The organism is Streptomyces sp. H39-C1 (assembly GCF_027158125.1).
GTDB classification, from domain to species: Bacteria; Actinomycetota; Actinomycetes; order Streptomycetales; family Streptomycetaceae; genus Actinacidiphila; species Actinacidiphila fildesensis.
The window spans coordinates 1-41033 of sequence record NZ_JAPVLS010000003.1; the positions used below are offsets into that span (position 1 = coordinate 1).

Here is a 41033-nt window from a genome sequence, read left to right on the forward strand (position 1 = left end):
GATGTGTGGCGTCGTCATCGGGCGTCCCGCGGGGCGGTGGGCGGTCAGGCTGGATTCGCGCTTGGACCCCTGCTTCTCAGGACGCGCGCAACCAGTGCGCAACCAGTGCGCAACGTCTCCGCTCTAGAACGTGATCTGCGCAATCTGATCCAGGCATCCCGAACGGATGGAGCTCGTCCCGCCCGCCTCCTTGGCGACCTGTCGCCATTCGGTATGGCTGTGCATGACCTCGCTCTGGATCGACCTCGTGGGACCCACGAGGAGCGCGGCTTCCCTTCGTCTCCTGGAGATCACTGATGCGTCGCCGCTTCGCCCTTCCACTCGCCGCGGTAGTTCTGTCGCTCCCGCTCGCCCTGATTCCCGCTGTATCTGCTTCAGCTGCCCCTTCCGACAAGTCGCGGGTCCTCAGCTCCTGGACCCAGACAAGCGTCTCCAGCTACAACGCCTTCAACGCCGCCCGCAGCAACCGGGGCGCCTGGACTGCATATGGTTTCAACTGGTCGACGGACGCCTGCAGTACCTCCCCCGACAACCCGCTCGGCTTCCCCTTCCAAAAGGCCTGCATCCGCCACGACTTCGGCTACCGCAACTACAAGGCGGCCGGCACGTTCTCCGCCAACAAGTCCCGAATCGACTCCGCGTTCTACGCGGACCTCAAGCGCGTATGCGCCGGCTACTCCGGAGCAAAGCGGACCTCGTGCAACAGCACGGCATGGGCGTACTACCACGCCGTCGACATCTTCGGCAGCACACCGGTCAAGGCGCACTCCACTGAACTGCCGCAGGCCGCCTGAGGAGTTTGCCGGCATCACCTCCCCGGCGGCCCAGAGACCGCCCCGTGATTTGTCATGAGCAGAAAGAACCCTCCCATGCCGTCTCGTTTGCGTCTGCGCTCCGCCCTCACCACTCTGGCCCTCGTCCTCAGCGCGCTCTTCATCCCCGGCATCGGCGTCCTCGGCAGCGGCGCCTCCCAGGCGCACGCAGCCACCAAGCTCACCCACTCCCAGGCAACCGCCCGCTTCAGCTCATCCGGTATCACCTGGTCGTCCTCGGGCGGCTGCTCCAACCGGAACGTCTCCACCTGTACGTCCTTCGATCAGCTCAACCTCTCCACCGCCCAGGGCGCCCAGGTGCTGAAGCGCGCGACGGGCTGCGCGCTGAACATCACCGGCGGCACGGAGACCGGACACGCCGGTGGCACCTACTCGCACTGGAACGGCTACAAACTCGACTTCGCCAAGCGGACGTGTCTCACGAACTACATCAAGCGCACCTTCGCCTATATCGGCGTCCGCGGCGACGGCGCTCCTCAGTACAAGTCCGGATCCGGCAATGTCTACGCCGATGAGGGCAGCCACTGGGACGTGACGTTCTACAACTGCGGCGGGTGCTGACACGGCACGCCCAGCGCTAAGGCTCCCTCGTCCGGCGGGGGGTCTTCCCCGCAACGAGTACATGATCATTGGGTGACTTCGGCCAGCTCGAGACGGAGTCAGACCTTCCGCGGGCAAGTCCTTGTCACGGCCGACGGGCCCTGTACCTGTGACAGTTGCCAGGTCCCCGTCCGAGATGTGCATAGTTCGACGGCCCCGGCGGTCTGCGTCGGCCGGCAGTCTCTTGCCGACCAGCCAGGGAAATCAGGGAGGCCCGTGATGCACACCCCCGCTTCACCCCAGCCCCACGCAGGTCCGCCGGGGACGGGCGGGTTCGAAGAACAGAGCCGAAGAACAGAGCCGATCAAGCATCAAGGAGAAACCAGAGAATGCTCCGACGAACTCAGGCACTGATACTCGGGCTGGCCACAACAGCCGCGGTCGCCGTCGTGCCCCTGGTGGCCGGACAGGAACCCTCGGCCGACGCAGCGGTCCGCAAACACGTGACCACGGACTACACCCTGCTGCGGCGAGCCCCCCACTCCTACGTGATAGGAACCGCCTACCGCAACTGGACTGTGGATGTCCACGGGGATCAGAACAGCGGATATCGCTGGGGCCGCATCTACGGCGACGTGAACAGCTGTTTGTGGATCTACTCGGGTGCCGTCGCGGGGGATGCGTCCAGCGGTGACAGCTGCGGAGCAGCGACGAGTCTGCCGACCTCGACATTCACCAACGGCCAGATCGGCGGCTCCACCGATGACGGTGCCACGGTAGCCACCGTGGCGGGCGCCAGCTGTCGAACGTGGGACGGAAGCCACATCACCGGCTATGGCAATGTGCGTCCTTGGCAGGCCACCGCGACCCCCAGCTCGACGGTGAACGGCCGTGTCGCCATCGGGCAGACCGTGCTGTGGCGGTATGTCTCGCGCGACGGCAAGTGGGTCATGATCCGCGATCAGCGCGCCGGCGGCACCGATGGCTCCGGCCAGCAGAGTTGGTACTTCATCCCTCGCAGCTGCCTGCCGGCCCACCTGCCCGGCTGACGCCTTCAGGTCAACGGCACCGGGCCGGTGAATAGCTGGCGGCCCGACAACCACCTGCCTTCCAGGCCCCACGAGAGGCGTGGTGAAGAACCCTCACCCGCCCCGCAGGGGGTGAGGGTTCTTTCACCCCCAGGTCAGGCCCCGCGGGGGCAGACACTGGGCCAGGAGGAGCCATCATGCGGTGACGTCACACGGCGGGGTCGTGCCTACTTCGAGGACACCCACGCCCGCGGCCGGCTCATGGAATTTTCGCGTTTGCCGACCGGATCAGGCAGCAGCTCTCGAAACCCATCGGGCAGCTCCGCGCCAGCCCTTGTGCGGGGCCGGGGCCGCCCTCCGGCGCCTACGCACCTTGAGCCCGGCCCCGTCTGTCACTCGGCTGTGGGGGAGTCCGTCCAGAAGTTCCGGGCGAGCCCGCGTCGCTTCTGCCACAGTGCGTTTTTGTCCCGGAAGCCGATCACGCCGGCAGATTGATCGGCGTCCTCGATACGCCATGCGCCGTTGACCGCGCCGGACAGGCCGGCCGACAATTTCTCAAAGGCCTGGGCGGTCTTGAGATCCGCTTCGACGCCGTTGTTGATGATGAATTTCAGTTGCCGAACGGCCTGCTGGTTCTTGCTCAACACCACCTCCACCAATTTCTCGACGGCAGCGTCGAGCTGTTCGTCGGGCACAGCCCGGTTCCACAAGGTGAGTTGAACGGCCCGAGATGCCGGGTGCAAGGCCCCCAGCAGGTTGATCTCCTTCGTCAACCGCCGTCCGATCAGTCGTGCCATCCGCGTGGTGCCGCCCCAGCCCGGGGTGATGCCGACATCAACCTCCGGCATGCCCCACCTTGCGCTTGTTGCTGCGACTACGAAGTCACAGGCCATGGTGATCTCCAGACCGCCACCGACCGCGTAGCCGTCGACGCGCGCCACTGTCACCTTGTCGAGCTGCTCCAGCGTGTCGGCCATGTGCTGGTAGCCCGTCACTCGGCGCATGACTTCGTCGGCGTTGCCCCATCGGTGCATTTCGGTGATGTCGTCACCGGCGCAGAACGTTCCGCCGGCGCCCTCGATGACCAGGACCTTGACGGTGGAGCTGTCACGTACGCGCTCCAACGCGTGGGTCAGCTCATCGGACAGGCGAATCGACAACGCGTTGCGGGCCGAGGGGCGGTTCAAAGTGATGCGGGCGACGGGTCCGTTCTCGGCGAACACCAGTTGCTCATATGGCGGGCTGACGCGGTGGGCCGACGGAGCCGGGGCGGCGCCGTCCTCGATGTGGGTCACGCGATCTCCCTGAACGAGTAGGTTGCTTTCTGCTACCGACACCGTGGCATGGTCGATAGCAATATGCAACCAACTCACGTAACCTGCTGTCATGGAACGCATGAGAGGTATGGACCACCAGGCGGACTCCGTGGCGGCCGCCCTGGAACAGGTCGGCGACCGATGGACGTTCCTCGTGCTGCGCGAGTGCTTCTTCGGCGTCCGGCGGTTCGCGGACTTCCAGCGCAACCTCGGGGTGGCACGCAACATCCTGTCCGACCGCCTCGCCAAACTGGTCGACCACGGAATCCTCGAACGGCATCGCTACAGCGAACGGCCACCGCGGGAGGAGTACCGGTTCACTGACAAAGGACGGGACCTGTACGGCATCACCGTCGCCTTCATGCAATGGGGCGACCGCTGGGTCGTCGACAAACCATCGCTCACACTGACCCACGCGAGCGACGGCGGGGCTGTAGAGCAGGTGCTGCGCTGCACCCACTGTGAAGAACATCTGGACCCCCGTGACATCGCCTACGATCAGCACAGAAAAGCAACCAACCCGCCCGAAGTCGGTTAACGACGGGACGGCGCCCGGCCCCCTGCACCCGCGCACCGCGAAGCCTCCGGGTACGGGGCCAGCGGCGGCTTGGCCGAATCGGTCACGCGCATCCAAGCCCAGTAACTGCCGGACGTCGGGGACTCGGCGTTGACCGGACCAGCCGGTGGGTGTAACTGGCTGCTCCCCGCCGCCGGAAGGCAAGTGCATCGAGGGGGCCGTGCGCTGCTCCTAAACGGCGGCGCTCCGACCGAGGCGAAGTAGGCAAGGCGCGTCGTTGCAGTCCCGATCGGCGGCATGCCCCGCCGCATCTCAGGACGTCATGGAAGCTCTCCCAGATCCGGCCACGGTGCGCGATGGCACGACAACCAAAGCGCGAGTCGGTACCAGAATGCCCGGCCGCGTGCCGGCCAGTACTGTCCGGTGCAGATGGAGGCTGCGGCGCTGGCCGCGGTGACCAGCCGGGCGAAAGATGTGCCTTCACGGAGCCGCCGGCAAGCGCGCAGGTCTACCTTGCGGATCCCGCGGGCGCCGACTCGTCCGGACGATCGTCGGGCGCAGAGTCTGTGTCAATGGACGCCCATGTACTCAGAGGGGTCCGCGGTGGACCTGGGCTCGGTTCGCGATCAGAAGATCGCGATCGGATTGACCGCGAGCCCGGTGGTTCCCGTGATACGCGGTGGCGCGAGAACGAGCATGAAGCTCCACCGCTGTAGGGAGGCACACCGGTCGGCAAGGTCGTCGAGGTGGGCGGCGTCCACCAAGGGCAGACCGAGCCGTGCCAGTGCGACCTGGTGCATTGGCATCGGGAAGCTGGGTGGGCGGGCGTCGCTGATGTCACCGATATAGAGAGCTGCACCGTGCTGGTCCAGCCACTCGACGGCGCTGAGGTCCAGCCCTGGGACGGGCTGCGTCATGGGCTGGTTCACGTCCCAGCCACCGCGGACGACGATCGCGTCGCCTGGGTGCACCGATGTACCTGCTCGGTCGAGCGCCGCGTCGAGGTCTGTTCCGCTGACGCGGCAGTCCGCGTCGAGTCTGCCGCGATCGGGGGCCAGGTCCAGGAGGACGCCTCGTGTGACGATGCCCCCAGCGGCGTGGTCAGCGGAGGCGTGGCGTACTCCGGTGGGTGTGACGGCGTCCTGCAGCGCGACGCCGGGATAGACCTTGTCGCCGACAGGAATGTGTGAAAGCGCGTCGAAGTGCGTCAGTCCAGCGTTGTGCGTGTTGATGAGCAAGGAGTCCGTGAGGGCCATGGGCCGGGCTCCGTTGAAGTTCACGACCTGCATGACGGGCGCAGGCATCGTGGCGGGATTCCCGACGGGTGCGAGGCCAGTGGTGAGCGGTATGGGGGCAGTGGGACGCGCAAGGCTCACCGAGGTCGCGTCGTGTACTTCGGCCGCGGCGCGTGAGCGTGCCGCGTCGTCGATCAGGTTGAGCGCACCGATCTCGTCGGCGTCACCCCAGCGTCCCCAGTTGAGGGGCAGATCGTTCTCGTTCATACGGATCTCACTTTCCTCGTGTCCTGGGGCTTTGCCGCAGTGTCGTGCCGCAGCAAAGCCCCACCGAATCCACCCGCCCTGTGTGCTCTCCTGCAATGCGCAGGGCGGTATCCGTTGATCACGCGCGTGTCGGCTCCGGCTTGCGCAGGCTCGTCAGCCGGCTCAGGGCGGCGCGGAGACTGGTGCCTCCGGTGCCACGGGCGCTGAGGTAGCCGTCGGGGCGGACGAGGATCCAGTCCCCGGCGGTCGCGGCCAGTGTGTCGTGGACCCGACCGTCGGGGTCCCACACACCGTGGTCGCCGTCCGGGCGCTCCTGGCTGATCGTCACGGTGTCCACCCAGGCTGGCAGCGCCCCGGCCTCGGAGGTGAGGTGATCTTGCCCGGTGGCTTTCTCGCTCCCGGTGAAATGGAGCAGGTGCCAGGCGGGTGACCTGAGCTCCGCCCGCAGAGTGGTCCAACCGGGTGACTGCGCGTCGGCGGCTGAGATCTGGGTGAGCCGCTCGCCGGGGCGCGGGCCCTCGCCCGGCTCGTCGTCGGGGACCGTCAGCGGGCTGTCGGGATAGGCGATGGCCAGACCGGACATGCTCCGGATGAGCTGGTGCTGGAACTCACGCATCGACTCGGGGGACTCCGGGGTGCCGCCGGCGGTGTCGACCATGACGGTTCCCATGACCTTGCTGGTGGAGGCGAGCAGGGCCTGGCCGATGGGGACGCGCTCGGCGTTGTAGGTGTCGAGCAGGGTGGTGTCGGCCTGGCCGTGGATGACCATGGCCAGCTTCCACGCCAGGTTGTACGCGTCCTGGACACCGGTGTTGAGGCCCTGCCCCGACGCCGGGGAATGGACATGGGCGGCGTCGCCCGAGACGAAGCACCGCCCGGCGTGCATTGCGGGTACCGCGCGCTGCTGGATGGTGAACTTCGACGCCCAGCTGGGGTTCTCGACGACGGTGTCGCGCTCCAGTGCCTGCGACAGCTTGGTGCCGAACTGCCGGGCTATCTGCTCGGGGTCCTCGGGCTGCCCTTCACCGGTGGTGTCCAGCAGCCGCCATTTGCCCGGCTCCGGGAACGGGAACAGCATCAGCGCGCCGCCCGGTGGGAACAGCCAGTGCACGCCGTCGCGGTCCACGTCGGTGTGCACGATCGCGTCGGCGATCAGCCAGGTGTGGGCGGGCTCGCCCGTCAGGGGCAGCCGGAGCGTCTTGCGGACGGTCGAGTGCCCGCCGTCGCAGCCCCACAGGTACCGAGCGCGCACGGTCTCGTGCGCCGCGCCGGATCCGTCGCCGCCGCGCAGTACGGCCGTGACGGCTTCGTCGTCGTGCTGGAACGACTCCAGCCGCGTGTTCCACTCCACCGCGACCCCGGCCGACGCGGCGGCGCCACGGAGTACGCGTTCGATGATCACCTGATCGATGTTGAACATGTACGGGAACCGGGTCGGCAGACCGGCGAAGTCGAAGTCGAGCCGCATCCCGCGCCCGCCCTGGTGGCGGACGAACGTGTTGATCCTCGTGCCGTGCGGCGCGATCTCGCCGACGATCCCGAGCTGGTCGTAGATCTCCAGGCTCCGGGCATGGGCACCCAGCGCACGACTGGTCGTCGCCGGACCAGTCGCGGCATCCACCAAGCGAACCGACACCCCCGAGTGGGCCAGCCGTGATGCCGCCATCAGCCCCACTGGACCGGCCCCTGCCACGAGGACATCCACGTCATAGCCTGTCATGCGACCACGCTCCCTGAGTTAGCTTCGCTGACACAGGGACGGTATCTTACGAGCGAGGAGACCCACGAACCATGACGGCTGAGGATCGCGCGGACGCATATCTGCCGCTGCCCGCACTTCTGCAACGAGGTGTCCGATGGTTCTCCGATGAACTCGTGGCTCGCCTGGAGGCCGCGGAAGTAGCCCCCGTGACGCCGGCGCACACCACCGTGCTCGCACACCTGGACCACGACGCGCCCCTGAGCATCGCCGAGCTGGCCCGCCGTGCCGGCGTCACCCGCCAGACGATGCACCGCGCCGTCACGCAGCTCATCGACGAAAATCTCCTGACCAGCACGCCGGGGCCCGGATTTCCGCGCAGCACCCTCATCCGGCTGACCGACGCCGGATGCCGGCGCCGTGATGTCGCCCTGAAAATTCTTCGTGACCTGGAAGTGGAGCTCGGCAATCGGCTGGGACCCGCGACCGTGGCAGAGCTTCGTGACGCCCTGACCCGAGCGTGGCCACGCTGAAGGATCACCCATGCCCTCGACGTCACCTGCGACGATGCCCACCGGAGACCGCGAAGCAGACGCCCGTCACGGAGCGCGACCCGCGAGATCCGCACCGGCCGCTTCAGCGCGACGTCCTGAGCGATCAGGACGCGGCCGTGCTGTTCCAGGCTGCCCGTTTGCAGTTCGACTTTGCGGGCGGGCCCGCCGACTACCTCGTTGACGAACGGCCGGGCAGCGGGCGGCCGGGACGATGCGTGAAAGTCGATCGTGCGGATTCCGCGCACTGGTGTGGCAGGCGAGGGTCTGTTCCTTCGAGCGTGCGGCGCATTTTCTCGACCTGTTCCTTCATCTGGTCGTCGGTGCGTGTGCTGTGCCAGATGGTGCCCTCCCACTTGACGTACTGAGGGTCGCGGTCGCGTAGGAGGACGGGCTTGAGGTGGCCGTGGAAGAGGAGTGTGCGGCCCTGGTTCCGGCGGAGCCGGCTGAACCACATCGCGCTCTTCTCGTGCCGGGCGAGCCGGTTCGCGGCGATGCCGGGGAGGGTGCCGCGGACGCGGCCGGGTGTGTAGGTGGTCAGGGGTCGGCTGGGCGGGCGCCAGGAGTCGGCGAGGGCCCAGTGGGCGACGGCGTCGCCGCCGCGATCGGTCGGGCTGTAGGGGTAGGTGACGCGGCCTGCGACCTCCGCGAGGAACCGGGCCTGCTCGGCTTCGGTGCCGCCGGCCAGCCGACGCCAGAAAGGCGAGGCGATCAGCGGTGCCAGGGCGACGGCTTCGGGATAGACCGCGGCGAACAACCGCGAGGTGCTGTAGTCGACGTAGTCCTGCTTCTTCCGGTCGAAGGGGATCAGGACGTCGATGCGGTCGTCCCAGGTGTCCCAGGAGCCGAAGGGCGTCGGGTGCCCGTCCGGAGACCAGATGTGCGCGCAGATCATGAGGCCGGTCAGCACCGCGTCGTAGGTTGCGGCCCAGCCGTAGCGCCGCAGGAGGAGCAGGTGGCGCCGCTGGGCGTCGATGATCTCCGGAAACCGGGTGAGATCGACGGCAGGATGGTCGATGTCTGGCGGCCCGATCCAGGTGCTGTGCCGCAGGCAGACGTAGACGTGGTGCGGCAGGAGCCGGACCACCTGGCCGCCGGGATGGCGGGCGTCGCAGAGGTGGCAGCCGGTCTGCGGCTGGTGGCGGAACATCTCCCAGTTGGGCGCCGGGTCACGCAGTTCCGGCATCGCCCCGGCCAGGGCGTGAACGCTTCGGCCGGTCAGCGCGGCGAGCCGTCCGGGGACTACGACGCGACGGCCGGCCCCGGGATAGACGGGCTGGGTGATCTGTAACCACAGGCCGTTGACGTCCAGGCCGTGCAGGGTGGCCAGGCGGCTGATGTAGGACGGGGGGATCTCGTGCCGGGCGGGCGGGACGGGGTCGGGCAGCGTGCGGATGAGCATCAGGCCGCGCGCCTCCGCCGCCTGTTCGCCTTTGCCGGGGCGGTGAGCTGTTCGGACTGTTCGGCGGCGAAGTCGATCGGGACGCACTCCAGCAGCTCTTCGGTGATGGCTTCGCTGCCGTCCTCGATGGCCAGCACGGCGGCACCGCGGATGAGCTGGGACAGCCTGCCGATCATGCCGCCCGTGCGGTGGAAGAGGTAGTCGCTCATCGCGGTGAGGGTGCCCGGCGCGTGCTCGTGGAGGCGGAGCATGGATTCCAGCGTGCCGACCAGGCCCCGCCAGGCGTCCTTGTCGCCGGCAGTGGCGTAGGAGAACGGGGCGGCGGGGATGACGACGAACCGTCCGGCGATCTGCCGGCCCCGGGTTCCGGCGAACAGGCCCTGGCTCTCGATGTCGATGCCCGCGTAAGCGAACGTGGCCGGCAGGCGCTCGGCGAAGTTCTTCAGTTGGTCGGACGCCTCCGCCCCGTGTCACTGGCCTTGAAGTGCTCGCCGTAGGCGGCCAGGGTTTCGCCCCACTGGTGGCCTGCGAGATCTCCCCAACGGCGGCCAGATAATTCCCCGCCGTGGTGAGTGTGCGATCAGCTGAAGGGCTTGACCCCCTGTCCGGAGGTGGCCTGGGTGAGCCGGAAACTGTCACCTTGAGTGACCACGATGTGAGCGTGGTGCATGAGCCGGTCGACCTGCTTCAGGTAGCGCGACCGCTTGCCCTCCACCGTCCGCAGGCTCACATCCAGCTCGGCCGCTTTCGCCCTCATCCGCTCGGTCAGCGACCGTGTCACCGGGTCGTACTCCGGCCGCGCGGGCGTGCCCGGCTCGGCGCCGGGCGGCAGCCCGGTCTCCACCTCCACCACGTGCCGCTGCCACTGAACCGCCGCCGCCCGCGCAGGCTCCGGCAGCGTCTCCAGCAGACCGAACGGCTCCAGCTCCGGCAGCGGCTCGGCGCCGGTAACAGCGAAGTCCGGCGCCGCCATCAGATACGAGGCCAGCACCACCGATTCCGCCCCGCCGGCCGACCGCAGTCGCACGGCCGTCCCGGCCAGCGCCACCACCCGATGTTCGTCGCCGTCAAAGGTCAGCCAGTCGCCCGGCCGCAGCACCGAGCTCTCGCCCGCGGTCATCGGCTCACCCCTGGCGCGACCAGGGAGCCGCCGTGCAGGGGCACCGCGGCATCCACCGTCAGCTCGTGCGACCACAGCAGGTGGAACAGCACCGGCAGCACCGCCAGCGGGTCACCCGCCTCCGCAGCCCCGTCCATCAGCGGCAGCGGCTCGGCGAACACCTCCCGCAGCAGCGAGGCGACCGGCTCCACCCAGTGCCGGGGGTGCCGGTAGCCCGCCAGCCACCGCACGTTGCGGACCACGACCGGGTCCGGGGCGCCCAGCAGCCGGAACTCCCACCCCACCGAGGCGCATGCCGCCTCCGTCGCCTCGAACTTCGCGCAGTCGCGAGGACCGCGGCGCTCGGCCGGGCGGCAGTCGATGACCACGGCCATCCCGTCATCGCGGCGGGCGAAGTAGTCCGGCGCGTGCGAGACCGGCCGCCCGTTCGCCGCCGACCAGAACAGCCAGAACGGCTGCGAGGAGATCCCCACCACCGCCGGGTCGAAGTCCAGCAGCATGACGTGGTCGCGCTCCAGCCAGGACTCGTACCCGACGTGCCCGCCCGTCGTCGCCGACCACCACAGGCCGGGCAGGTTGCGCTGCCGACGGTACGACGCGAAGGCGCGTACGGGAAGGGCGTGCTCGAACGGCACGGACCACGCCTCCACCAACGGGCGCCGTAACTCCGTCCTGTCCGGGGCGACGTACGCGACCTTGAACCCGGTCGTCGGCGGTCCGGCAGAACCGCCGGGCAGGACCTCTAACGCACGGACCACGTCTGCCTAACCCCACCCATCGCCGCAAGGTAACTCTTCAACCCGCAAGATCCCCCGCAGCGTATAGCTTCAATCCGCAGCCTCCGAAGTCACAGGACAAGTACTGCGCTACCGTCGCGCAACCAATCAGCTACTCCTGCCCCGTACACACCTGGTCATCGCTTTCATGACTGGCTAGGAGACCGCTGATGAAACTTCGTCCCCTCGGGCGCCGACGCCAATGGCGGGCGACGATGGTTTTTCTCGCCGCGGCGAGCGCGTTGGCCACGGTGCCCGCCGGTGCAGCCGCGGTAAACAGCGGGACCCACACCGTCACTTACCACGGCTACCAGGTGCAGGTGCCGGACAGCTGGCAGGTCATCGACCTGACGGCGCAACCCGAGACGTGCATCCGCTTCGATCACCCGGCGATCTACCTCGGCCATCCCGGCATCCGCACCCACTGTCCGGCACACCTGTTGGGGCGAACCGCGGGACTACTCGTCGAGCCCCTGGACGCTCTTGCCGCACAACGGATGACCGACACCACCGCCCGAGCCGATCACGGCACCGCGGTCGCGCCCTCGGCCATCTCCCACAATGACGAGATCAACGTGGCCGTCCAGGACGCAGGTGTGCTCGTCACGACAGCACAGACCCCGGATACCGAAACAACGGTGCGCCGTGTCCTGGAATCCGCGACCCTGACCGCCGACGCCGAAACAGCCCCCGTGCCGCCCGCTGCGCAGGCTGCGCGCCTGGCCGCCGCCGGACCGCAACCCGGCACCTTCCTCGGTAAAGCCTTCGACGCTTGCGCTGCCCCGTCCCAGTCCACCATGAACACCTGGTACGGCGCCTCCCCCTATCGCGCCGTGGGCGTCTACATCAGCGGCGCCACCCGCGCCTGCGGTCAGCCGAACCTCACCGCGAACTGGGTGACCAACCAGACCTCCAAGGGCTGGCGCCTCATCCCCATCGACGTAGGCAAGCAAGCCCCCTGCACCACCTTCTCCAACAAGATGTCCTCCAGTACGGCCACCGCCCGCTCCCAGGGAGCCAGCGCAGCCGCCACCTCGGTTGCCGCCGCACAGGCCCTCGGTATCCCGGCCGGCAGCGCACTCTACAGCGACATCGAGGGGTACCCGTCAACCAGCTCATGCAAGGCATCCGTGCTGTCCTACCTGTCCGGCTGGACGGATGCACTGCACACCGATGGTTACCTCGCCGGCCTGTACTCCAGTGCCGCCTCCGGCATCAAGGACGCCGCCACCGAATACACCAACACCGCCTACACCCGCGTCGACCACATCTGGTACGCCTGGTGGAACAGCGCCGCCGACACCAAAACCGGCAACTACGTCCCGGCCACCTCGTGGGCCGACCACCAGCGCATCCACCAGTACAAGGGCGGCGCAAGCGAAACCTGGGGCGGGGTGAGCATCAGCATCGACCGCAACTATCTAGACGTCCGTACCTCCGCTCCAGCCTCTCCCAATTGCACCGCTACCAACCGCAACTTCGGCGCCTATACGACGCTGACCCCCGGTTCCACCGGCGAACAGACCAGCGCCGCCCAGTGCCTGCTCAAAGGGGCTGGCTACGACCCTGGCCCAGGCACCCCCACCGGCACCTATGACGCCCCCACCGTAGCCGCCACCACGTCGTTCCAGGCCAACCGCGGGCTTCCCGCCGACGGCATCACCGAGTCCAGAACCTGGACAGCCCTCCTCGCCCGGGGCTCCACACCGATCGTACGGATCGGCTCCACAGGAACCGCCGTAGCCCGCATGCAACGCGCCCTCACCGCCGCACTCGGCCGCACCATCACCATCGACAGCACCTTCGGCGCAGGCACCGACAACGCCGTCCGCGACTACCAGTCCACCCGCGGCCTGCCCTCCGACGGGATTGTCGGCCCGGCCACCTGGTCGGCCCTCCAAACAGGGAAATAGGCACACCCCCACAACGAACACACCCGGCCCTCCTGCCCGCGGACCGCGAAAGGGCGTCCCGCTGCATCCGCTGAGCACACAGGCCGCAAGTCCGGCATAGGGAGATGACGGTGCCATCAACCCTCGACAGTCACCGACCCGGCCTCTGCAGAAGAAATGCAAGTCCGCCCAATATGTGACACGGACAGATGAAGGGCTCTTCGTGTGAACGCGGCGCAGAGCGCTCCCCAAGCTGTTCCGAGAATCCGGAGACCCTCATATACGCGCGTAAGTGGAGAATCTACTCGTCGGCCGCAGGCGCCTTACTGGCGTTCGTCATCACCGCCCCGGAGGCAACGGCTGCCTCGACAACGCCCGCCCCAGCAGCACGGCAGAGCAGCCGCAGTGCAGCGCTGCTCGCCGACGTCGACTACCAGACCTGGCAACATGATGTCGCGGCCGCAGCCGCTCTCCTGCGCCCCTATATCGAGCAGCGCACCGCGAATGCCTCCGGTCAGAAGTTGGCGGTGGTCCTCGATATCGACAATACCTCGCTGGAGACGTACTTCCACGACGTCTGGGAGTTCCCCACCCCCGCGACCAAGCCAGTTCTCGATGCGGCCCGCTACGCGAAGTCCCGCGGCGCAGCCATCTTCTTCATCACCGCACGTCCGGGCATCCTCCACTCGCTCACCGAGTACAACCTCAAGAAGACCGGATATCCGGTCGACGGACTGTACGCACAAGACCTGCCCGACTTCTTCGACAAGGTCAGCAAGTACAAGACCGCCAAGCGCACCGAAATCGAGGCGAGGGGCTACACGATCATCGCCAACATCGGCAACAACACCAGCGACCTGGTCGGCGGCCACGCCGAAAAGACATTCAAACTGCCCGACTACAACGGCGAACTGTCCTAGCCCGATCCCCTAGCCCGCGACGCGGACGCTGCCCCAGGCCGTCGAACGCCCCGCACAGGGGCCCAAGAACGCCGCCCGACCCTCCTCGGGCGGCAGAAGCCGCCGGTGCGGTCCCCGCAATCCCCTTGCGCGCACCGGCGGCGGGCTCCGCGATCGGCACAAAGCCTCTGGGACATTGACGTCCTGACCACCTTTCCGGGATCCGTGACCTCGCACACACCCGGTGCAGGGGGGAGTGCCGCAAAGGCTGTCTCGCCGCACGCACGACAGCGTCGCCCTTCGACGGACAGGGCCCGTCGTCGACAACAAACAGGGACCTTCTGCGGGCTCTGTGGTGACGGGGGCACCGCCCCAGCTCAGCGAACACCCGACTCGGGGTTCCAAGGGCCCCGCCCGGCCCTTCCCCCATGGGGCCGGACGGCACGAAGCCGCCGGTGGTGCCTCTCCCCCTTGCGGCCCGCGCCGGCGGCTTCGCTCCTCGCGGACGCGGGTTTCCCTGGATCGCGATGCCCTGTCGGCCGCTCCCGGCGAGCCCTGTTGCTTGTGGACTTCGAAGGGGCGGCTGCAATCCTGTGAGCATCGCTGAGCGCCAGGAGCCGTGCCACGACGGCCGTTGTCGGTGTATGGGTTCGGGACATTCGTGACGTTGCTGTCGCAGTCTGTCGGGGCGGTCTCGTTGCCGGGCACGAGCCCGGCGTGGGTCCCAGGCAACTTCGACGGTGGTGTCGTGGAAGTCGCGCGCGAGTTCCTTCAGAATCGTGGTGGCGGTGTCCAGCGCCACTTCGGGATCCGGCAGCTCGTCGCTGAGGCGACCGCAGAGCAAACCGCCTTCCACGGTGAGGACGCTGCAGCGCCGACTGTCCGCCGCTGCCCGAAGAATCTCCCCGTGGGCAGGCCGAACGGCGGCTGCTTCCTGTTCTGTCGTCTCGCCACCCGGCCATCCAACACGGCGGGCCAGACGGCCTCGGTGGTAGATGGCGAAGCAGGCGCCGCGGCGGGGGTTGGTGCCCGTCTTGGGGTGGGCGGATCGGAGGTAGGGCTGGCCGGTGACGAGTTCGAGGCCGACGTCGTGACGGGCTGCCGACCGTTGGTTCCTCGAGCCGGGCGGCCGTCCGGGGCCTGGACGGGAGAGTGTGGGAACAGCCGATGGTGAGGGAAGGCGAGCCGGGAGGTTCCGAAACCCGCGACGGACGCGGGCCGGGGTCAGCTTGTTCGGATCGAATGGTTTTCTCCCAGGAGCGTCGTAGGTAGGTAGGGAGCGAGCGGGCCGGGCGGAACTGGGGTGTGCGGCGATGACCAGCCGGGTCCAGCGGTCGGCGGCCTCCGGTTCCCGGACCTTCGGCCTGGTCCATCCCATGGTCTGTTTGATCATTCTGAAGGTGTGCTCGATGTCGAACTGGCCTCATGCGCCGACCGACCCTGCCCGCGTCTACGACCCCAAGGACGGGCGACCGCTCCAAGCACGGCGGCGAGTTCGTCTTCGGCGACCCCGCCACCTGGGACAGCGAGCAGGCGGTGACCGTCCGCAAGCCGGGCCGCCGGGCCGAATCGTCGACGTCCCGGCGGGACCAGCTCGCAGCGGCCGCCTCATCCCGGCGGATCCTCCACGGGCGCGGCTATGAACAGAGCCGTCGCAATCGCCAGCAGTTCGGTGGCGGTGCGGGTGCCATCGACCGGAACGCGGGTGATCAGCGCGACTCCGCAGCCATCCTCATCAGCGCGTCGACGACGTGCTGCTCCGTCACTCCATAGATCGCACACAGGTCACGCACATCGCGGGGGTTGACGGCACGTTGGCCGAGTTCCAGGCGACTCATCTTGGGCTGGGATACTAGAAGTCTCTCTGCCGCTTGTGTGCTGGTCAGGCCACTGGCCTGGCGGAGCCGGCGGAGCTCGGCTCCCAGATGGTGTCTCCTGCTGGTGGGATTGATGGCCGCGATCACGGGTGGTGCGCCTCAGTTCACAGGGCCCTCTGCCAGTCGGCAGCCTGCCATGATCAGATTCAGTGAGCGCATTGTGTACTACCTGTCGGGGCCACTCGTGACCGTCTGTCGGAGTTCACCTATCTGGCGCAAATGGGCCGCCCCAGACTCAGCGCTGACCTGCGATGCCGACTGGGCGAATCGTCATGTCGGTATCACAATCGTTTCCGGTTCAGGCAGCAGCGCAATTCCTGCACATCGGCAGGCCAACGGGTAACCACCGCCCGACCATCGTCGAGGACCGGCGTGTGCCCTGGGAAAATGCTTCGGTTAAGGGACCAGCGCGAGGTGTCCGCCCAGGTTGCGCAGGGAGGTAGTGGTGGTCGCCGGGCGCAAGCCGGGAGGAAGGCCGAGAGAGATACGGAGCGCCGTCGCCTCGTGACGCGCCTGGTCGCCCGCGTCCTGCTGTTCGTAGATGTCGGCGATGACGTCAAGTGTCCGGGCGGTCCAATAGGGGGAACCGAGCCGCCGCCAGATGGCCAGCGACTGGCGGGCCGCGTCCATGGCCGCGGTGCGGCGCCCGTCGTGCAGATACAGGTCAGCGAGGGCACGCAAAGTGATCGCTTCGCCGAAACGCTCGCCGAAACGACGGTAGGCGGCCAAGCATCCGTCCAGGATGCTCTCGGCGTGTTCTGCTTCACCGCGCAGATCGGTGAGATGGCCGAGCCACTGCAGGACATGTACCTCGCCGACGTGGTTCCTCTGTGCTGCGGCGATGCGGCGGGCGAGCTCCAACCGTTGCCGGGCGGCATCCAACCCACCGGTCGCGAGTTCGACGAGACCAAGGCAGCGCTGCGCCGCGAACTCGCCCATGGGGTAATCGGCGTTGCTCGAGAGCGCAAGAGCGCGTTCGAACGCGATCCGTGCGGCGCTGGTCCTGCCACACTCCAGATGCACCGTCCCGAGCGCACACAGTGCGTAGGCTTCCGTGCGCAGGTTGCCTGTGGTGCGGGCGCCGGCAATTCCCCGCTGCAGGTACGAAACAGCCTCCTGGTAGCGGCCGCGCAGCCGTAGCAGGACGCCGAGCCCCACGGCGGCGGCGGCCTCACCTGGATCGGGCTGCCCGCGCTGCGCGTAGGTGTCCAAGGACCGGCGGAAGCAGGTGATGGCTTCGGAGTAGCGGTCCTGGGCGGTGTTGAGTTCGCCGAGCCCTCGATACATGACGGCCTCGCCGAGCAGATCGCCGGCATTGCGGGCGGCGGCCAGCGCTGTCTCATGGGTGTGCCGCCAGTCGTCGAAATGTGCCGATGACTCGCAGTAGTCGGCGAGGGCTGCGGCGAGCTGCCAGGCCGTACGGGGCTCGGCCTGGTGCACCAGCGCGCACAAGGTGCCCCGCTCCGTGCTCAACCAGGACAGCGGCCCGGTCAGCAGGCGGTCGGCGTCCTGGGGCAGCCAAGCGGGTGATGGAGCCGGCAGGGGATCGGCGAAGCCGGAGGCGAGCGTGTGTGCGGCACGCTGTGCGAGATGCAGATAGGCGGCGCAGACCCGAGTGAGCGCGGCAGCCCTCTCCGCTGGCGCCTCATGTGCGGCGGACTGCTCGCGTGCGCACAGCCGTACCAGGCTGTGCATGCGAAAGCGCGGTTCGCCCGTGGCGTCGGCCGCGGTGACGTCCAGCAGCCGGTTGTCGACGAGGGTGTCCAAAGCCGCTTCCGTTTCTGCGGGTCCACTGTCCAGGAGCGCGCCGACCACCCAGCCTGGAATGGATGGGACGGTCAGCTCACCGAGTAGCCGAAAGGCCCGTTCTGCGGCCGGTGCGAGGTGTTCGTAACTCAGCGAGACGCTGGCCCGTACCTCCAGGTCCCCGGCAACCAACTCGTCCAATCGCCGCCGCTCGTCGTCGAGCGCGTCCGCGATGCGGGCGGGGGAGAGGTGAGGGCGGGTTGCCAGCCTCGCGCCGACGATACGCAGTGCGAGCGGCAGATTGCCGCACTGGTGGATGATCCGCGCCGCGGTGCCCGGGGACCGGCGGATGCGGTCGTCGCCCGCAGCACGTTCCAGGAGCGTGCGCGCCTCGTTGTCGGGGAGCAGTCCCAGGTCGAGGCGGAGCGCACCTTCCAGGCCCGCCAGTGCACTGCGGCTGGTGGCGAGGAGGGCGCTGGCTTCGGTGCCCGGCATCAGGGGGCGCAGTTGCCATTCGCTGTGCACGTTGTCGAGGACGACCAGGATACGGCGGTCGGCGAGTGTTGACCGATACAGCCGGGACCGTTCGTCGAGCCCTTCGGGGATAACCGTGCCGTTGACACCGAGGGCTCTGAGTAGAGAGGACAGGAGGGCACCGGGCTCAGCCGACTGCTGGGCGAAGGTGCGCAGATCAGCGTAGAGCTGGCCATCAGGAAACAAGTTCCGCAACAAGTGCGCGGTGTGCACGGCGAATGCGCTCTTCCCGACCCCGGCCACACCCGTGACGACAACCACGCGCGATACGCCCGCAGGTGGGCCGCCCAGAAGGCCGAGCACTCGGTCCAGGTGCCGCCGACGGCCCACGAAGCTCAAGACAGCAGGCGGCAGTTGGCAGAGAGGTTTGCCAGGTTGGCCCCTGTCGTCGTCGAGCACCGTCCGCAGCGCCTCCTGCAGCCGGGCTCCCGGCGCCACGCCGAGTTCGTCGCGCAACAGGCGCCGAGCCGAAGCGAACGCCTGCAACGCCTCCGAGCGGCGCCCCGAGCGGTGCAGCGCGATCATCAAAGTGGCCCACAGCGACTCGTGCAGCGGCTGCTCGGCCAGCAGAGCGCCCAGCTCCGCCGCCAGTTCGCCGTGCCTGCCGGCGGCGAGTTTGGCTTCAGCCATTGCCTGGCGGGCGCTCAGCCGACACTCCTCCAAACGCGTGGACTCAGCCAGCACCGCCATGGTCGGCGGCACGTCGCCCAGCGCCCTTCCACGCCACAGCCCCAGAGCTTCGGACAGGACACCAAGGGCTTCCGTTGGTCGCCCGTCGGCCAACGCCATCTGACCGGCGGCAGCCAGAGCGGCAAACCTGTCGGCATCCGTCTCCCCGGGGCCCACGCGGAGCTCGTAGCCGCCGGACCGGGTAAGGAGCGCCCCTTCGGATGATCCCAAGGTTCTTCGTACGCGGTGCACGTACACTTGCAGGGACTTCGCCGCCGAGTTAGGAACCTGATCGCCCCACAGCTCGTCGATGAGGGCGTCGGCCGAGACGAAGTGGTTGGCATTGATGAGCAGCAAAGCCAGCACAGAACGTTGTTTCGCCGCAGGCAACGAAGTCCACCGCGTGCCGTCGAAGACATCGAGCCGTCCGAGGAATCGGTAGCGCATCTCACCACCTAGGTTGCGGTTGGGAGGCTTCCGGCAGCCCGGATTGCCCGCGACCAGGTGAGCATGACAAGCCGCGTACCCCAGCGCAACCACCGCGCTACTCCTGCCTGCCCTTCGGGATCGTGCCCCGGCGCGACGCTGGAAGCCAGCCGCCTTCCCGGGAGCCGACGAGTGGATCGATGCCGGCGACGTTGCCAGCGTCCGTCGGTGGAGGAGGCGAGGACAGGGCCGATCAGCTCGTCTTGTTGCCCTCGCTGTCCTGCCAGGCACGAATGACCTTGAGGATGCGCCGCCCTGAGTCAGTGAGCCGCATGGGGGTTGAGGGGGACGCACGCTCAAGGAGCCGTAGGCCGAGGTCCTCTTCGAGGCGGCGCAGGGTCGTGCTGAGCGTGGCGAGCGTGATTCCCGATGCCTTGCCCGCCTTGTTGAGGCTGTCATAGGAGGCGGCGACAGCGAAGCGTTCCAGACGGGCACGCGCCCGGCTCCCGGTGAATGCCGGCCGCAGTAGGGGCGGGACGCGCTGGAGTGCGGTGTCGTGGTGGAGGACACGCTGGTGGCTGCGGCCTCCTCGTTCGCGCGTCTCGATACCGGATTCCTTGATCCGTCTCAGCAGGGTCGCCAACGCGATGTGTCGTTCGGCGGCGAGGTCGGTGGCGGATCTATGTTTGACGATGTACTGCTCGTACAGCCAGTCTTGGTCGATGTGAACGGTGCGGCGGTGGCCGGGTTGGCGTGGCTGGCGCAGGGGGATGGCGTACTCGGCGGCGAGTGTGGTGATCACCCGCGGGCTCACCCCGATGCGGCTGCCGATCTCTTTGAGCGTGTGCTCCTGCACGGTGTAGAGCTGAGTGAGTTCGTCGTGTGTCAGGGCCTGTCGCGCGTGGTGCAGTGCCGCGTTGGGACGCCACCCCTGGTCTGTTCGCTCGCGCAGTGGAGCAGGGTGGTGGGCGAGGACGAAGCGGACCGCTGCTGGTGTGGTGCTCAGTTCTTGGGCAGCCGCCGTCGATGAGCGGGTGCGGCCGCGGATGATCTGGTGCAGTGCGGCGGGGTCGATCGTGTCAGGGTCGGGTCCGGGCAGGTCGAGTCCGTTCAGCAGGTCGGCGGGCAGCTGCCAGGTGAGGGGTTCGTCGGCCAAGCCGTGGCGGTCCAGGAAGGCACGGGCCACGGCGTCGAGGGACTCGGCCAGAGCGGGCGTCTGCCAGGCGGGGAACTTGATCATCTGGTTCCGCACGGCTTCCGTGGCGTGGGTGGCGGGCAGCGCACTGAGGCGTTCGTTGAGCACCGTGCGGACAGTGTCGGCTCGGCGCTGTTGGCCGGCGGCGATCCCCACGGTGCGGCAGATGCTGAGCCATTGTTCATCGGGCAGCAGCGGCCGGTAGTCCAGGCGGCGGCGCCTGTGGTAGTCGATCGGAGTGTCGGTGGCATCGAGGTAGTCAGTGACGCGGATTAGCGCCTCCTGAATGGCGTCCCAACGGCCGGAATGGCCCAGGACGTGGAGCATGCGGGTCATGTGACTGTGGTTGAGTTCGGAGCCGAGCCGGGCCAGGGCCTCGCGTGCGTCCAGGCGGCTGCCGACCAGCAGGAGCATCCCGGACAGGGCCTGGCGCATGATCACGTCGTGGGCTCCCTGTGAGGGGGCGATCCGCAGCCACCACCAGGGCCAGGCGAGCGTGGGGATCTTGCGGGCCCGCCGGGCTGCAGCGCTCACGCCGGTGGCCGGCTTGCTAGGGGCAGCGGTGATCGTGCGGTAGCGCAACTGCTCGTTGAACTGGAGCCTGGGGACGAGGGCGGCCAGATGGACCGTCTTGAGGTAGGGACTGATGTCTGCGCCCCAGGACTGGACGAGTACGGCCGCCTGGGGTGATACCAGCGAGCGCGCGGCGTCGAGCAGTGCCCGCATGTCCTGGCCCGCCTGGTGAACATTGCGCTGGCTGAGGATTCTCAGGGCGGCAAGCACGGCTGCCGCCGTCGGCGCCGCCCCCAGCGGGGCCGACGATCCGGGGCGGTCCGGGAAGCGGGAGTCACGGTCCGTTGCGGGTAGACCGGCGAGGACTTCGGCAGGGATGCCGCCGACGAGATCGGTATCGGACAGCAGGTCGGGGTGGCGGGAGGCCACCATGAGGAAACGGGCTGCCACGGCGCGGATGTCGGCGAGTGCGACTGCTGCCGGCTGGGGGTTCGCGGCGTAGATACCGAAGTCGGCTATGTCCTTCTCGATGCACGTGTTGAGCAGGTGCTGTGCCTGGATCACGGCGGATTCCGGCGTCCATGCGGGGGTGGCGGCGTGGTGGAGGGCATGGCGGCAGCGGGGGCCTGTGCCGCTTCCCTGGGTCGCGTTCGCGCACCGTCCGGGGACCGGGATGCCGTAACCGCTGTGGGGCCGCATACGCTGGGGGCGCTCGCAGCCGGGGCAGTCATCGGCCAGCAGCCGGTTGTGTGTCAGGCAGGCGAACGACCAGCCCAGCCGCCACGACACCTTCCAGCGCCCTGCGCTGTCGGCCAGGCACGAGGGGCAGAAACGTGAGCCCCTCCCGCGGCCCCACAGCATCCGCTGGTTCACTGTCATGCTGTGAGGCTTGAGGGAGAGGGCCCGTCGGTCGTAGTGACGCAAGGTCATGCGGTGCACCTGGTCGGCCTCGATGCCGGTCGCCGCGGCGATTGCTTCGGCTTCGGTGTCGCTCAGCGCCACCGCCCAGTCCCACCGTGAACCCGGTACCCCGGAGCGGCGTGGGAGAATACCGAGAGCGGGCAGGAGGTCTTTGAGGTAGGTGTCGAGGCGGTGCGCGACGGCTTCGACCCAGGAGTCCAGCGCTTCGCCCTCGGCCGGCGGGACGCGGATCGGCAGAGTTCGCACCATGCTCATGCCGCTCCCTCCTGCCGCTGCCCCCGCTCGATCGGCGTGCCGGTGCTCTTGGGCTTGCTGGTCATCGTGTGGCGGGCGAATTTCTCTTCCAGGGCCTTGCGGGCCCGTTCCGAAGCGGCGTCGATTTTTACCTGCTCCAGGAGGCGACGGTCCAAGCGCTCAGCTCCGGTACGGGCCGCGCGTTGGCAGCCCCGGTTGATCAGTGTCATCAGGGATCCGATGTGGCCGGTGGTACGGAAGTAGAGGTAGTCGGACAACTCGTCGGCGAGCATGCCGGGGAATTTCCGGGCCAGGACGATCCGTTGCTCGAGCCACAGCAGCAGATTGCGCCACTGGCGCCGGTGCCGCTGAGTGTCGATCTTGAACGGATCCATCGTGAGTGGAGTGGTGCGACGCGCGGTCTGGGCCAGGGTGACGTCGCCGCTGGCATCGGCTTCGGAGTACAGGCCCCGGCTGGCCAGGCCCACCCCGATGAAGATCATGATGACCGGGAACTCGTTCGCGATGTGCTTGAAATGGTTACTGACCTCGCGGCCGTTCTTGTCCTGCCATTTCAAAAAGTGCAGGTCATCGACGATGAGGATCTTCGTTTCGCACTGCAGGACACAGTCCAGAGCCCGCTGGACGAACAGTGCGGAGGTGCCGCTGGTCTGTCCGGGGTGTCCGAAGAACTGCAGCATGGCCCGGTTGAAGTCTTTCATGCCGGTGTTGCTGGTCAGCCCGACCCGGCACACGGGCCACCGCTCGTGCCCATCTGCGGTGAACGCGCCGTGCCGCTGGATCTCGCGCCGGTGGTACTTCAGGGCGAAGTTCAACACCGCTGTGGTTTTGCCCAGCCCGGGGAACGCATCGATGGCGACGGCTCCCTTCGCCTTGTCTCCGTCCTGCAGACTGCTGTCCACGATGTCCCACAAGTCCTCCTGCAGGGATTCAAGTTGCGGGGTCTTGATCGGCCCGAGGTTGGCGTGCCACACGCTTCGGCTGTGTTCGTACATGTCCCGGGGTGGATCACCCACCTTCCCCAGGCCGGCCAGTTGCCGGGTCGTCATCAGCTCCGGCTGTGTGCGGGGTTCTGCTTCGGCCAGGGCCCGCAGTCCTTCCTTGCGTGACAGCGTGAGGTTGTCCAGGTGCGGCCGAGCGCCCTCGGGCGGATCTGTCGGGCGGGCACGCATCAGGCGTCCTCCAGAGCGTCGGCGTAGAAGTCGTCGGCCGCATCCCGGCCATCGAGTTCGTCGTCTTCGTCGTCATCACTGGGCACCGGGCCCTCGTAGGGCTCGGCCCCGTCCGCGTCCGGATCCTCCACGTCCTCCGGGCCCAGGGCACCTTCGTCAGCGAGGATCCGGGCGACCGACGGCAACGCACGGATGTCGTCGCCCTCGGTGTCCGGCAGGTCGAAGGCGGACTGCTCACGGGCCTGGCGCAGTGCGATGCGCCGCTCAGCCATGGTCAAACCCAGGCCCAGGTGCCAGCGTTCCAACAGCGCGGCGACGGCGGTCTCATCGTCGGGGAAGCGGTACTTCTTGCCGGCCACCTTGCGGGCGAGCTCGATGGCTTGCCCGCTGATCGGGAACTTCATCGCCGGGGCGTGTTCCCACTCCAGAGTGTGCCAGCGCCGGGTGTCCAGGCGCCGGAAGTATACGTAGTTGATGTTGTCGGGGTCGACGTGGATGGGCCACATTCCCTTGGCCTTCGGCCCCGTGTACGGGCTCGTCTCACCGCGGTAACCGTCCAGCCCTTCCCCGTTGTACCGGCACTTGCGGATCTCGACGCCGTAATGGTGCAGCGGTCTCCACTGCGTCTTCAGGAACTCGAACCCGAGCGCCGGATCGCGGGGGACTTCGATGTAGCCGGCACGGGCGATGCCGTGCTCGAACATCATCGACGGCGACAGCCGCAGCCCGGGGACCCGCGTATCGACCAGTCCGTCATGGGGTCTCACGTGATACACGCAGGCCACCCACTCGCGGATGATCGTCTCCAACTCGTGGAGGAAGAAAAACGCCTGGTCCTCCGGCCGCTCTCCCCGCGAGAACACATCCGGGCCCTTGTAACCGGGCAGCGATTCCAGCAGGCCCTCCCGCAGGGTCTTGAAGAGTCTTTCGATCGGACCTTTGTCCCGGCCCGTCCGCAGACGAGCCGGCTGGATCGACAGCCCGAGCCGCTGGCAGACGGAGGTGATGTGCTCGCTGATGAAGGGCTTGCCGTGGTCGACCACGATGGTCTCCGGCACCAGGGCCGGCCCCGCGGCGCCCTTCTTCCCGCTGACCTTCTCGTCCCCCTCGCCCTCTTCGAGAGCTTTGCGTTCCACGAAGGCAGTGCGGGGGATGCCGTGATCGGGCCAGGCCGCCCACGACGGCCAGTCCCTGCCCGCCGGACGGGGACGGTAGGTCTGGAACAGCACCGCCGCGACATCGATGGACTGCGTGGACACCGGAGTGACCCTGACCCCCGTGACACACCTGTCGTACCAGTCCATCGCGACGGTCAACTCGGCCTGCACCCACTTCAGCGTGACCGGGTCCATCGCAAAGACGTCCAGCCGCGTGGTGTCCATCAGCAAGTACTCGCCCGGCCGAGTCGGCCGCAGCTTCCCGTACGCACCAGGCGGCCGGGCGGCGATGTCCCGGTTGCGTTTCGCGCTCAGCCTGAAGGTCGGCTTCCGCCGCTCCAGCTCCTCCAGCCACCGATATGCCGTCGCGCGGGTCGGTAGCTTCACCTCGTCCTCGCCGTATCGGGCGGCAAGCCGCGGGCCGACGCTGCGGATCACCTTCGCCCGGGTCGGTTGTGAGTCCTTCCCGTGCTCGGCCATGATCTCCAGGGCCATTTCCACCCACCGCGGATCGGCCCGCCCGAGCCCGCCCATGGTGCCGTCGCCGCGATCCGGCCCGCCATGGACGAGACCGGCCTCCTGATCGACGTGGAAGGCCCGCACCCACCGCTTGATGGTGCGCACGCTCACCCCCAACTCGGCAGCCTTGGCCTCGTACCGCTGCAGCTTGGGGGCCGTAGCCACGTACGGCGTCCGCGGTTCGCCCGGCTCCGGACACTCTGCGCTTCCCGACCGGAAACCGTAGAGAACCTCGTTGATGTGGGCGGCGCGCTCGCGCACCGCCTCCAGCTCCTCGTCCGTGAGCTGGGCCAGCAAAATGGAGGCCGTCTCGCGTGGGTCATCAGACCCGGGGCCCCGCCCGTCCGGGATGACTGCAGCCCGGCCGGAGGCGAGCACCTCCCGCAGCGACAACCGGAACCGGCAGCTCCGCCCATCACGCACCAGGACCTCGTTGCCGGCCGCGGAGCCGAACATCTCCTCCACGGTGACCACTTCACCGTCGTATTTCAGCCTCGTGCCCACCCCGACGCGTACCGCTGATCCGTTCACATGCCCTCCCCAGCGAGGCTCCCGCCGATGAACCGTGGTTCCGCCTTCCGCAGCGTCAATGTCCTGCTCACAGTCCTCGACCGGCGAGGGAAGATCGCGTTTCCCGGAGCCGGTCACGGCAGCCGGCGCCTGCCGCAGCTCATGGCGCTCGGACAGGGGCACCGCGAGATCTGTCACAAAGTGTTGGCACCACAGCAGCCGTAGGACGGCCGCCCGCACCCTCCAATCCGGATGGTGCGGAAAAGCTCGGAACGCGTCGCCGAGCGAGGCCCCGTACAGATCCGCCTCCCGGATCTCCACCAGCAGGTCCTCGTCGAAGAGCCAGTCGCGCCGGTAGCCGGCGAGGAAGCGCAAGTTCGCCAGCTCCGCTTCCGGCGGCTCGCACCACACCTCGAAGTCCCAGCCGCGGGAAAGGACCACCTCGCGAGCCCAGCCGAGCGCGAAGTTCACCTTGGGCCGCGTGAGCAGACGCCGCGGCTTGACGTCAACAACCAGCGGCACGTCCTTGCCCCGCAACACGAGGAAATCTGGAACATGGCGCCGAATACGATCGTCCACCGTGGTGGACAGGAGGAACGGCTGGGCGAAGACCGCCGTCACGTCCTGGTCGAAGTCGGCGTAGAGCAGGCGCGTCAGCTCGAGCCGCGACTCGTAGACAACATGGTCGCGCATCGTGGAGGACCAGTACGTGCCCGAGTAGTGCTTCTGGCCATGCCACCAACGGAACGTACGCCACGGCACTGAAGGCTCGAAGACATCGGCGCCGGCAATCGGCCAGAGCCGGTCTTCGTCGATCTTCCCGTCTGCATGGCGAAGACCCATCGAGACCTCGCCGAGCACGTACGACATACCCCACCCCTGAGCAGCAAGAACGGGGAGTAAAGCCCCCGGCCTCGACCAACTGAGACATCTCCACAATCGCGACGGAAAACACCGCTGCATAGATAGAGACCGGGATCAGCACTACTACGGGCGAACCATCAGACAGGAGTTCGTCTCACTGCCCTGTCCCTTGGGCCAGAAGAAGGCCACCACCAATGAGAAAAGGACATCAGAAGTGCGAGCCTACACCGTGAGCCGCTGGCGGCGGACACGGCGATGGCTGGAGCTGGTGCGGCACAACCCGCCGCAGGACCGTACGCCCGGTCCCGGGCTGGAGCACACGGTGCTGGTGGAGGCATTGCGGCAGTTGCCCGAGGCGCAGCGGACGGCAGTGGTGCTGCATCATCTGTGCGACATGAGTGTGGAAGAGGTCGCGGCAGCCACCGGTGCTGCGGTCGGGACCGTCAAGGCACGGCTGTCGCGGGGCAGGGCCGCTCTCGCCAGGCTGCTGAGTGTGCGGGACAGGGAAGGCAGCCATGTCTGACGTCGACGGCGAGCGGGACGAGTTCGACTCCGTGCTGCGCGGACTTGCTGCCGAGGGCGAGACGTCTCCTTCGCTGACCGGCGCGCAGATCCGCCGGCGCGGTGCGGGACGGCGCCGGCGTCGGCGGGTCGCGGCGTCCGCCGCGGTGACGGTGGCGCTGGTGGCGACTGCCGCGGTGGCGGCACCGCGGGTGCTGCAGTCGCACCGGCCGCCGGCCTCGCCCGCCGCGTCGGCGCCGGCCGCCCCGAGCCCGGACCCGAGCCCTTCTCGGACCGGGCGGGCGACGGTGTCCCTCGATCTGAGCCGGCAGCGGGTCGTCGTCGAGCGAGACGGCCACCAGGTTCGGACGATCCCGGTGTCCGTTCGGAGCTCCTCGCCGGCGGAGCGGCTGACCGTGGTGTCCAAATCCGCCGAGCGCACCGTGGCCGCGCCCACGCTCGGCTCCGGCGAACAGTACGACTACCGGGCCCAATGGGTGGTGGAACTGAAGTCGGACGGCGGTGCGACCGTCCTGCTGCTCGAGTGGCCGTTCAAGTCACCACGCGGCAGCCAGATCGGAGTGCCACTGAGCGAGAACGCCCAGTGGCTGTACCAGCAGCTCGAGATCGGAGCCACGATCACCGTGGACCACGGGTGAGCGGCGTGGAGGATGGCTCGGCTCCCCATCCCGGCCAGGAGTCCTGACGCAGAGTCCTGACTCAGCGGCCGGCGGACGGGCGGCGGCGGTTCATGAGGGCCAGGCCGGCGCCCGCGCCGAGGGCGACGACGGCACCGCCGACGGCCCACTGCGGGGTGTCCCCAGCGCCGGTGGAGGCAAGCTCGGTACCGCTGTTCCCCGCGGGGGCGGCGGCGTTCGGCGCGGAGGTCACGACGGCGGCGGGCTTGCCGCTGACCTCGGTTCCCGGCTTCGGCTGGTCACCGGTGGTCGGCTTGTCGCCCGTGCCGGGCGTCGGGGTGGGCTTGTTGTTGGCCGCGTCCTCGGCGGCCTTGTCCTTGGCGCGGGCCTCGTACTGGCCCACTTCGAGGAAATACTTGATGCTCTCGGGAGTCCCGGTGCGGAGTGCGGCCTTGCCGGCCTTCTGCACTTCGGGGCCGCCGGCGTTGATGATCTGGGAGACCTTGACCTGGTCGTCCTCGAACTTGGCCTTGTACTGGCCGACTTCGAGGAAGTACTTGATGGCTTCGGGAGTGCCGAGCCGCAGTGCGGCGATGCCGGCCTCACGCACTGCGGGGCCGCCGAAGTTGATGATCCGGGCGACGCGGACCCGGTCGTCCTGAAGGCGGGCCTGGTACTGGCCGACCTCGAGGAAGTACTTGATGGCTTCGGGAGTGTTGGCGGTCAGCGCGGCTTCGCCGGCCTCCTGCAGCGAGGGGCCGCCGTCGCTGATGATCTGGGCGATCCGGACCCGGTCGTCCTGAAGGCGGGCCTGGTACTGGCCGACCTCGAGGAAGTACCGCAGGTCCTCCGGAGTACCGTCGAGCGCCTTCTGCGCCGCCTCCCGCACGGCCCGGCCGGTGTTCTTGTCGGCGAGGATCCTGAGGATCGCGACCCGGTCGTCGTCCGCCGAGGAGTCCGAACCGTGGGCGGGATCGGCCGGCTTCGTGTCCGGGGCCGTGTCGGGCACCGAGGTGGTGACCGGCTGCGTACCTTCGGCGGCGACCGCCGGAGAGGAGAAGAGCACGGCCGGCGCGATCGCGGCCGCGGCGACGATCGCCGATATACGAGCCAGCTTCATCTGGTGAACCTACTTTTTATAAGAAAAATCTGAGAATGTCCCCATAGAATAAGCTCGATTTGATCTTGTCTTGACCATAGTCGCCCTCGCCGCGCCCGACCCCCTCATCGCCCTGCAGGTGGGTCCGTTCTCCCGGAAGGGTGGTGCCGGGGCTGGGGCGACGGGACTATGGAGGCAGCGGGCGGGTATCCCCAGGCCACAAACCATGGTGCGGGTACAGGGACGAACTTGAGGGGGCCATGCGTAGCTACGGCCGTGTGGTGATCGGCAACCTTGGCTGCGCCGTGATCCTGTGTCTTCCGGTTCCGCTCGCCTTCCTCGTGGGATACAGCGCCTGGCGTGCGGGCGAGGACTGGGCCTGGATCGCGCTCGCCATCGGAGGGGTCGGCCTGGTCGCGATCCCGCTGCCGACCCTCCGGTTCACGCGCCGTGCCTTCCCCCGGATCACGCGCAGGGACCGGCTGAAGGACCGAAGCATCCCGTACGGGGACGACACCTTCGTGCTGTGGGCTCCTCGGTCGGAACCGAGCTCGGTGCAGGCGCGGTTGGTGCGGGCGGACGTCCTGGAGGCGTCGCTCGTGCGTTACGACCCCGAGGGCGGTGCGGGGTTCACCACCTACGGCGGCGGCCTCTCCCCCGATGAGTTCACACCGCTGGTCAGGATGCGGCTGCGCGTGCACGACGGCGACGAGGCCGAGGTCGCCGACCGGTTCGAGACCACGGGCGAGTGGCGGGTGCCGTCCCTGTGCCTGTCGGCGGTCACCGCGGGCCGGCTGGCGGTCCTGGTCGATCCAGGCCGTCCCGCCGACCCGGCCGATCCGCGGGTCCCCGGACGGGTCACCCCCCATTGGCCGCGCAGCGCCCTGCTCGCGGGCACGAGAACCTGCCGGGTGATCGACCTCGACGGCCGACCGACCGATGTGACCCGGCGCCCCGTGCGCCAGTTGCGCCAGATGCGGATCTCCCGGGCGGCCGGGGGCATCGAGATGACCGGCGACACGACCGATCTGCGGCGCCTGGACCCGGCCGTCGCGGCGCGCTACACCGCCGTGGCCGAACAGGACCGCGCCGCCCCGGAGGACCGGGCGCCGGTGACCGAGCCGGGCGAGGAGTCCCGGTGGCTCGTGGACAGCCTTCCGGGTGAGGCGGCGGGGTTCGGTCCCGTCGGCCGACGGTGGTCCCGCCGCGGTGGCGTGCTGGTGCGGGCCCGGTTCCTGCAGATGACCGCCACCAACACGTTCCAGAGCCACGGCCCGGTCCTCGACACGGTGTTGCGCATCCATCCGGCCGACGGCACACCCGCGTTCGACGCCGCCCGGCGGCTGACGGTGCCGATGAACTATCTCGCCGTCCTGCACCGCACGCGGGAGGTCGTCCTGTACGCCGCTCCGAACGGCAGGTCGTTCGTCGTCGACTGGGCCCGCACCAACCTCCTCGCCGGCACCACCGCGGCCACGGTCATCACGCCCGAAGGACAAGAACTCCCCGTCACGGAGCGCCCTGACGTGATCTGGGCCCTGATGAACCTGCTGGCATCCCGGGGCATCTCGAACCCGGCACCTGTCCTGGACCTCCGCAAGCGCCCCATGAGCGCGGCGTCCGGGGCGGTGATGGACGCGGTGCGGGGGAGCGCGTCCGAGGTGGGTGCGGGACGCGGATAGGCCGTAGAGAGGCACTTCGCCCAGGTTGCTTGACTGAATCCAGAGGCATCTCTAACTTTGGAGTACTCTCTAAGTCAAGGTGAAGGGGTGTGTGCGTATGCAGACGGTCGAAGGGGGGCTGCGTGAGCAGCACAAGGCCCAGCGACGGCTCCGGATCCTCGACGCGACGCGTGAACTCCTGCGGGACAACCCGGAAGCGGTGATCAGTACCGAGCGGATCGCCGAGCGAGCGGCGGTCGCCCCGGCCACCGTGTACAACCTGATCGGACCGCGCGACAAGATCTGGGAGGCGCTCGCCGCCGGGTTCACGGACGAACTCGAGCGCCGCCTGACGGCGCTCGGAGCCGGTGGCCCGCAGGAGGTCGTCAGGTCGACCGTCCAGCTGTTCGTGGACGACCCGGTCGTGTCGCGCCGCATGGTGCGCGAGTGGGAGGAGAGCGGGCTCGTACTCGACCGCAGTCCCCTCACCCAACTCCGCCAGGCGATGGCGGATGCACAGACACAGGGCCTGCTACGCGCCGACATCGACACCGACGCGTTGGCCGCCGTCGTCGGCACCGCGTGCGTGGGTGCGCTCCACCAGTGGGTCGCCGCCCTGATCGATGAGGACCGGTTCCTCGCACGTGCCCTGTTCGCGCTGGACGTCGCGCTCGCCGCGGCGGCCGCGGATGCCCACCGCGACCAACTCCTGGCGCCGCTGCGAACCCGGGGCGCGCCATGACGGCCGGTGCACTGCCGCGGGCCCGACGTTTCGTGGGCCGCGGCGGGATCCTGCTCACCGCGGATGTGTGGGGCGAGTCGTCCTCGCCGCCTCTTGTCCTGCTGCACGGCGGCGGCCAGACGCGACACGCCTGGGGTCGGACCGGTCCTCGACTGGCCGCACTGGGGTGGCGGGTCATCGCCCCGGACCTGCGGGGGCACGGCACCAGCGAATGGTCGGCCGATGGTGACTACGACCTCGACCTGTTCGCCGAGGACGTCCGGGCGCTCGTCGCCGAAGTCGGCGACCGGCCGGCGCTCGTCGGTGCCTCGCTCGGCGGCCTGAGTTCGCTGCTCGCCGCCGGAGAGGCACCCAGGGCGGCGATTCGCGCCCTGGTGCTCGTCGACGTCGCCCATCGACCTGACCCTCGCGGGGTTCGCCGGATCGTCGAGTTCATGCGCCGTGAGCCGGACGGATTCGCCGGCGTCGGGGAAGCGGCCGCGGCGGTCTCCGCCCATCTGCCGCATCGCTCACGTCCGGACGACCCCGAGGGGATACGGAAGAACCTGCGACGCCACGGCGATCGGTGGGTCTGGCACTGGGACCCCCGGATGCTGGACAGCTTCGAGGGGCGGATGGACCCGCCCGGCATGGCGGAGCGGCTCCTCGACGCGGCGCGCCGCGTCGACGCGCCGATTCTGCTCGTCCGCGGCGGGATCAGCGATGTGGTGCGGGAAGACATCGCCGAGGAGTTCTGCGCCAGGGTTCCCCACGCGCGGCGCGTCGATGTGGCGGGCGCGGGGCACATGGTGGCCGGAGATCGGAACGAGCACTTCATCGATGCGGTCATCCCGTTCCTGGACGGAATCGACTGAGCGACCCGTCTGAAGGCGTGGCAGGGTAGGTGTCATGTGTGGCCGATACGTCTCCACCCGCAGCCCCCAGGATCTGGCCCCGTTGTTCCAGGTCACCGCTCGGAATCCCGAACAGATCCTCGCGCCGAGCTGGAATGTCGCTCCGACGGATGACGTGTGGGCGGTGCTGGAGCGTGCCGACCACGACAGCGGCGAGCTGGTGCGGCAGCTGCGGCCGCTGCGGTGGGGCCTGGTGCCGTCCTGGGCCAAGAGCCTGGGCGTCGGCGCGAAGATGATCAACGCCAGGGTGGAGACGGTCCACGAGAAGCCCGCCTACCGTCGCGCGTTCGCCAAGCGGCGCTGCCTGCTGCCGGCGGACGGCTTCTACGAGTGGCAGGCCGTTCCGGCGACGGACAGCGCGAAGGCGCACAAGCAGCCGTACTTCATCAGCCCCGAGGACGGGGCGGTGATGGCGATGGCGGGACTGTACGAGTTCTGGCGCGACCCGGAGGTCGCGGAGGACGATGCGGCGGCGTGGTGGACGACCTGCACCATCATCACCACCGAGGCCACCGACCTGGCCGGGCGGATCCACCCGCGCATGCCGCTGGCCATCGCCCCGGCCGACCACGACGCCTGGCTCGACCCCACCCACCAGGACCCGCACGAACTCCGGGCGCTCCTGGCCACTCCCGCCGACGGACACCTCGACACCCGTGCGGTGTCCACCGCGGTCAACAGCGTCCGCAACAACGGACCGCAACTCCTCGACGCCCCACCGGCAGATGCCGGCACCGGGTGAAGTGCGGCGGCGGGTGCGGTCAGGTGCGCCGTCACGCACTCCCTGGCTCGGTTTTGCGGGCGAGCAGGTGGATCTCCTGGAACTGCCGTCGGTCGGTGGGCTGAGGCTCGCGCACCATCCGGGCCACCTCGGCCAATCCCGCCTCGCGCAGCATCGCGGCGAGGTGGTCGGGTGACCACCGATAGGCCGGCACGACGGCGTGATCGAAGACCTGCGTCGGGTGGGACGCGTCATCGCTGGCCGAGAAGCCGATCAGAAGGTGGCCGCCAGGTGCCAGCACACGATGGAACTCCGCGAGTATGACGGGGAGTTCCCGCGGCGGCGTGTGGATGACGGACCACCGTGAGAGTACGCCGCTCAGCACACCGTCAGCGATGTTCAACGCGGCCATCGAGCCCACGTCGAACCGCAGGCCCGGATAAGCCTGCCGAGCCAATCCGATCATCGCGGGCGAGGCATCGATGCCGAACACCGCCGGCCCCAACTCGGCAAGATGCGCGGCGATATGGCCGGGCCCGCATCCCAGGTCCGCGACCGGGCCGCCCCCACTCCCACTGACGACCTCGGCGAAGGCCCTCAGGATCGCGCGGTCCAAGGGCCTGTCACGCAGCTCGTCGCGGAACCGCTGCGCATACAGGGAGGCAGCGGCGTCGTATCCCTCGCGGGTGGCATCGAGGGCATCGTGTTCGACCATGCCCGCGACAGTAGTTCCCGGCGACGGGGCGAGCGGGAGAATCACGATTCGCCCGCCCGCCTGTGCCGGGTTCGCCGCGGGCACCGGGGCTCGGGTCAGGTCGGCTGCTTGCCGGGGTGAAGTGCATGGGTCGGCTCAGACATGCAGGGTGGGCCGGTAGACGAGCTCCTGGATGCGGCCGTCGAGGGTGCGGCTCTCGATCAACTCGAGGTCGAAGTCGGCGGCGCCCTGGAAGACCGGGGCCAGACCGTTCCGACCGGTGATCACAGGGAAGAGGGTCACCTGGACGCGGTCGACCAGACCGGCGGCCATCAGCGCCCGGTTCATCGACAGGCTGCCGTGCGAGCGCAGCGGTACCTCGGACTCCTCCTTGAGCCGGGCGACGACGTCGACGGCATCGCCGCTCACGACCTTCGCATCCGGCCAGTCGAGGGGTCCTTCCAGCGTGGTGGAGACCACCGTTGCCGGCAGGCTCCTCATCCGGGTGACCCAGGCGTCACGCACATCGGAGTCCTCGGTGCTCGCGGCCAGCATCTCCGCGAACGCCCGATACGTGTTGGCTCCCATGACCATCCGCTGCTCCTCGGCGTACAGAGCGAGGCGGTGGTCGAGGAGCTCGGGGCCTTGCTTGCCCCAGTAGCCGGTCCAGTTGCCGCCGGCGCCGCCGAAGCCGTCGAGGCTGGAAAAGACGTCGAATGTGTAGGTGGCGGTCATGATGCGCTCCTCGGGTGCGGTTGATGGCGTGCTGGGGATAAAGACCGGCAATCGCTGCGAAACTCATCGCCCTCCGACGGTTCCCCGGGCCCAGCAGGACACTCGGCCCGGTCCTCCGTTCGGCGGACACCAGCACGCCCATGCGCTCCTCGGCCGTCCCGGCCGCCACCCGAGAGCCCCTGCTGGACGAGCACACCGCTCTCATGAGCCGCTGAGCCGCGTTCCTTGATCCTCCTCGCCGGCCACGGCGCCGGCCGAGAGGAGCGTCGCAGCGGCGAGGCTGCCCCAGAGGGCGGCCGAGCCGTGGGGTGCGAGAGTGGTGATGACCGCCGGGGAGACGGCGAGGCCGAAGCCCGTGGAGAGCTGGAAGCGGGCGAGTGAGCGTCCCAGGACGTGGGCCGGGGCGAGGACGGTGACGAGCGCGGTGGCACTGCCGGCATAGAGGATCTCGCCGATGGTGCAGGCCACGGACACCGTGGCGACGGCCGGGGCGGCCCAGCCGTGTCCCAGTGAGGTGGCCGCGAGGAAGCCGAGGTAGGACGCGGTGAGTACCCCGCCGGCGAGAGCCAGCAGCGTGCGCCGCGAGAAGCGGGACATCAGCACGGTGACCGGAACCTGCAGGGTGACCACCAGCACCGTGTTGGCCACGAAGATGGCTGCCGACCACATCGGGGATGCGTGCAGCTGTGTTACCAGTACCAGCGGGAGCGCGATTTCGGGGATGTTGAGGCAGAAGGCGTAGATCACGTTGGCGGCCAGCAGCGCGCGCATCCGTGGTGCGGGCCCGTCGCCCCCTTCCGTGGCCGGGGTAGCGGCCGGGTCCGCGCGCAGATGGACCGACCATGCCAGGGCCGCCGCGGTGAGATAGGCGAGCCCGGTGACGGCGGCCAGCGCCTGCAATGCGGTGGTGCCGCCCGCCAGGCAGGCGGTGGCAAGGAGCGCGCCGGCGCCCAGGCCGGCGTTGCGCAGGGCGCGGCCTGCCGCGAGAGCGGTGTCGCGTTCCCGGCCATGGGCGACCGTGGCCACGAGAGCCGCGTGGGCGGCCGGCCATGCCTGGTTCCCGATACCGAGGAAGAGGGCCGCCGTCGCGAACAGCCCGACGTGCCCTGCCGGGGTGGCCAGCAGCAGCGCCACGCCCACCACCCGCACCAGCATCGACGCCGCCACGACCGTGCTGCGTGCGCCCCGGTCCAGCCACCGGCCCACCGCGGGCATGCACACCAGGCCCACGACGACGCCGACCGTCATGGCGATGCCGGTGGCCGGCGCGGACAGCCTCAGCACCGTCACCCCGTAGAGCAGCAGAAAGGGCCGCAGCAGGCCGGTGCCGAGCGCGTCCACGGCCAGGGCGACGGCATAGCGGGGACCTCCGGAGGCCCGGACAAGGGCACCGGGCTGGATCTTGGTGATGGTTGCCATGGCGTCAACGGTGCGTTCGGCCGCCGGGCCGGGAACGCCGGTTGACGGACACCGTCAACCGACGCCGTCGTCGCCCTTCCGGTCGGTGATGATGAGGGGGTGACCTTGAGGATCGACATCAGCGGCCTGCCGGCCGAGCGACTGCGGTTCGCCGCCTCCCCGCTGGCCGAGCTGACCGCGATGCTGCACGTGCTGGCCGAACCGGGACACCACCCGCAGCTCGCCGGCTGGGCCGGCGAGGTCTGGGCCGGGCTGCGGCCGGAACTGGCCGAGCGGTTGCGCGAGGCGGAGTTCCTCTGGCGTTCCTCGCAGGCCGACTTCCTGATCCCCGCCCGTCCTCGGCCGACCCTCGCCGAGGAGTTGGACGACGTGGACCGGATCGACGACGAAACGTATGTGCGGGCAGCACTCGTCACCACCTGCGGCAGCAACCGGGTCCACTTCGGCACGCCGTCGCCCCTCACCGATGCCGCCGCCCGCGAGCGGGCCCTGGACGTCGCCCAGGCCCGCGGCGCGCTGCAAGAGGCTTTCGCGGAACGGCTGCTCGCGGACCCGGCCGCTGTGCGGGCGCGGGTCCGCCACACCCTCGAACAGTGCGCCGAGGCCTTCTTCGACGCCGCTTGGACGGACGTCGCCGTGCGGCTCGCCACCGACCTGCGCATCAAGAACGACCTGCTGAAGCGCCAGGGCATCGGGGCGGCACTCGCATCGGTCTCCGGCGCGGTCACCCTGGCACCGGACGGCGACTGCATCATCGTGGACAAGCTGCAGGACAAGGCGACCGCCGCCCACGGCACCGGAGTGACCTTCATCCCCAGCGTCTTCGGCCGCCCGCACCTGGTGGCGGTCCACGCGCCCGGGTGGCAGCCGGTGGTGCAGTACCCCGTGGCCGAGCCGAGCCCATCGGAGCCGGTATCCCTGGAAACGGTCACACTACGGCTGGAGGCCCTCGCACATCCGGTACGCCTGCGGCTGCTGCGTACCCTGGCCCGCGGCCCGCACACCACCGGTGAGCTGGCCCACGCCTGGGAACTCTCACCCCCGGAGGTCTCCCGCCACCTCGCTGTCCTGCGCCGCGCGGGCCTGCTCACAGCCCGGCGGCACGGTCGCTACGTCCGCTACACCCTCAATCTGCCCGATCTGACAGCGCTGGGCGCCGACCTGCTGGCGGCCGTACTGCGCTGACACCCGTCGGCGGCTGCCCGGTCGGCACCGCGATGGTCGGCCCCGGGACGATCGGCACCGTCGTGATCGGGAACCCGGGGGGACCCTACGGGCGGGCCAGCCGGTGGCGGTCCACCCAGGCGCTGATCGCCGCGGCCAACTCCTCGGGGCGGTCCTCCGGAGAGTGGTGGCCGGCCAGGCCGAAGCGGGAGACCTCCAGGCCCGCGATGTTCTCCTCGCACCAGGCCACGGCCCCTTGGTCGGTCATCGCGCCCGGGCCCGGCTCGAACGCGGCGAGCAGCTTGGGGACGTCGGGGCTGGCGGCCAGCCAGGCGTCGTAGTGCTCGATGCGGGCCACGACGTCGGCGGGCTCGCCGTCCAGCGGCATCATGCGCGTCCACGCCAGAACCGGGCGGCGGCTGTGCGGGGTCGGGAAAGGGCGTCGGTAGACATCGAGGTCGGCAGGGTCGAGCGGGGTGGCGAGCGTGCCCGGGAGTCCCTCGATGAACAGTGACTTCTCCAGGATCATCTCCTCCCCCACCCCGGGGGTGCGCAGGAGGGTGAACAACTCCCGCCCGGCCGCCGGGAATTCGTCGCCGACCAGCGGTTTGATGATCGTCTCGGTGAAGGCTAGACCGCGGACGGTGCCCGGCAGGCGGGCGGCACGGTCGAAGGCGAGCGCGCCGCCCCAGTCGTGGCCGACCAGGACCGCCTCGGTGAGACCGAGGGCGTCGAACCAGGCGTCGAGGTAGCGGGAGTGGTCGTCGAAGGAGTAGGCGAGGTCGGGCTTGCCGGAGTCGCCCATGCCGATGAGGTCGGGGGCCAGCAGGCGGCGGCCGGGCGCGGCCACACCCGGCAGAACGTTCCGCCACAGGTGGGAGGAGGTGGGGTTGCCGTGGAGGAAGACGAACGGCAGCCCGTCGGGGTCGCCGGACTCCCGGTAGTGGACGGTGGAATCAAGGACGGGGATGGTGGGCATCTCGGGGTCACTTCGCTTTCAGTACGGGGAGGGGAAGGTTGAGGCTCAGGACGCGGTCGACGGCGATCTCGACGACGACCAGGTCCAACGGGGCGGGCGGTGCCGCCCCGTAGCGGACGGTGTAGCGGCGGACCGCCTCGGCCAGGCGCGCGGGTTCGTCCGTGACGGTGGCCCGGCCTTCGAGGGTGACCCAGTCGAATCCGTCCGCCTGGCAGAGCGCGACCCGGGCCGCCGGGCCGCCCGCCGCCACGTTCCGGGACTTGCGGGCTCCCGCCCGGGTGGTCACCCGGGCCAGGCCGGTGGTCGCGTCGAAGGTGAAGCGGACGGGCGTGACGTGCGGGGTGCCGTCGGGGCGGAGGGTGGTGAAGGTGGCCGTGTGGGGACGGGCGAAGAACGCCCGTGTGATGGCGGGGAGTTCAACGGCCCGGCTCATTTCTTCTTCACTCCCTCGTTCCAGATCAGCTTGGCGATGTTCGGCTGCACAGCCTTGGTGATGACACCCATGGCCGTGCGGACGTACCGTCGCTCCTCCATTTCGCGCAGCATGCTCGCGGCGAGGTCGGCACGGGCGGTGAAGACGCCGTCGGCGCTGGTCTCGGCGGTGTGGAAATCCGTGACGACGGGGTGCTCGAAGAGGCCGGACGGCCGCACGAGGGTCCAGTCCAGGCCCGTCCCACGGATCACGGCCTCCATCCGGCGCATGTCCTCGTGGAGGGTGCGGCCGAGGCGTCGGTTCACCAGCGGGTCGAGCACGTGGTTGAAGAAGTGCGCTCCGGTGGGACGCCAGTTGGGGTCGGCGATGCTGGAGCTGACAGTGAGCAGCCGCTTGACGCCGTGCCGGTCCATGGCCTCGGTGATGGCGGTGGCGCTCGCGGAGTACGTGGTGATGGCCTCCTTGCTGAAGCGTGCGCCCAGCGCGGACAGGACGGCGTCCGTCCCGCCGATCGCGGCGTCGACGGCCGCCGGGTCGGTGGCGTCGGCGACGGCTACGGTCAGTCCTGGCCGCGCGGCGATGGAGCCGGGGCGACGGGTCACGGCGACGACCTCGTGGCCGGTTGCCAGGGCTTGTTCGGTGAGGTGGCGGCCGGTCGGTCCATTGGCGCCGAAGACTGCGATACGCATGATGTCGGGTCATCCCTCCGTGTGGTTTCCGGAACGCCCTTGACTGTGCCGATCATGAAACGCAAGCTCAACGCTGATGAATAACACCGCCCCCGCCCCAGCCCGCACGCGCGGCCGCCCGCGTGGCAACCCGCCGACCCGCGAGTCGATCGTCGTGGCGGCCCGCGCGCTGTTCCTGGAGCGCGGCTACCGGCGCACCACCCTGCGCGCGGTGGCCGGCGCCGCCGGGGTCGACCCGGCACTCATCGCGTACCACTTCGGGTCGAAGAAGGGCCTGTTCGCAGACGTGATGCAGTTCCAGTGCGCCAACGCACTGGCAGTGGACGATGTCCTCCTCGGCGACCCGGCGACCCTCCCCGACCGCTTGATCGACGCGGTGACGGACCTGTGGGAGGACGCCGACTTCCGCCGGCTCACCGCCCAGGGTGACGAGGCCTCCGAGGTGATCCGCGAATATCTGGAACAGGAGCTGCTGGCCCGGCTTGTTGAATTTCTCGGCGGCCGGGACGCGACCGCCCGTGCCACGGCTGTGGTGACGATCCTCGGCGGCCTCATCTACACCCGCTACCTCAACCCGCTCCCCACCCCCGCCGCCCTCACCCCCGCCGAGTCCCGCCGCATCCTCACCCCGGCGCTGCGCGCCGCACTGACGCCGAGGGCGCGCACCGCGGCAGCCACGAGAGCAGCCCACCGGGGCTAGCGCGAACCCCTCCGCGGCTCCACGGTCTCCTGCTGTTCGACGGAACGCCGGATGGCTTAGGGCCGTCGGCCGGGCCTGCCGCCGGCGCGTATTTCCATTGCCGACGAGCCACACCTGTCCATACGGTCACCAGTGGTACGGCATGAACACAGCACAAGGGAGAGCATGTGGCCAGGGTCGCGCAGCTGGTGTCCTACCCCGTCAAGGGCTGCGCCCCCATGCCGACGCACACCGCGGTGCTGACCCCCGCGGGCCTCGCGCATGACCGCAGTTTCATGGTCACCGGCGAGGACGGAGTCTTCCGCAGCCAGCGGCGCAACCCGCGACTGGCAGTGATCCGCCCCGAGCTCAGCGACGGCGGAGAGCGGCTCACCCTGCACGCCCCGGGCGCGGACCCGACGGGCATCGACATCGACACCTCCGGCCGTCCTCGCGACGTCACGCTGTTCGGGGCTCCGTTCAGGGGCATCGACCAGGGAACCGAAGCCGCCGCATGGCTGTCCGACGTTCTCGGCACCCCGAGCCGCCTGGTGCGCGTTCCGGCCGACCACCACCGCGTCACCGACGGCCGGACACCCGGCACCTCCGGCTACGCCGACAGCTGCGCCGTCCATGTCCTTTCCCGGTCCACCGTGGATCTGCTGAACGAGCGGCTGGGCGAACACGGCAGCCCGCCCCTCCCCATGGACCGCTTCCGCCCGAACATCGTCGTCGACGGCTGGGACACCCCCCACACCGAGGACCGCGCCCACCGCATCACTATCGGCGACAGCGAACTCGGCTACGCCAAGCTCGCCATCCGGTGCGCCGTCACCATGGTCGACCAGCAGGCCGGCACCAAGGCGGGCCCCGAGCCACTGCGCACCCTGGCCACCTACCGCCGGGCCGCCGAGGGCGGCGTCGCCTTCGGCACCAAGTACGCCGTACTGCGACCCGGAAAACTGTCCACCGGCGACGAGGTGCACGTCACCTCCTGGGGGGCATCGGATCGCCGGCCGGAGGCCCGCCGGTGGGACCGTCGCGAACCGGCCACCGGGATCCGCCCGTTCGCCGGGGCCGCTCTCCGGCACGGGACCCGTGTCCGGAACAATCCGGTGGCATGAGCGTGAGACCCTCCGACGACCTGGCCGCCGCCTTCGCCCGCCTGGGCGGTGAGGAGGACGGACAGGTCTGGAGCGACCTGTGGGACGACCTGTGTCACCAGGAATCCGTCTACGACGACAGCTTCCCCGCCCTCCCGTACCTGGCGGCCATCGCGACCGGCCGCTCCCCCGGGGAGCCGCAAGAGACCGTCCTGATGGCGGGCCTCATCGCCTCGGCGGCGGACGACGACCGCCGCACGCGGTACGCCGAGGAGATCGCCGTCTTCGCGGTCGCGGAGCAGGTCGAGGAGAGCTACCGATGAGCGACGCGCTCGCGCGGCTCGACGACGTCGACTGGGCGGCGCTGAGGCACGCCTACGGTGCCGCCGGGGACGTGCCCGGCATGCTGCGGGATCTCTACCGGCCGGAGAAGGCCGCGGCCGCTGCCGA

At 69.2% G+C, this 41033-nt stretch carries 35 protein-coding genes and 3 pseudogenes; 18 read left to right on the forward strand and 20 right to left on the reverse strand.

The features are described 5' to 3' along the window. Nucleotides 1-296 precede the first annotated feature (296 nt). The 3 genes from O3W51_RS02730 to O3W51_RS02740 all read left to right on the forward strand — a co-directional run bounded on the left by O3W51_RS02730 (nucleotide 297) and on the right by O3W51_RS02740 (nucleotide 2422). Nucleotides 297-794 carry a phospholipase gene (locus tag O3W51_RS02730; protein WP_138352381.1) on the forward strand — a complete coding sequence of 166 codons (498 nt, stop codon included), beginning with the start codon at nucleotides 297-299 and terminating at the stop codon, nucleotides 792-794. 75 nt (nucleotides 795-869) lie between these two features. After that, nucleotides 870-1394, forward strand: a complete 525-nt coding sequence (locus O3W51_RS02735; RefSeq protein ID WP_138352380.1) for a hypothetical protein — start codon at nucleotides 870-872, stop codon at nucleotides 1392-1394. 368 nt (nucleotides 1395-1762) lie between these two features. Beyond that, nucleotides 1763-2422: a hypothetical protein gene (locus tag O3W51_RS02740; RefSeq protein WP_138352379.1), complete on the forward strand. Its 660-nt coding sequence runs from the start codon at nucleotides 1763-1765 to the stop codon at nucleotides 2420-2422. A 371-nt stretch (nucleotides 2423-2793) separates the two neighbouring features. On the opposite strand, the gene O3W51_RS02745 is transcribed toward O3W51_RS02740, so the two are convergent. Then, on the reverse strand, nucleotides 2794-3696 hold the full coding sequence (locus O3W51_RS02745; RefSeq protein WP_187144708.1) for an enoyl-CoA hydratase/isomerase family protein: 903 nt from the start codon (nucleotides 3694-3696) through the stop codon (nucleotides 2794-2796). Between the two features lie 91 nt (nucleotides 3697-3787). Between O3W51_RS02745 and O3W51_RS02750 the strand changes: the two genes are divergently transcribed. After that, a complete protein-coding gene (locus O3W51_RS02750) occupies nucleotides 3788-4255 on the forward strand; it encodes a winged helix-turn-helix transcriptional regulator (RefSeq protein ID WP_198357748.1) in 468 nt (155 codons plus the stop codon). Between the two features lie 605 nt (nucleotides 4256-4860). Here O3W51_RS02750 and O3W51_RS02755 read toward each other — a convergent pair. Together O3W51_RS02755 and O3W51_RS02760 are read right to left on the reverse strand one after the other, a co-directional pair. After that, a complete protein-coding gene (locus tag O3W51_RS02755) occupies nucleotides 4861-5736 on the reverse strand; it encodes a cyclase family protein (RefSeq protein WP_138352377.1) in 876 nt (291 codons plus the stop codon). Nucleotides 5737-5854: 118 nt separating this feature from the next. Further along, entirely contained in the window at nucleotides 5855-7456 is a 1602-nt protein-coding gene (locus O3W51_RS02760) for an FAD-dependent monooxygenase (protein WP_138352376.1), read from the reverse strand. A 71-nt stretch (nucleotides 7457-7527) separates the two neighbouring features. Between O3W51_RS02760 and O3W51_RS02765 the strand changes: the two genes are divergently transcribed. After that, nucleotides 7528-7968 (forward strand): MarR family winged helix-turn-helix transcriptional regulator, encoded by a 441-nt coding sequence (locus O3W51_RS02765; protein ID WP_138352375.1) that lies wholly within the window; start codon nucleotides 7528-7530, stop codon nucleotides 7966-7968. Nucleotides 7969-8158: 190 nt separating this feature from the next. Here the strand turns inward: O3W51_RS02765 and O3W51_RS02770 are convergent, their stop codons facing one another. The 4 genes and pseudogenes from O3W51_RS02770 to O3W51_RS02785 all read right to left on the reverse strand — a co-directional run bounded on the left by O3W51_RS02770 (nucleotide 8159) and on the right by O3W51_RS02785 (nucleotide 11266). After that, nucleotides 8159-9388: a hypothetical protein gene (locus O3W51_RS02770; protein WP_269283490.1), complete on the reverse strand. Its 1230-nt coding sequence runs from the start codon at nucleotides 9386-9388 to the stop codon at nucleotides 8159-8161. Further along, nucleotides 9388-9639: a hypothetical protein gene (locus O3W51_RS02775; protein WP_232485270.1), complete on the reverse strand. Its 252-nt coding sequence runs from the start codon at nucleotides 9637-9639 to the stop codon at nucleotides 9388-9390. Before O3W51_RS02775 ends, O3W51_RS02770 begins: the two co-directional genes overlap by 1 nt. A gap of 329 nt (nucleotides 9640-9968) precedes the next feature. Then, a pseudogene (locus O3W51_RS02780) lies at nucleotides 9969-10070 on the reverse strand (ATP-binding protein); the annotation flags it as partial. A 434-nt stretch (nucleotides 10071-10504) separates the two neighbouring features. Next, complete coding sequence (locus O3W51_RS02785; protein WP_187144709.1) at nucleotides 10505-11266, reverse strand: TnsA-like heteromeric transposase endonuclease subunit; 762 nt, start codon at nucleotides 11264-11266, stop codon at nucleotides 10505-10507. Nucleotides 11267-11454: 188 nt separating this feature from the next. On the opposite strand from O3W51_RS02785, the gene O3W51_RS02790 reads away from it, so the two are divergent. Together O3W51_RS02790 and O3W51_RS02795 are read left to right on the forward strand one after the other, a co-directional pair. Further along, nucleotides 11455-13197 carry a glycoside hydrolase domain-containing protein gene (locus O3W51_RS02790; RefSeq protein ID WP_269283496.1) on the forward strand — a complete coding sequence of 581 codons (1743 nt, stop codon included), beginning with the start codon at nucleotides 11455-11457 and terminating at the stop codon, nucleotides 13195-13197. 188 nt (nucleotides 13198-13385) lie between these two features. Continuing rightward, entirely contained in the window at nucleotides 13386-14096 is a 711-nt protein-coding gene (locus O3W51_RS02795) for an HAD family acid phosphatase (protein ID WP_138352372.1), read from the forward strand. Between the two features lie 1060 nt (nucleotides 14097-15156). Here O3W51_RS02795 and O3W51_RS48745 read toward each other — a convergent pair. Then, nucleotides 15157-15495: pseudogene (locus O3W51_RS48745) on the reverse strand (NF041680 family putative transposase); the annotation flags it as partial. Nucleotides 15496-15500: 5 nt separating this feature from the next. Between O3W51_RS48745 and O3W51_RS02800 the strand changes: the two are divergent. Then, nucleotides 15501-15848, forward strand: a complete 348-nt coding sequence (locus O3W51_RS02800) for a hypothetical protein (protein ID WP_187145373.1) — start codon at nucleotides 15501-15503, stop codon at nucleotides 15846-15848. Here the strand turns inward: O3W51_RS02800 and O3W51_RS02805 are convergent. The 5 genes from O3W51_RS02805 to O3W51_RS02825 all read right to left on the reverse strand — a co-directional run bounded on the left by O3W51_RS02805 (nucleotide 15785) and on the right by O3W51_RS02825 (nucleotide 26439). After that, entirely contained in the window at nucleotides 15785-16039 is a 255-nt protein-coding gene (locus tag O3W51_RS02805; protein WP_138352371.1) for a helix-turn-helix domain-containing protein, read from the reverse strand. The two genes, O3W51_RS02800 and O3W51_RS02805, sit on opposite strands and share 64 nt — an antisense overlap. A gap of 309 nt (nucleotides 16040-16348) precedes the next feature. Beyond that, on the reverse strand, nucleotides 16349-19348 hold the full coding sequence (locus O3W51_RS02810) for an AfsR/SARP family transcriptional regulator (protein WP_269283501.1): 3000 nt from the start codon (nucleotides 19346-19348) through the stop codon (nucleotides 16349-16351). 232 nt (nucleotides 19349-19580) lie between these two features. Beyond that, nucleotides 19581-22211, reverse strand: coding sequence for a TniQ family protein (locus tag O3W51_RS02815; protein WP_269283504.1), 2631 nt, complete (start codon nucleotides 22209-22211; stop codon nucleotides 19581-19583). Next, nucleotides 22208-23185: an ATP-binding protein gene (locus tag O3W51_RS02820; RefSeq protein WP_269283507.1), complete on the reverse strand. Its 978-nt coding sequence runs from the start codon at nucleotides 23183-23185 to the stop codon at nucleotides 22208-22210. Before O3W51_RS02820 ends, O3W51_RS02815 begins: the two co-directional genes overlap by 4 nt. Nucleotides 23186-23382: 197 nt before the next feature. Next, complete coding sequence (locus O3W51_RS02825; RefSeq protein ID WP_269283511.1) at nucleotides 23383-26439, reverse strand: TnsA-like heteromeric transposase endonuclease subunit; 3057 nt, start codon at nucleotides 26437-26439, stop codon at nucleotides 23383-23385. A 223-nt stretch (nucleotides 26440-26662) separates the two neighbouring features. Here O3W51_RS02825 and O3W51_RS02830 point away from each other — a divergent pair. Both O3W51_RS02830 and O3W51_RS02835 read left to right on the forward strand, forming a co-directional pair. Next, a pseudogene (locus O3W51_RS02830) lies at nucleotides 26663-26956 on the forward strand (sigma factor-like helix-turn-helix DNA-binding protein); the annotation flags it as partial. After that, entirely contained in the window at nucleotides 26949-27593 is a 645-nt protein-coding gene (locus tag O3W51_RS02835; protein ID WP_138352365.1) for a L,D-transpeptidase, read from the forward strand. The pseudogene O3W51_RS02830 and the gene O3W51_RS02835, both read left to right, overlap by 8 nt. Nucleotides 27594-27654: 61 nt before the next feature. On the opposite strand, the gene O3W51_RS02840 is transcribed toward O3W51_RS02835, so the two are convergent. Beyond that, nucleotides 27655-28692, reverse strand: coding sequence for an ALF repeat-containing protein (locus O3W51_RS02840; protein ID WP_269283515.1), 1038 nt, complete (start codon nucleotides 28690-28692; stop codon nucleotides 27655-27657). A 260-nt stretch (nucleotides 28693-28952) separates the two neighbouring features. Between O3W51_RS02840 and O3W51_RS02845 the strand changes: the two genes are divergently transcribed. From O3W51_RS02845 to O3W51_RS02860, 4 genes are all read left to right on the forward strand, one after another. Next, nucleotides 28953-30353: a hypothetical protein gene (locus O3W51_RS02845; protein ID WP_269283518.1), complete on the forward strand. Its 1401-nt coding sequence runs from the start codon at nucleotides 28953-28955 to the stop codon at nucleotides 30351-30353. 97 nt (nucleotides 30354-30450) lie between these two features. Further along, entirely contained in the window at nucleotides 30451-31074 is a 624-nt protein-coding gene (locus tag O3W51_RS02850; protein WP_138352430.1) for a TetR/AcrR family transcriptional regulator, read from the forward strand. Further along, nucleotides 31071-31928 carry an alpha/beta fold hydrolase gene (locus O3W51_RS02855; RefSeq protein WP_269283521.1) on the forward strand — a complete coding sequence of 286 codons (858 nt, stop codon included), beginning with the start codon at nucleotides 31071-31073 and terminating at the stop codon, nucleotides 31926-31928. The genes O3W51_RS02850 and O3W51_RS02855 overlap by 4 nt, the downstream gene beginning before the upstream one ends. 34 nt (nucleotides 31929-31962) lie before the next feature. Continuing rightward, entirely contained in the window at nucleotides 31963-32709 is a 747-nt protein-coding gene (locus O3W51_RS02860; RefSeq protein WP_138352362.1) for an SOS response-associated peptidase, read from the forward strand. 31 nt (nucleotides 32710-32740) lie between these two features. Here O3W51_RS02860 and O3W51_RS02865 read toward each other — a convergent pair whose 3' ends face one another. From O3W51_RS02865 to O3W51_RS02875, 3 genes are all read right to left on the reverse strand, one after another. Next, a complete protein-coding gene (locus tag O3W51_RS02865; protein WP_138352361.1) occupies nucleotides 32741-33403 on the reverse strand; it encodes a class I SAM-dependent methyltransferase in 663 nt (220 codons plus the stop codon). A gap of 135 nt (nucleotides 33404-33538) precedes the next feature. After that, nucleotides 33539-34117 carry a dihydrofolate reductase family protein gene (locus tag O3W51_RS02870; protein WP_138352360.1) on the reverse strand — a complete coding sequence of 193 codons (579 nt, stop codon included), beginning with the start codon at nucleotides 34115-34117 and terminating at the stop codon, nucleotides 33539-33541. Nucleotides 34118-34318: 201 nt separating this feature from the next. Further along, the gene (locus O3W51_RS02875) at nucleotides 34319-35536 is read right to left on the reverse strand and encodes an MFS transporter (protein ID WP_198357743.1); all 1218 of its coding nucleotides are present in this window, start codon (nucleotides 35534-35536) and stop codon (nucleotides 34319-34321) included. A gap of 99 nt (nucleotides 35537-35635) precedes the next feature. Here O3W51_RS02875 and O3W51_RS02880 point away from each other — a divergent pair, with 99 nt between their 5' ends. Beyond that, a complete protein-coding gene (locus tag O3W51_RS02880; RefSeq protein ID WP_138352358.1) occupies nucleotides 35636-36721 on the forward strand; it encodes a helix-turn-helix domain-containing protein in 1086 nt (361 codons plus the stop codon). 85 nt (nucleotides 36722-36806) lie between these two features. On the opposite strand, the gene O3W51_RS02885 is transcribed toward O3W51_RS02880, so the two are convergent. Genes O3W51_RS02885 through O3W51_RS02895 form a run of 3 tightly spaced genes read right to left on the reverse strand, consistent with a single transcriptional unit; the run spans nucleotide 36807 to nucleotide 38801 of the window. Further along, nucleotides 36807-37679 carry a haloalkane dehalogenase gene (locus tag O3W51_RS02885; protein WP_138352357.1) on the reverse strand — a complete coding sequence of 291 codons (873 nt, stop codon included), beginning with the start codon at nucleotides 37677-37679 and terminating at the stop codon, nucleotides 36807-36809. A 7-nt stretch (nucleotides 37680-37686) separates the two neighbouring features. After that, nucleotides 37687-38112 carry a pyridoxamine 5'-phosphate oxidase family protein gene (locus tag O3W51_RS02890; RefSeq protein ID WP_198357741.1) on the reverse strand — a complete coding sequence of 142 codons (426 nt, stop codon included), beginning with the start codon at nucleotides 38110-38112 and terminating at the stop codon, nucleotides 37687-37689. Then, nucleotides 38109-38801, reverse strand: coding sequence for an NAD(P)-dependent oxidoreductase (locus O3W51_RS02895; RefSeq protein ID WP_198357740.1), 693 nt, complete (start codon nucleotides 38799-38801; stop codon nucleotides 38109-38111). The genes O3W51_RS02890 and O3W51_RS02895 overlap by 4 nt, the downstream gene beginning before the upstream one ends. Nucleotides 38802-38877: 76 nt before the next feature. Here O3W51_RS02895 and O3W51_RS02900 point away from each other — a divergent pair, with 76 nt between their 5' ends. The 3 genes from O3W51_RS02900 (at nucleotide 38878) to O3W51_RS02910 (ending at nucleotide 40906) form a co-directional block, all read left to right on the forward strand. Beyond that, on the forward strand, nucleotides 38878-39501 hold the full coding sequence (locus O3W51_RS02900) for a TetR/AcrR family transcriptional regulator (protein WP_138352354.1): 624 nt from the start codon (nucleotides 38878-38880) through the stop codon (nucleotides 39499-39501). Between the two features lie 167 nt (nucleotides 39502-39668). After that, nucleotides 39669-40604, forward strand: coding sequence for an MOSC domain-containing protein (locus O3W51_RS02905; protein WP_269283537.1), 936 nt, complete (start codon nucleotides 39669-39671; stop codon nucleotides 40602-40604). After that, nucleotides 40601-40906, forward strand: a complete 306-nt coding sequence (locus tag O3W51_RS02910) for a hypothetical protein (protein WP_269283540.1) — start codon at nucleotides 40601-40603, stop codon at nucleotides 40904-40906. Before O3W51_RS02905 ends, O3W51_RS02910 begins: the two co-directional genes overlap by 4 nt. Nucleotides 40907-41033: the final 127 nt, after the last annotated feature.

Bases quoted from the DNA above. Each gene is read 5' to 3' on its own strand.
- O3W51_RS02870 (WP_138352360.1), bottom strand. From the start codon at position 34,117: ATGACCGCCACCTACACATTCGACGTCTTTTCCAGCCTCGACGGCTTC.
- O3W51_RS02885 (WP_138352357.1), bottom strand. From the start codon at position 37,679: ATGCCCACCATCCCCGTCCTTGATTCCACCGTCCACTACCGGGAGTCC.
- O3W51_RS02730 (WP_138352381.1), top strand. From the start codon at position 297: ATGCGTCGCCGCTTCGCCCTTCCACTCGCCGCGGTAGTTCTGTCGCTC.
- O3W51_RS02840 (WP_269283515.1), bottom strand. From the start codon at position 28,692: ATGAAGCTGGCTCGTATATCGGCGATCGTCGCCGCGGCCGCGATCGCG.
- O3W51_RS02890 (WP_198357741.1), bottom strand. From the start codon at position 38,112: ATGAGCCGGGCCGTTGAACTCCCCGCCATCACACGGGCGTTCTTCGCC.
- O3W51_RS02860 (WP_138352362.1), top strand. From the start codon at position 31,963: ATGTGTGGCCGATACGTCTCCACCCGCAGCCCCCAGGATCTGGCCCCG.
- O3W51_RS02910 (WP_269283540.1), top strand. From the start codon at position 40,601: ATGAGCGTGAGACCCTCCGACGACCTGGCCGCCGCCTTCGCCCGCCTG.
- O3W51_RS02790 (WP_269283496.1), top strand. From the start codon at position 11,455: ATGAAACTTCGTCCCCTCGGGCGCCGACGCCAATGGCGGGCGACGATG.
- O3W51_RS02755 (WP_138352377.1), bottom strand. From the start codon at position 5,736: ATGAACGAGAACGATCTGCCCCTCAACTGGGGACGCTGGGGTGACGCC.
- O3W51_RS02895 (WP_198357740.1), bottom strand. From the start codon at position 38,801: ATGCGTATCGCAGTCTTCGGCGCCAATGGACCGACCGGCCGCCACCTC.
- O3W51_RS02850 (WP_138352430.1), top strand. From the start codon at position 30,451: ATGCAGACGGTCGAAGGGGGGCTGCGTGAGCAGCACAAGGCCCAGCGA.
- O3W51_RS02795 (WP_138352372.1), top strand. From the start codon at position 13,386: ATGAAGGGCTCTTCGTGTGAACGCGGCGCAGAGCGCTCCCCAAGCTGT.
- O3W51_RS02800 (WP_187145373.1), top strand. From the start codon at position 15,501: ATGCGCCGACCGACCCTGCCCGCGTCTACGACCCCAAGGACGGGCGAC.
- O3W51_RS02815 (WP_269283504.1), bottom strand. From the start codon at position 22,211: ATGAGCATGGTGCGAACTCTGCCGATCCGCGTCCCGCCGGCCGAGGGC.
- O3W51_RS02740 (WP_138352379.1), top strand. From the start codon at position 1,763: ATGCTCCGACGAACTCAGGCACTGATACTCGGGCTGGCCACAACAGCC.
- O3W51_RS02900 (WP_138352354.1), top strand. From the start codon at position 38,878: ATGAATAACACCGCCCCCGCCCCAGCCCGCACGCGCGGCCGCCCGCGT.
- O3W51_RS02765 (WP_138352375.1), top strand. From the start codon at position 7,528: ATGACGGCTGAGGATCGCGCGGACGCATATCTGCCGCTGCCCGCACTT.
- O3W51_RS02770 (WP_269283490.1), bottom strand. From the start codon at position 9,388: ATGCTCATCCGCACGCTGCCCGACCCCGTCCCGCCCGCCCGGCACGAG.
- O3W51_RS02855 (WP_269283521.1), top strand. From the start codon at position 31,071: ATGACGGCCGGTGCACTGCCGCGGGCCCGACGTTTCGTGGGCCGCGGC.
- O3W51_RS02760 (WP_138352376.1), bottom strand. From the start codon at position 7,456: ATGACAGGCTATGACGTGGATGTCCTCGTGGCAGGGGCCGGTCCAGTG.
- O3W51_RS02865 (WP_138352361.1), bottom strand. From the start codon at position 33,403: ATGGTCGAACACGATGCCCTCGATGCCACCCGCGAGGGATACGACGCC.
- O3W51_RS02775 (WP_232485270.1), bottom strand. From the start codon at position 9,639: ATGCTCCGCCTCCACGAGCACGCGCCGGGCACCCTCACCGCGATGAGC.
- O3W51_RS02875 (WP_198357743.1), bottom strand. From the start codon at position 35,536: ATGGCAACCATCACCAAGATCCAGCCCGGTGCCCTTGTCCGGGCCTCC.
- O3W51_RS02825 (WP_269283511.1), bottom strand. From the start codon at position 26,439: ATGTCGTACGTGCTCGGCGAGGTCTCGATGGGTCTTCGCCATGCAGAC.
- O3W51_RS02810 (WP_269283501.1), bottom strand. From the start codon at position 19,348: ATGCGCTACCGATTCCTCGGACGGCTCGATGTCTTCGACGGCACGCGG.
- O3W51_RS02735 (WP_138352380.1), top strand. From the start codon at position 870: ATGCCGTCTCGTTTGCGTCTGCGCTCCGCCCTCACCACTCTGGCCCTC.
- O3W51_RS02750 (WP_198357748.1), top strand. From the start codon at position 3,788: ATGGAACGCATGAGAGGTATGGACCACCAGGCGGACTCCGTGGCGGCC.
- O3W51_RS02835 (WP_138352365.1), top strand. From the start codon at position 26,949: ATGTCTGACGTCGACGGCGAGCGGGACGAGTTCGACTCCGTGCTGCGC.